The sequence below is a fragment of the Megasphaera stantonii genome (genome assembly GCF_025567065.1).
GTDB classification, from domain to species: Bacteria; Bacillota; Negativicutes; order Veillonellales; family Megasphaeraceae; genus Megasphaera; species Megasphaera stantonii.
The window spans coordinates 30,954-88,128 of the sequence record NZ_JAOQKD010000006.1 but is presented as its reverse complement, the minus strand read 5'-3'; the positions used below and the strand labels follow the sequence as shown (position 1 = coordinate 88,128).

Annotated in this window: 60 protein-coding genes and 1 tRNA gene; 2 read left to right on the top strand and 59 right to left on the bottom strand. The window is 54.7% G+C overall.

The window, feature by feature from the left end; all coding sequences use genetic code 11:
• Nucleotides 1-270: 270 nt before the first annotated feature.
• Nucleotides 271-1,647, bottom strand: coding sequence for a pyruvate carboxylase subunit B (locus OCV58_RS05335; protein ID WP_154877169.1), 1,377 nt, complete (start codon nt 1,645-1,647; stop codon nt 271-273).
• Between the two features lie 287 nt (nt 1,648-1,934).
• Between OCV58_RS05335 and OCV58_RS05330 the strand changes: the two genes are divergently transcribed.
• Nucleotides 1,935-2,750 (top strand): EFR1 family ferrodoxin, encoded by an 816-nt coding sequence (locus OCV58_RS05330; RefSeq protein ID WP_154877168.1) that lies wholly within the window; start codon nt 1,935-1,937, stop codon nt 2,748-2,750.
• Nucleotides 2,751-2,835: 85 nt separating this feature from the next.
• Here the strand turns inward: OCV58_RS05330 and OCV58_RS05325 are convergent, their stop codons facing one another.
• From OCV58_RS05325 to lpxC, 31 genes are all read right to left on the bottom strand, one after another.
• Nucleotides 2,836-3,900, bottom strand: coding sequence for an elongator complex protein 3 (locus OCV58_RS05325; protein WP_154877167.1), 1,065 nt, complete (start codon nt 3,898-3,900; stop codon nt 2,836-2,838).
• Between the two features lie 45 nt (nt 3,901-3,945).
• Entirely contained in the window at nt 3,946-4,656 is a 711-nt protein-coding gene (gene rnc, locus OCV58_RS05320; protein WP_087477720.1) for a ribonuclease III, read from the bottom strand.
• 45 nt (nt 4,657-4,701) lie between these two features.
• Entirely contained in the window at nt 4,702-5,955 is a 1,254-nt protein-coding gene (fabF, locus tag OCV58_RS05315; protein ID WP_087477719.1) for a beta-ketoacyl-ACP synthase II, read from the bottom strand.
• 35 nt (nt 5,956-5,990) lie between these two features.
• Nucleotides 5,991-6,947 (bottom strand): NAD(P)H-dependent flavin oxidoreductase, encoded by a 957-nt coding sequence (locus OCV58_RS05310; RefSeq protein ID WP_198643463.1) that lies wholly within the window; start codon nt 6,945-6,947, stop codon nt 5,991-5,993.
• 70 nt (nt 6,948-7,017) lie between these two features.
• The gene (locus OCV58_RS05305) at nt 7,018-7,263 is read right to left on the bottom strand and encodes an acyl carrier protein (protein WP_059076793.1); all 246 of its coding nucleotides are present in this window, start codon (nt 7,261-7,263) and stop codon (nt 7,018-7,020) included.
• Nucleotides 7,264-7,297: 34 nt separating this feature from the next.
• Complete coding sequence (fabG, locus tag OCV58_RS05300; protein WP_154877166.1) at nt 7,298-8,041, bottom strand: 3-oxoacyl-[acyl-carrier-protein] reductase; 744 nt, start codon at nt 8,039-8,041, stop codon at nt 7,298-7,300.
• A gap of 1 nt (nt 8,042) precedes the next feature.
• The gene (gene fabD / locus OCV58_RS05295) at nt 8,043-8,984 is read right to left on the bottom strand and encodes an ACP S-malonyltransferase (RefSeq protein WP_087477716.1); all 942 of its coding nucleotides are present in this window, start codon (nt 8,982-8,984) and stop codon (nt 8,043-8,045) included.
• A gap of 18 nt (nt 8,985-9,002) precedes the next feature.
• Nucleotides 9,003-10,004 (bottom strand): beta-ketoacyl-ACP synthase III, encoded by a 1,002-nt coding sequence (locus tag OCV58_RS05290; protein WP_087477715.1) that lies wholly within the window; start codon nt 10,002-10,004, stop codon nt 9,003-9,005.
• Entirely contained in the window at nt 9,988-11,013 is a 1,026-nt protein-coding gene (plsX, locus tag OCV58_RS05285; protein ID WP_107195649.1) for a phosphate acyltransferase PlsX, read from the bottom strand. The genes OCV58_RS05290 and plsX overlap by 17 nt, the downstream gene beginning before the upstream one ends.
• 12 nt (nt 11,014-11,025) lie before the next feature.
• Nucleotides 11,026-11,568, bottom strand: coding sequence for a transcription factor FapR (fapR, locus tag OCV58_RS05280; RefSeq protein WP_087477713.1), 543 nt, complete (start codon nt 11,566-11,568; stop codon nt 11,026-11,028).
• Between the two features lie 154 nt (nt 11,569-11,722).
• Complete coding sequence (locus tag OCV58_RS05275) at nt 11,723-11,953, bottom strand: YdbC family protein (protein WP_087477712.1); 231 nt, start codon at nt 11,951-11,953, stop codon at nt 11,723-11,725.
• Between the two features lie 188 nt (nt 11,954-12,141).
• Entirely contained in the window at nt 12,142-12,981 is an 840-nt protein-coding gene (locus tag OCV58_RS05270) for a YitT family protein (RefSeq protein ID WP_154877165.1), read from the bottom strand.
• 1 nt (nt 12,982) lies between these two features.
• On the bottom strand, nt 12,983-13,399 hold the full coding sequence (locus tag OCV58_RS05265) for a RuvC family protein (RefSeq protein ID WP_154877164.1): 417 nt from the start codon (nt 13,397-13,399) through the stop codon (nt 12,983-12,985).
• A gap of 15 nt (nt 13,400-13,414) precedes the next feature.
• Nucleotides 13,415-14,677, bottom strand: a complete 1,263-nt coding sequence (locus OCV58_RS05260) for a DUF3084 family protein (RefSeq protein ID WP_154877163.1) — start codon at nt 14,675-14,677, stop codon at nt 13,415-13,417.
• A 131-nt stretch (nt 14,678-14,808) separates the two neighbouring features.
• Nucleotides 14,809-15,897, bottom strand: a complete 1,089-nt coding sequence (locus OCV58_RS05255; RefSeq protein WP_095629142.1) for an LptF/LptG family permease — start codon at nt 15,895-15,897, stop codon at nt 14,809-14,811.
• Between the two features lie 16 nt (nt 15,898-15,913).
• The gene (lptB, locus tag OCV58_RS05250) at nt 15,914-16,633 is read right to left on the bottom strand and encodes an LPS export ABC transporter ATP-binding protein (RefSeq protein WP_087477707.1); all 720 of its coding nucleotides are present in this window, start codon (nt 16,631-16,633) and stop codon (nt 15,914-15,916) included.
• Nucleotides 16,634-16,655: 22 nt separating this feature from the next.
• Nucleotides 16,656-17,387: an LptA/OstA family protein gene (locus OCV58_RS05245; protein ID WP_232818756.1), complete on the bottom strand. Its 732-nt coding sequence runs from the start codon at nt 17,385-17,387 to the stop codon at nt 16,656-16,658.
• Between the two features lie 3 nt (nt 17,388-17,390).
• Complete coding sequence (lptC, locus tag OCV58_RS05240) at nt 17,391-17,945, bottom strand: LPS export ABC transporter periplasmic protein LptC (protein ID WP_087477706.1); 555 nt, start codon at nt 17,943-17,945, stop codon at nt 17,391-17,393.
• On the bottom strand, nt 17,917-18,858 hold the full coding sequence (locus tag OCV58_RS05235; RefSeq protein ID WP_154877162.1) for a lysophospholipid acyltransferase family protein: 942 nt from the start codon (nt 18,856-18,858) through the stop codon (nt 17,917-17,919). The genes lptC and OCV58_RS05235 overlap by 29 nt, the downstream gene beginning before the upstream one ends.
• 20 nt (nt 18,859-18,878) lie before the next feature.
• Nucleotides 18,879-19,412, bottom strand: a complete 534-nt coding sequence (locus OCV58_RS05230; RefSeq protein ID WP_154877161.1) for a KdsC family phosphatase — start codon at nt 19,410-19,412, stop codon at nt 18,879-18,881.
• A complete protein-coding gene (locus OCV58_RS05225) occupies nt 19,412-20,383 on the bottom strand; it encodes a KpsF/GutQ family sugar-phosphate isomerase (protein ID WP_087477703.1) in 972 nt (323 codons plus the stop codon). Before OCV58_RS05225 ends, OCV58_RS05230 begins: the two co-directional genes overlap by 1 nt.
• A gap of 20 nt (nt 20,384-20,403) precedes the next feature.
• A complete protein-coding gene (kdsA, locus tag OCV58_RS05220) occupies nt 20,404-21,249 on the bottom strand; it encodes a 3-deoxy-8-phosphooctulonate synthase (protein WP_087477741.1) in 846 nt (281 codons plus the stop codon).
• Nucleotides 21,250-21,257: 8 nt separating this feature from the next.
• Nucleotides 21,258-21,995, bottom strand: coding sequence for a 3-deoxy-manno-octulosonate cytidylyltransferase (gene kdsB, locus OCV58_RS05215; RefSeq protein ID WP_087477702.1), 738 nt, complete (start codon nt 21,993-21,995; stop codon nt 21,258-21,260).
• Nucleotides 21,996-21,998: 3 nt separating this feature from the next.
• Nucleotides 21,999-23,135: a tetraacyldisaccharide 4'-kinase gene (lpxK, locus tag OCV58_RS05210; protein WP_154877160.1), complete on the bottom strand. Its 1,137-nt coding sequence runs from the start codon at nt 23,133-23,135 to the stop codon at nt 21,999-22,001.
• Between the two features lie 17 nt (nt 23,136-23,152).
• Nucleotides 23,153-24,481: a 3-deoxy-D-manno-octulosonic acid transferase gene (locus OCV58_RS05205; RefSeq protein ID WP_394802409.1), complete on the bottom strand. Its 1,329-nt coding sequence runs from the start codon at nt 24,479-24,481 to the stop codon at nt 23,153-23,155.
• 32 nt (nt 24,482-24,513) lie between these two features.
• The gene (gene msbA, locus OCV58_RS05200; RefSeq protein ID WP_154877159.1) at nt 24,514-26,265 is read right to left on the bottom strand and encodes a lipid A export permease/ATP-binding protein MsbA; all 1,752 of its coding nucleotides are present in this window, start codon (nt 26,263-26,265) and stop codon (nt 24,514-24,516) included.
• Nucleotides 26,252-27,406, bottom strand: a complete 1,155-nt coding sequence (gene lpxB, locus OCV58_RS05195) for a lipid-A-disaccharide synthase (protein WP_107195642.1) — start codon at nt 27,404-27,406, stop codon at nt 26,252-26,254. The genes msbA and lpxB overlap by 14 nt, the downstream gene beginning before the upstream one ends.
• A 13-nt stretch (nt 27,407-27,419) precedes the next feature.
• Nucleotides 27,420-28,235 (bottom strand): LpxI family protein, encoded by an 816-nt coding sequence (locus tag OCV58_RS05190; protein ID WP_087477697.1) that lies wholly within the window; start codon nt 28,233-28,235, stop codon nt 27,420-27,422.
• Nucleotides 28,236-28,370: 135 nt separating this feature from the next.
• Nucleotides 28,371-29,183 carry an acyl-ACP--UDP-N-acetylglucosamine O-acyltransferase gene (gene lpxA / locus OCV58_RS05185; RefSeq protein ID WP_087477696.1) on the bottom strand — a complete coding sequence of 271 codons (813 nt, stop codon included), beginning with the start codon at nt 29,181-29,183 and terminating at the stop codon, nt 28,371-28,373.
• Between the two features lie 190 nt (nt 29,184-29,373).
• Nucleotides 29,374-29,820, bottom strand: coding sequence for a 3-hydroxyacyl-ACP dehydratase FabZ (gene fabZ / locus OCV58_RS05180; RefSeq protein WP_087477695.1), 447 nt, complete (start codon nt 29,818-29,820; stop codon nt 29,374-29,376).
• A gap of 12 nt (nt 29,821-29,832) precedes the next feature.
• Nucleotides 29,833-30,666: a UDP-3-O-acyl-N-acetylglucosamine deacetylase gene (gene lpxC / locus OCV58_RS05175; protein WP_087477694.1), complete on the bottom strand. Its 834-nt coding sequence runs from the start codon at nt 30,664-30,666 to the stop codon at nt 29,833-29,835.
• Nucleotides 30,667-30,860: 194 nt separating this feature from the next.
• Here lpxC and OCV58_RS05170 point away from each other — a divergent pair, with 194 nt between their 5' ends.
• Complete coding sequence (locus OCV58_RS05170; RefSeq protein WP_154877158.1) at nt 30,861-31,667, top strand: transglycosylase domain-containing protein; 807 nt, start codon at nt 30,861-30,863, stop codon at nt 31,665-31,667.
• A gap of 60 nt (nt 31,668-31,727) precedes the next feature.
• On the opposite strand, the gene OCV58_RS05165 is transcribed toward OCV58_RS05170, so the two are convergent.
• The 27 genes from OCV58_RS05165 to OCV58_RS05035 form a co-directional block, all read right to left on the bottom strand.
• Nucleotides 31,728-32,366: a redox-sensing transcriptional repressor Rex gene (locus OCV58_RS05165; protein WP_087477692.1), complete on the bottom strand. Its 639-nt coding sequence runs from the start codon at nt 32,364-32,366 to the stop codon at nt 31,728-31,730.
• Between the two features lie 87 nt (nt 32,367-32,453).
• Nucleotides 32,454-33,734: an O-antigen ligase family protein gene (locus OCV58_RS05160; RefSeq protein WP_267312800.1), complete on the bottom strand. Its 1,281-nt coding sequence runs from the start codon at nt 33,732-33,734 to the stop codon at nt 32,454-32,456.
• A gap of 84 nt (nt 33,735-33,818) precedes the next feature.
• Complete coding sequence (locus OCV58_RS05155) at nt 33,819-35,123, bottom strand: bifunctional folylpolyglutamate synthase/dihydrofolate synthase (RefSeq protein WP_267312799.1); 1,305 nt, start codon at nt 35,121-35,123, stop codon at nt 33,819-33,821.
• A 13-nt stretch (nt 35,124-35,136) separates the two neighbouring features.
• Nucleotides 35,137-37,800 (bottom strand): valine--tRNA ligase, encoded by a 2,664-nt coding sequence (locus OCV58_RS05150; RefSeq protein WP_154877157.1) that lies wholly within the window; start codon nt 37,798-37,800, stop codon nt 35,137-35,139.
• A gap of 601 nt (nt 37,801-38,401) precedes the next feature.
• Nucleotides 38,402-39,232: an NAD(+) diphosphatase gene (gene nudC / locus OCV58_RS05145; RefSeq protein WP_154877156.1), complete on the bottom strand. Its 831-nt coding sequence runs from the start codon at nt 39,230-39,232 to the stop codon at nt 38,402-38,404.
• Nucleotides 39,229-40,146 (bottom strand): homoserine kinase, encoded by a 918-nt coding sequence (thrB, locus tag OCV58_RS05140; RefSeq protein ID WP_095629130.1) that lies wholly within the window; start codon nt 40,144-40,146, stop codon nt 39,229-39,231. Before thrB ends, nudC begins: the two co-directional genes overlap by 4 nt.
• A gap of 2 nt (nt 40,147-40,148) precedes the next feature.
• Complete coding sequence (locus OCV58_RS05135) at nt 40,149-41,435, bottom strand: homoserine dehydrogenase (RefSeq protein ID WP_154877155.1); 1,287 nt, start codon at nt 41,433-41,435, stop codon at nt 40,149-40,151.
• A 32-nt stretch (nt 41,436-41,467) separates the two neighbouring features.
• Nucleotides 41,468-41,917, bottom strand: coding sequence for an ACT domain-containing protein (locus OCV58_RS05130; protein ID WP_087477686.1), 450 nt, complete (start codon nt 41,915-41,917; stop codon nt 41,468-41,470).
• Nucleotides 41,914-42,843, bottom strand: coding sequence for an NAD-dependent epimerase/dehydratase family protein (locus tag OCV58_RS05125; RefSeq protein ID WP_154877154.1), 930 nt, complete (start codon nt 42,841-42,843; stop codon nt 41,914-41,916). Before OCV58_RS05125 ends, OCV58_RS05130 begins: the two co-directional genes overlap by 4 nt.
• A gap of 24 nt (nt 42,844-42,867) precedes the next feature.
• Entirely contained in the window at nt 42,868-43,716 is an 849-nt protein-coding gene (locus tag OCV58_RS05120) for a ChbG/HpnK family deacetylase (protein ID WP_154877153.1), read from the bottom strand.
• Between the two features lie 6 nt (nt 43,717-43,722).
• Nucleotides 43,723-44,658, bottom strand: coding sequence for a ribonuclease HIII (locus OCV58_RS05115; RefSeq protein ID WP_154877152.1), 936 nt, complete (start codon nt 44,656-44,658; stop codon nt 43,723-43,725).
• Nucleotides 44,630-45,094 carry a nickel pincer cofactor biosynthesis protein LarC2 gene (gene larC, locus OCV58_RS05110; RefSeq protein ID WP_154877151.1) on the bottom strand — a complete coding sequence of 155 codons (465 nt, stop codon included), beginning with the start codon at nt 45,092-45,094 and terminating at the stop codon, nt 44,630-44,632. Before larC ends, OCV58_RS05115 begins: the two co-directional genes overlap by 29 nt.
• 4 nt (nt 45,095-45,098) lie before the next feature.
• The gene (gene larB, locus OCV58_RS05105; RefSeq protein WP_267312798.1) at nt 45,099-45,851 is read right to left on the bottom strand and encodes a nickel pincer cofactor biosynthesis protein LarB; all 753 of its coding nucleotides are present in this window, start codon (nt 45,849-45,851) and stop codon (nt 45,099-45,101) included.
• Between the two features lie 4 nt (nt 45,852-45,855).
• A complete protein-coding gene (locus OCV58_RS05100) occupies nt 45,856-46,689 on the bottom strand; it encodes a TrmH family RNA methyltransferase (RefSeq protein ID WP_267312797.1) in 834 nt (277 codons plus the stop codon).
• 74 nt (nt 46,690-46,763) lie between these two features.
• Entirely contained in the window at nt 46,764-47,228 is a 465-nt protein-coding gene (locus tag OCV58_RS05095) for an ATPase (RefSeq protein WP_087477681.1), read from the bottom strand.
• Between the two features lie 11 nt (nt 47,229-47,239).
• Entirely contained in the window at nt 47,240-47,731 is a 492-nt protein-coding gene (gene coaD, locus OCV58_RS05090) for a pantetheine-phosphate adenylyltransferase (protein WP_154877150.1), read from the bottom strand.
• The gene (rsmD, locus tag OCV58_RS05085) at nt 47,728-48,288 is read right to left on the bottom strand and encodes a 16S rRNA (guanine(966)-N(2))-methyltransferase RsmD (protein WP_087477679.1); all 561 of its coding nucleotides are present in this window, start codon (nt 48,286-48,288) and stop codon (nt 47,728-47,730) included. Before rsmD ends, coaD begins: the two co-directional genes overlap by 4 nt.
• Nucleotides 48,289-48,376: 88 nt before the next feature.
• On the bottom strand, nt 48,377-49,000 hold the full coding sequence (gene plsY, locus OCV58_RS05080; RefSeq protein ID WP_087477678.1) for a glycerol-3-phosphate 1-O-acyltransferase PlsY: 624 nt from the start codon (nt 48,998-49,000) through the stop codon (nt 48,377-48,379).
• Nucleotides 48,997-50,328, bottom strand: a complete 1,332-nt coding sequence (gene der, locus OCV58_RS05075) for a ribosome biogenesis GTPase Der (RefSeq protein WP_087477677.1) — start codon at nt 50,326-50,328, stop codon at nt 48,997-48,999. The genes plsY and der overlap by 4 nt, the downstream gene beginning before the upstream one ends.
• A 75-nt stretch (nt 50,329-50,403) precedes the next feature.
• The gene (locus OCV58_RS05070; protein WP_087477676.1) at nt 50,404-52,380 is read right to left on the bottom strand and encodes a bifunctional 4-hydroxy-3-methylbut-2-enyl diphosphate reductase/30S ribosomal protein S1; all 1,977 of its coding nucleotides are present in this window, start codon (nt 52,378-52,380) and stop codon (nt 50,404-50,406) included.
• Nucleotides 52,377-52,991 carry a lysophospholipid acyltransferase family protein gene (locus OCV58_RS05065; RefSeq protein ID WP_154877149.1) on the bottom strand — a complete coding sequence of 205 codons (615 nt, stop codon included), beginning with the start codon at nt 52,989-52,991 and terminating at the stop codon, nt 52,377-52,379. The genes OCV58_RS05070 and OCV58_RS05065 overlap by 4 nt, the downstream gene beginning before the upstream one ends.
• Nucleotides 52,988-53,659 (bottom strand): (d)CMP kinase, encoded by a 672-nt coding sequence (gene cmk, locus OCV58_RS05060; RefSeq protein ID WP_087477674.1) that lies wholly within the window; start codon nt 53,657-53,659, stop codon nt 52,988-52,990. The genes OCV58_RS05065 and cmk overlap by 4 nt, the downstream gene beginning before the upstream one ends.
• A 3-nt stretch (nt 53,660-53,662) precedes the next feature.
• Nucleotides 53,663-54,898: a BaiN/RdsA family NAD(P)/FAD-dependent oxidoreductase gene (locus OCV58_RS05055; RefSeq protein ID WP_154877148.1), complete on the bottom strand. Its 1,236-nt coding sequence runs from the start codon at nt 54,896-54,898 to the stop codon at nt 53,663-53,665.
• A gap of 17 nt (nt 54,899-54,915) precedes the next feature.
• Nucleotides 54,916-55,632, bottom strand: a complete 717-nt coding sequence (locus tag OCV58_RS05050; protein WP_087477672.1) for a pseudouridine synthase — start codon at nt 55,630-55,632, stop codon at nt 54,916-54,918.
• Nucleotides 55,604-56,200: an SMC-Scp complex subunit ScpB gene (scpB, locus tag OCV58_RS05045; RefSeq protein ID WP_317239261.1), complete on the bottom strand. Its 597-nt coding sequence runs from the start codon at nt 56,198-56,200 to the stop codon at nt 55,604-55,606. The genes OCV58_RS05050 and scpB overlap by 29 nt, the downstream gene beginning before the upstream one ends.
• The gene (locus tag OCV58_RS05040; protein WP_107196408.1) at nt 56,163-56,891 is read right to left on the bottom strand and encodes a segregation and condensation protein A; all 729 of its coding nucleotides are present in this window, start codon (nt 56,889-56,891) and stop codon (nt 56,163-56,165) included. The genes scpB and OCV58_RS05040 overlap by 38 nt, the downstream gene beginning before the upstream one ends.
• A gap of 140 nt (nt 56,892-57,031) precedes the next feature.
• Nucleotides 57,032-57,120, bottom strand: a tRNA-Leu gene (locus OCV58_RS05035).
• Between the last annotated feature and the right edge of the window lie 55 nt (nt 57,121-57,175).

Sequence of the window (57,175 nt, the reverse complement as noted above, 5' to 3'; positions counted from 1 at the left end):
ACCTGTAATGACTGTACTCTTTGCTATGACCGTATCATACCATTGAAGTAGAGCATAATGTCAATATATTTCGGCAAAAAAATACAGGAAAATGTGATGCTATCTATGCCAGAAGGACAACAGAGTCGGACAAAGGGACGGAAATTGTTTCTATTCCGTGCACACGGCAAAAGGAAAGGATCCAAGGTTATACTAGGCAATAACCTTTGCAGTGAGGCATATAAAAAACACCTGACAAACAGCTCGTCAGGTGTTTACTAGCATATGTAATTATCCCTGCGCCGCAGTGCTGCGCTTTTGCATGTCGCGGCGTTTTTTGAAGAACGGCAGGGCTACTTCCGGGAAGATGGCGTAGCCTAAGACGTCTTCCGGCGTAGCGTCGGGGAAACCTTCGTCGGCCAGGGCCTTCTTGGCCTTTTCCAGCTCCGGCTCCAAATCGTCGGCCGGACGGTGGCTGATGACCGGTTCGTCGCCGATGCACATCTTGCGGAATTCTTCCGTGATTTCACCGGGAACGCGGCCGTACTTGCCGCGGACGATGTCCCGCACTTCGTTGGTCACGATCTTATAGCGGCCGTACAGGACATTGAGCGCAGCGGCCGAGCCGGTAATCTGGCTCGTCGGCGTCACGAGGGGCGGATAGCCCAAATCGCGGCGCACGTTCGGCATTTCCGCCAGCACTTCGTCAAAGCGGTCTTCTGCGCCCTGCCCTTTCAGCTGGTTGTACAGGTTCGTCAGCATGCCGCCGGGAATCTGGTACTTGCGGACAGCCGGATTGATCTGGCTGGGCATAGTCAGGTTGAATTCGTCAGCCAGCTCCTTGCGGACCTGTTTGAAGTGCTCCGTCAAGGGCCAGAGCCGTTCGACGTCAATGCCCGTATCGTAAATCGTGTTCTTCAGGGACATGACGACCGATTCTGTCGGCGGCTGGCTCGTCACTTCGCCAAAGGGCGACAAGGCCGTGTCGATAATATCTACGCCGGCTTCGATAGCCTTCATGTAGGTCATTTCGCCGAAGCCGCAGGTGCAGTGCGTGTGCAGCTCGATCGGTATGGACAAGTGCTTTTTCAGCATGCGCACGAGATTGTACGCGTCATAGGGGGACAACAGCCCCGACATGTCCTTGATGCACAGGGAGTCGACGCCCATGCGCTGCAGCTCCAGAGCGCCTTTTGTAAAGGATTCCATGGTGTGAATCGGGCTGATCGTATAGACGATAGCGCCCTGAACGTGGACAGACTTCGTATCCTTCGCAGCCCGGATGGCTGATTCCATGTTGCGGGAATCGTTGAGGGCGTCGAAGACGCGGATAATGTCGATGCCATTGTCTACAGCTCTGTTAACAAATTCATACACGACGTCGTCGGCGTAATGGCGGTATCCTAAGATATTCTGGCCGCGGAGCAGCATTTGCAGGGGCGTCTTTTTGACGTATTTCTTAATCGTCCGCAGCCGTTCCCACGGGTCTTCGTCCAAAAAGCGCATGCACGTATCGAAGGTCGCGCCGCCCCAGCATTCCAAGGCGCCGTACCCTACTTCGTCCATCGCTTCCAATACGGGCTGCATCTGGCTCAGGCGCATGCGCGTCGCCGCGATGGACTGATGACCGTCCCGCAGTACCGTTTCCGTTATTTTTACTCTAGCCATATCACTATCCTCCGTTTAGTAATCTCTATGTAGTATCGGCTTGTTTCAAGCCTGTGCGTATGCAACTTAGCATATAATTATAATTGCAATTACTTTTTATTATACCATATTTTACCAAGAAAATCAGAAAAATTTCTTCGGCGGCAATCTAAAAAAGTCATTCTCCTGCCAGTATACGGCTGTATTTATTCTCATAATGTGGTACACTTATACTATACAATCATGGCGTCGACAGGGGTGTTATTCCAACTGCCATTATCCATACTCACAGCGAAAGGGGTTTTATTATGACAACATGCGCACGTATCATTACCGCCTATTTCAGCCCGACGAACACAACGAAGACCGTCTGCGAGACCATTGCCCAGGAGCTGAGCCGCACGCTGGGCATTCCCCACGAAAGCCGCAGCTTTACCCTGCCAGGCGAACGAACGGAACCGCTTGTATTTCCTGAAGGCTCATTGGTCATCCTCGGTATGCCGGTCTACGCCGGCCGCGTTCCCAACTTCATGCTGAAATACCTGACGCAGACAGAAGGAAACGGCTCCATGGGCATTCCCATCGTCGTATACGGCAACCGCAACTACGACGACGCCCTCATCGAACTCCGCGATATCATGGAAAAGGCCCACATCCACACCGTCGCCGGCGGCGCATTCATCGGCGAGCATTCCTTCTCCCGCACCCTCGGCCAGGGCCGTCCCGACAGCCAGGACCTCAACAAGGCCCGCAGCTTCGCCCAGGTCGTAGCCAGCACGATTTCCAACGACAGATACCGCACGCCCGTGCCGGTCAAGGGCAACGTCCCCTATCGGCCGTACATGGTACCGCAGAAAGCCGACGGCTCTCATAAGACCATTACCAAGGTCTTCCCGAAGGTCAGCGACGCCTGTACCAACTGCGGCGTCTGCGTCAGCGTCTGTCCTCTCGGCTCCATCGCGCCGGACTGCCATACGTACACGACGTTCTGCGTCAAATGCTGCGCCTGCGTCAAGGCCTGTCCCGTCGGCGCGCGCTATTACGACGACGAAACGTATTTGTTCCACAAGAAACAGTTGGAAGAAACGTACGCCCGCCGTGCTGAACCGGAAACGTTCATCTAACACTATCTTTTCAGCGGCGTAAAAATACCGATATGCAAGGCTTGCCTGCCTATTGCATATCGGTATTTTTTATTCTCCAGGCCCTTCAGATTACACTGCCTTCTTTAACCCTGCCGGTATCCGCTTCGATGTATATCTTCCGCCCTCCGGCGGAAACGGCTACAACGCCTGGCGGTAAGGCGTCCGATTCCTTCCATTGTATGGCAAAGGAATAGCGGTTCCTCCCCTTTTTGACAGTAGTATTTTTATATCCCCGCACGCGCGACGTATCGCGGCGATTATATGCTACGACGACCTGGCCCGTATCTCCCAGACAGTCCAGGACGGCAAACAGCTGACGGCAATACCGCCGCGTATCGACCATTTCGCCCATAGCCGGCGCATACGCACCTGCCAGTACCTGGGCCGGGTCGTCCAAATCTTCCGTCGCCTGCAAGCCCGTGCGGATGCACTGGATGCCCGCTTCGACAAAGGCCTGCTTCATGTAAGCGGCCCGCAGAACCCCTTCGTGAACGGACAAGGGCGTATAGTCCCCCTGCCGATACATGTCGGCCAGCTCCGTATCGGCAAGGACGACGACGGGATAGATGCGGGCTATGTCGGGCCGTAAGCGGCAAATCGCCGCCGTCGTGTCCCGCAGGCTGCCCCAATCCTCGCCGGGCAGGCCCGGCATGAGCTGATGTCCGACGGTAAAGCTGTGCTCCCGCAGCAGCGCCGTCGCCGCCGCGACGTCCTGTGCCGTATGCCCCCGCTTGGCCTTGGCCAATACGGCGTCGTCCATAGACTGAACGCCTAATTCAACAGTGGACAGGCCGTACCGCTTCAAACGAGACAATATTTCCTCGTCAATACAGTCAGGCCGCGTCGAGCAGCGAATCGCCTGTATGCGCCCCTCCTGCAGGGCTTCACGAGCCGGAGTCAGCAGTTCCTCCTGCAAGGCCGCCGGAATGGCCGTAAAGCTGCCGCCGTAAAAAGCGACCTCCCAATGCCTTTCTTCAGCCGCGCTCGTCACGTATTCTTTAATCGTCCGGGCCACGGCATTGCCGTCGGGTACGCCGCGCCGCCCCGTAATGCGCCACTGGTTGCAGAACACGCAGCGGTAGGGACAGCCGATATGCGGAATAAAGATAGGAATAATCGATGTTTTCATCACACTACCTCAAACAAAAAAAGGATGGGCTGAGCCGCATCCTTTCTATATTGCATGTAATCGTTTCAGAGCTTCGTGAGCGGCATGCTGTTCCGCATCCTTTTTGGTCTTACCGGAGCCTTCGCCGAGAACCTTGCCGGCTACGATGACCTCCATGTAAAAGGTCTTGTCGTGGTCGGGGCCTTCTTCCCGGCGCAGAACGTACGTGATTTTCTGCTCGCCGTCGCGCTGGACAAATTCCTGGAACAGCGTCTTGTAATCTTTTCCGTAATCGCCGCTGGCAACGAGGGATAAATAATCTTTTAACTGATGCAGAATAAATTTGCGCGCTTCTTCATAAGACGAATCAATGTAAATAGCGCCGACGACGGCTTCAAACGCATCTGCCAGTATGCTGGCCCGCTTGCGGCCGCCCGACGCCAATTCTCCTTTTCCCAGAAGAATGTAGTCCCCCATGTCGAAGGTCGCGCATACGGCAGCCAGCGGCGCTTCGCTGACGACGCTGGCCCGCGCTTTCGATAATTCGCCTTCCGGCATGTGGGGATATTGCAGGAAAAGATATTCGCCGACTACCAAGTCGAGAATCGCATCTCCCAAAAATTCCAGCCGTTCATTGTAATAACCGTGTTTTGCCTTATTTTCATTGGCATAGGATGAGTGTGTCAGAGCCTGGTCCAAAATCAACAGATTATGAAAAGAGGAAAGTCCTAAAACGTCAATGAATTTTTCTAACTGCTTTTTTCTACCTGTATCCATTCACATGATCTTCTCTAATCTATTTTGTATTTCGCATATCGACGCTTAGTCTACGTATTTTCTGAACAACAGCGTCGCGTTGTGGCCGCCGAACCCGAAGGAGTTGGAAATCGCCACGTTGACATCGGCGTCTACGGCTTCATTCGGCACGTAATTCAAGCCGAATTCTTTCAGTTCGTCGTCGATTTCCGCCAAGTTGATCGTCGGATGTACCTTGCCCGTTTCAATCGTCAGGGCGCAGACGATGGCTTCTACGGCGCCGGCTGCGCCGAGGAGATGGCCCGTCATGGACTTCGTCGAGCTCATGAGGAGATCTTTGGCATGATCGCCGAATACGCGGGAAACGGCCTTCGTTTCGTTCAAGTCGTTCAAGTGCGTCGACGTGCCGTGAGCGTTGACGTAATCGACGTCGTTCGGCAGGAGGCCGGCATCTTTAATCGCCAACTCTATGCATTTGGACTGCTGGATGCCTTCCGGGCCGGGAGCCGTGATATGGTATGCGTCGGCGTTGCTGCCATAGCCGCTGATTTCGCAGTAAATGTGAGCGCCGCGCTTCTTAGCATGTTCTAATTCTTCCAATACGACAATGCCTGCGCCTTCGCCCATGACGAAGCCGTCGCGGTCTTTGTCAAAAGGACGGGACGCATGAGCCGGGTCGTCGTTGCGCGTGCTCAAAGCCTTCATAGCGGCAAAGCCCGCTACGGCGCCGGGAGATACGGCAGCTTCCGTACCGCCGGCTACGGCTGCGTCGAGTTCGCCGCGCTGAATCATGCGGAAGGCGTCGCCGATGGAGTTAGCGCCTGTCGCGCAGGCCGTTACGACGCTGGCGCAGTGGCCTTTAAGGCCGAAGGTAATGGAAACCTGGCCGGACGCCATGTTGGCGATCATCTTCGGTACAACGAAGGGGTTGACGCGGGACGGTCCCTTGGCAAACAAGCCCTTGTACAGGTTGTGGAGAGTTTCCATGCCGCCGATGCCCGTGCCGACGATCGTGCCGATGCGGTCGCGGTCTTCTTCGTCCAAATTCATCTTAGAATCTTCGAGCGCCAATTTAGCGGCCGCTACGGCGTACTGCGTAGACGGATCCATGTGGCGAGCTTCCTTCTTATCGATGCCGAAAGCAGCAGGGTCAAAATCTTTGACTTCGCCGGCAATGCGCGCGCCGTATTCCGTCGCGTCAAAATGAGTGATAGGACCGATTCCATTTTTGCCGCTGAGCAGCGCGTTCCAAAATTCATCCTTACCCATGCCTACGGGGGAAATGACGCCGACGCCTGTAATCACTACACGTTTTTCCAATATTTTCACCTCATCATCAAAAATCAAACCGTGAATCAATCGGGAATTTCATCCATTTCACGTTTAAGATATGCAAATATGTCTTTTACCGGCAGAATGTCATGGATTTCCTGCATTCTCCTGCCGGAGAACACCAAGCCCGTTTCGACGTCGCCTTGCTGCGCTCTCGTGAGGGCGCGGATAATGCAGTACTTATGGCTGCATTTTTTCAGGCACTGATCGCAGTGATCCGGCGCCGGCGCCGTACCGAGAAGAATTCGTTCGGAAAAGGGCGTCCGGATTGCCTGCCCCGGAAGGCCGACTGGACTATGCACCAATATAAAATCTTCAGGGCTGTTGGCCCGCAGATATACCTTTTTCAATTCGTCAGCGCCGTTGGATTCCACGCTGGCGGCAAACCGGCTTCCCATCTGAACGCCGTCGGCGCCTAAGCGCAGCATTTCGGCAATGTCTTCTCCGTGAAGAACGCCGCCTGCGCCGATGACGGGAATATCGACGGCTTTCCGCACTTCCGGCACGATGAGCCGGCTCGAGCGGTTGGTTCCCAGATGCCCGCCTGCTTCTGCCCCCTCTACGACGACGGCAGCAGCACCCAGGGTTTGGGATATTTTAGCTAGTTTAGCAGAAGATACGATGGGCACAATAGGCGTACCGCTGTCTTTTCCCCAGGCGAACATGTCCCGGGAAAAGCCTGCTCCTGCTACAACCAGGTCTATTCCTTCTTCAATTGCAGTGGTCACGATGCCTTTGAATTCGCGGGCCGCGACCATTACGTTTATGCCTATGATTCCAGTTGGAGCCAGTTTTCTGGCTAAGCGTATTTCATACCTTAATTCATCAAAGGGCATGCCAGAAGCCGCAATAAGGCCAATACCGCCTTCGTTGGCTACTGCTGCGGCCAATCGGGCTGTGGACAATCGAATTGCCATGCCGCCCTGGACGATTGGCACCTTTGCTACGAGCTTACCTATTCTTAATTCTGGCAGCTTCACTCTGTTTTCCTCCAATCAAGACACCATCAGGGGAAGCGCCACGGCTTCCCCATCCGGCCCTATTGCGTACTTACGCTTTCTTTTCCTTTTCGATGTAATCAACTGTATCTTTGACAGTTTTGATTTTTTCCGCAACATCATCAGGGATTTCGATGTTGAATTCTTCTTCGAAAGCCATGATCAATTCAACGATATCCAAGGAATCAGCGCCCAAATCATCGATGTAAGCAGCGTCCATTTTGACTTCTTTTTCGTCAACGCCGAGCTGTTCAACAACGATGCTCTTTACTTTTTCAAAAGTAGCTTCTTCGCTCATTTCCAATTCACCCCCTTTCAGTGGAATATATGTCTTACATTACCATGCCGCCGTCTACGTTCAAGACTTGGCCGGTAATATAGCTTGCGTTGTCAGAGGCGAGGAACACGACGGCCTTCGCCACTTCTTCCGGCTGGGCGACGCGGCCCAGGGGAATCGATTTGAGCATGTCTTCTTTTACGGCGGCGCTCAATACCGCCGTCATATCCGTATCGATGCAGCCCGGAGCTACGGCGTTGACGCGGATGCCCCGCGAAGCCAGTTCCTTGGCTACGGATTTTGTAAAACCGATCATGCCGGCTTTTGCTGCCGCGTAGTTCGCCTGGCCGGCGTTGCCCGTCTGTCCGACGACGGACGTAATATTGATGATTGCGCCGCTGCGCTGCTTCATCATCAGCTTCGTTACGGCCTTCGTGCAATGGAACACGCCCGTCAGGTTCGTATCCAGCACGGCCTGCCAGTCGCCTTCCTTCATGCGCATGAGGAGGCCGTCGCGGGTAATGCCGGCGTTGTTGACCAAGATGTCGACGGAGCCGAACTGTTCCTTTACAGCGTTTATCATATCGGAAACGGCCGCGTCGTCGGCGACGTCGCACTGCATTGCGACGGCTTCGCCGCCTTGTTCTTTGATGAGGGACAGCGTTTCTTCAGCTGCCGCCGCATTGCCGGCGTATATAACGGCTACCTTTGCGCCTTCTGCCGCAAGGGAGACGGCAATAGCCCGGCCGATACCGCGGGAACCGCCCGTAACGACGGCAGTTTTATCTGTTAAGAGCATTTTATCTAACCCCCTGGAAAAATTCAAGTGTTTTCTGTAAGGAAGGTATATCTTCTACGTTTTCGCTGTGAATCGCCCGGTCGATCTTGCGGTTAAAGCCGCAGAGCGTCTTGCCGGGGCCGACTTCTACGAAGGCTTCGGCACCGAAGGCCTGCATGGTCTTCGTGCAGTCGATCCAGAGCACGGGGCTGGCCGCCTGCTTGACCAGGGAAGCCTTAATATCGGCCGCAGCCGTTTCGATCTGGCCGTTTACGTTGGCGACGACGGGAATCTTGGCATCGGAAATCGTAATCGTGTCAAGCACTTCTGCCAAGCGTTTCGCCGCCGGCTCCATGAGCGTGCTGTGGAAGGGCGCGCTGACGTGGAGGAGGACTGCCCGCTTCGCTCCGGCCGCTTTCAATTCGTCTACAGCCGTTTCGACGGCCTTCGTGCTGCCGGCGATGACGATCTGGCCTGGGCAGTTGAAGTTAACGGCCTGTACTACGCCGCCCTGTTCGGAAATATGGGCGCAGATGTCCTTAATCTTATCTTCAGCTAAGCCCATGATAGCCGCCATGCTTCCTTCTCCCAGGGGCACGGCTTCCTGCATGAACTGGCCGCGGAGCCGTACAGTCCGCACGGCGTCGGCAAAGGAAAGGGCGCCGGCCGCTACGAGAGCCGAATATTCGCCCAAGCTATGGCCTGCGGCGATGTCCGGCGTCACGCCTTCCTGTTCCAATACGCGGCAGCAGGCCGTGCTGGCCGTCAGGATCGCCGGCTGTGTATTATAAGTCTTCATCAATTCTTCATCGGGGCCTTCAAAGCACAGCTTCGTCAAAGAAAATCCTAATGCGTCGTCGGCTTCTTCGAAAAGCTGCCGCACGACGGCGTACGATTCGTATAAATCCTTGACCATGCCGACTTTCTGCGCGCCCTGTCCGGGGAATACAAATGCTTTTTTCATATTATCACCTCGTCGTCCTTATTTCGCATACCATTTCATTGCCAATCCGGCCCACGTAAGACCGGCGCCGAACCCTGCCAGCACGACGATGTCGCCGTGTTTCATGAGTCCCTGGCGGTTCGCTTCGTCAAGGGCGATGGGAATGGATGCTCCTGACGTATTGGCATATTTATCTATGTTGACAAACACCTTTTCCATCGGCAGGTGAAGCCGCTTGGCTGCCGACGTAATGATGCGGATATTGGCCTGATGAGGCACGAGAAGGTCTATGTCTTCATGAGACAAGCCGGCCCGTTCCAAGGCCTTTTCCGCCGTTTTTCCCATGACCTTGACGGCAAACTTGTACACTTCCTTGCCGTCCATCTTGATATACGTCAAGTGCTTTTCCCGCGCTTCGTCCGTCGGCAGGATAGCGACACCGCTGGACGGGATATTCAGGTATTGGCCGCCGTTACCGTCGGCCCCCATGTCGGCGCCTAAAATGCCGTAGCCCTGTTCTACAGGGCCTAATACGGCCGCGCCGGCCCCGTCGCCGAACAATACGCAGGTGTTGCGGTCCGTCATATCCATAAAACGGCTGAGGATTTCCGCGCCGATGACCAGGACGTACTTGCACATGCCGCTTTCAATGTACTGGGACGCCGTAATCGCTCCGTAGGCAAAGCCCGAGCAGGCGGCGTACAAGTCGAAAACGGCGGCGTTGACGGCGCCGAGGTTCTTCTGCACGATGCAGGCCGTCGACGGAATCGTCATATCCGGCGTCAGCGTGCAGACGATAATCATATCCAGCTGTTCCGCCGTGATGCCGGCCATTTCCATGGCCTGCCTGGCGGCGATAGTACACATATCGGACGTGTTGACGCCTTCCGGCGCAAAGTGCCGTTCGCGGATACCCGTCCGCTCCCGAATCCATTCGTCTGACGTGTCTACGATTTTTTCTAAATCGGCATTCGTCACGACTCTATCGGGAACGTAATGGCCTGTCCCCAATATGCCGGCCGGATTAGTTTTCACTATCATACTGTTCTACCTCTTCTTCCTCTATACTTTTGCGAATATGGCCTACTACGTCCTGCTGCGCCAATTCTCCCGCTACGCGGATGGCGTTTTTGATCGCCTTGGCTTTAGAGCTTCCATGGCAGATAATAAAGCTTCCGTCTACGCCGAGAAGAGGCGCGCCGCCGTACTCTGTGAAGTCAAGACGTTTTTTTAAGGTTCGGAGGGCCGGATATACGGCCAGAGCTCCTAATTTAGCAATAAATCCGCTGCTCTTGATCGTATCCTTCACCAAGCGGATGATAAACATGGCCATGCCTTCGCCAAATTTCAAAATGACGTTGCCTACGAAGCCGTCGCAGACGACGACGTCGACCGTCCCTTTCGGAATATCACGGCCTTCTACGTTGCCGTAAAAGGAAATGGTCTTCAGTTTTTCCAGCAGCGGATACGTCGCCTGGGCCAACTCGTTCCCCTTCGACGCTTCCTCGCCGATATTCAGCAGGCCGACGGTGGGCTTGTCTACGCCCAAAATGTATTTCGCATAGTGCGAGCCCATAATGGCTCCTTCCACCAAGTGCTTCGGTTTGCTGTTGGCGTTTGCGCCCGAATCGAGAAGGACGGTAATGCCCTTCTTCGAAGGAATCGGCGTCGCAATGCAGGGCCGTTCAATGCCCTTAATGCGGCCCAATCCCAGGAGAGCTGCCGTAACGGCGGCTCCTGTACTGCCGGGAGCTACGACGGCGTCGCAGGCGCCGTCCTTTACCAGCTGCGTCGCCACGACAATCGACGCGTCCTTCTTTTTGCGGATTGCCTGAGCCGGATGTTCTCCCATATCGATGACCTGGCTGGCGTGAACGATGGACAAATGCGAATTGTCCTTCGCGCCGTACCGGTTTAATACTTCTTTTATTTTATTAGTATCCCCTACTAAGACGACGTCCAGGCTATACGATTTGACAGCCTCAATCGCGCCCAGCACCACTTCTTCCGGTGCATAATCGCCGCCCATAGCGTCTACAGCTATTTTCATACTTACGCTCCATCATTCCAAAGATTCTATGATAAACTTTGTGCGAAATACTTCCTTCGCATTTTTCCGTATTTTCACCCATACATAGTATTTCTGATCGCGGCGGCGAATCACTTCTGCTACGGCGACGAGCTTGTCGCCTACAGTAACAGGCTGTTTGTATTTGATATTAGCTACGGCCGTAATGGCCACAGGCAGGTGCAGCACGGCCTGGGCCAGCGAATTGGCCTGAGCATACAAGCATTGGGAGCGCACGATATGCGCTTCATCGACCATATCTTCCGTCGCTGTCATAATGGAAATCGCGCTCTGTCCAACGGTGCATTCCACGAGTTCGCCTACAAAGCCTGCATTCTTCTGCCGGGGCTGGGCCGCTTCCGCCTTCTGCTTGATGCGGATGCGCATTTCCGGAATCCCCAACGCCATGCGGTCCAAGCGGATAGTAGCTACGCTGACGGAAAATTCCTCCGCCAGTTCTTCGTCGTTCACGAAGGGGTCTTCTTCTATTCGCTTGCGCAGCAGGGCATGCCGCTTATCTCTTGCTATACGAACCATTTCATCACCTTTAAGCAATTTATGACCAAGTACTAATAGTACATACAACTAGAGATTATATAATGTTTCCTGAAGATTTGCAAGCCAAAACAAAAAGTATGCTTTCTCAGCATTCATATAATGGAACTGTCGAAAGCATACTCTTCACTCCTTTTTAGTATTTATCAAAATCCAATTCGTTCAAAACGTCGCGCAGTTTTTCCAATTCTTCCTTCGTCAGCGTAATGCCTTTCGTCATGGCCTGGTAGTCCGGATCCCACGAGCGAAGGTCGAATTTCGGCGCGCGGTTGTTCCAGCTGATATAAGTCAGCTCCTTGCGCCAGCCGTCTTTATTTTCCGACAACGTACCGCATACGTCTTCAATGTTAAAATTCAATTGTGCCATTGTATACCCTCCTAAAGACAAAACTTCATGTCTCTGATTACTTTTGTTTACAAAAAACAAACATCAGCTACTATAATAGCAAATTTAACGCATCTGTCAATTATTAGTATACAATGAGTTATTCCATATCACAATCGTTTTGCATAACTATTTCTTTGTTATGTCAGATTGATATACCGGCGCCGCCCTTAATGATGGGGTGTCCGCCGTTTGAACAGGCCGCCGTGGGCTTCGCTGATATCAAAAATAGATACGAAGGAATTGGGGTCGATCTTGCGGACGGCGTCCTTCACCTTCGTCATTTCCAGACGCGACACGACGCAGTACAATATCTTCGTCGTTTCCCTCTTGTAAGCCCCTTCGCCGTTGAGCAGCGTCACAGCGCGGCCCATATCCTGGGTCATGCAGCGGGCCATTTCGTCGTACCGCGACGTCACGATGAGCAGCCCCTTCATTTCGTCGAGGCCGTTCGTCACGATATCGATCATCTTATAAGCGATGAAATAGGCTACCAGGGAGTACATAGCGCTGTCCCAGGAAAAGACGAAGCCCGAGCTTCCTAAGATGAACAGATTGAAGAACATGATGATTTCGCCTACGGAAAAGGGCGTTTTTTTGTCGGCAATAATCGCCAGTATTTCCGTACCGTCGAGGGAGCCGCCCCAGCGGATAATCAGGCCTACGCCGAGGCCGATGATAATGCCGCCGTAAATAGTCGACAAAAAGGGGTCCGTCGTCACCGGCGTATGGTGAATGAACTTGCTCCACCCGGACAGGCAGAGTACGGAAAATAAGGATTGTATCGTAAATACGACGCCGATTTTCTTATAGCCGATGATGAAAAAGGGAACGTTCAGCGCGACGATAAACACGCTGAAGCTGACGCCGGTCAGTTCGGCCGCCATCAGGGCCAGGCCGACGACGCCGCCGTCGATGACGTGATTGGGCACCAGAAAAATATCCAAGCCGACGGTGTATATAAAAGCGCCGAGGGCTAATCCAACGGCGCGGAATGCATATCCTGTCATATCATTCTATTCCCCCTTGCCTATGAATGTAACGGAGACCGATGATCCAGGCCACGAAATCGTCGACCGGTTCGGGCGGATACTGCAGCGACAGCGGCACGAAGCGCCGCCATCCCCGGCGGGGCGTATACTTGAAATACATAGCCCGGCCTTCGACAGTCGTGTTTTTCTCGTCGACGAGAGAAAAGGTCACGGCAGGGGCCTGCCGCCGTATCCACTGCTCGGCGACGGGCTGCAGACGCTTGTGGTTAGTTCCGTCGCCCATGACGATATGGGTAAAGCCATACTGCCCATACGCCTCAGTCAGATACGCTTCCAGTTCTCCCGTCGGGATAATTTTTTTCTCCGCCAGGCTCCCGTCGCCGCCCAGCACGGCGACGCCCGTCTTTTCCGAGCCCGGATCGATTGCAGCTATCATTCGAATCTCCTTTGCTTATTGAATCGGCTCGACGATGATGTCGATGCCCAGAGGTCCTGCCGTATACGTGTCGTTCAGCGTGACGGCCCGCAGGACGATGTGTTCGCCGCTGAGCCCTTTGATGCGGGAAATGGTATCGAACATTTCCGTCGCCGACAACGCGCCGACGTTGCCGCTCAGCGGGTCGGGCAGCACGCCCTTGGCCTTGGCCTGCAAGTTTACGTCATGTAGAAAACGCATAACCTGTAATTCCGGATTATGAGCCGTTTCGCTTTCGTTCAGCTCCGTTTCGTATACGATGTCGCCTTTATGATAAATGAGGTTGTTGTCATGCATATCAATATGAACCAGCGCCGGTTCGCCGACCATGATATTACCCGCCGCGATGAGGCGGATCAGCTTCTTGCCGCCGGCTTCGCCCTGCTGCAGGGCGCTGATGGCCGCGTTGAATTCGTCGGGCGCAATGTACACCATGACGGCATTTTCATCGGTAATGCCCAAATACCGGCAAATCATGGCATTGGTCTGCTGCATAGCCCGGCTCAATTCTTCCCGCGTCGTCTTGCCATCCTGGCCGCTGCTAAGCACGACGCTGGACAAGACTTCCCCTACGCGGAACATGACGGTTCCCTCGCGGATATTGGTCATCGTTTCATTGAGGATGCGGATGCGCTTGTCGAGCACCTCGATAGTGCTGACCATGCGTTCCTTCGTTTCTTCCAATACGGCCAGGTCATGCTGCGCCGCGTCCCGGTCCGCTACGGCCTTATCTTTATCCTGCAGGGCTTTGTCCATGGCGACCTGTATGACCGACAGCTGACGGGCCTTATCGTCCCGCGCCGCCTGGGCCTGCTGCAAATCAAGCTGCGTCAGCCGGATTTCCTCGTTTTTCCCGTCCAGCTGCTCCTGCTGCAGCTGCAGCAAGTCTTCATTAGATGCGATGAGACGGTTCTTTTCATCCAGTTCTTTCCCCAAATCGCCGGCCTGCTTCAGCAGCTGGTCGCGCTGCGTTTCCAGCGCTTCGTTCTGCATCCGAAGCTGCCGCATTCCAAACAAGGCGATGCGCACGTTTTCTGACAATACGGACATGACGCCCAGCGTAACGGCGGCAATGCTGATGCCGGTCAGGATTGTGACGAGGATAGACGTATATTTAGGCCGAAGGCCGAATAATTTAATTTTCCGCTTGCCGACGCGCGAACCGATTTTATCGCCTAAATAGGCGATAATACCGCCCATGATGGCCAGCACGAACAGCATAATCCATCCGTATTCCATACAGCACCTCCTTGTATAATATTATCATATAACATAATACGCATTCTGTCATTCCCTATTTTTATAAGAAATGTCCATATAAAAAACGGGTTAGCAGCGCGGCTGCCTAATAGGACCGAGCTGCTAACCGTTTATTTCGACTTGCGGTATACGAGAACCGCGCCGGTAATGCCGCAGATGATATCGGGAAGAAATGCGGCCAGATACGGCGGTATCCGTCCGCCGTTGCCAAGGGCGTTCCCCAGCGTCATGATCGTGTAGTAAATAAAGATGACGACGACGCTGATGCCGAAGCCGATAGACGAGCTGCCGCGCTGCTTCTGCATGCCCAGGGGCGCGCCGACGATGGCGCACACCAGGCTGGCCAGGGGCAGGGCGAAGCGGTTGTACATTTCTACCTTCATCTTATTGGTATTGACGGCGTTTTCATCGAGAATCTGAATCTGTTCTCTCAGTTCGCGTATCGTCATTTCATCGGGGTCTTTCTGAGACGCGTTGATGCGGTCCGGCTTCTGCACGATAGGCAGGGCCTGATGATCGAAGGTCATCGTCCGTTCTACGCCGTCTCCGCCGGAAAGGTCGTAAATGATGCCGTCGTGCATGACCCATTTCGAGCCGTTCCAGTCGGCCCATTCGGCCTTTTCCACCCGTACGAGCGTATCGTTTTCAAATTCCTGCACCGTAAGGTCCGTCAGCATCTTCGTTTCCGAATTATACTGGCGGGCGTACATCAGGCTGGAAATGTTGGCGCCTTTGACGTTTTTGAGGACGATGTGGTCCTGCGTCGCCGGTGCGACGTTATGCTTGACTTCTTCGTTGATAATCGTGTTGTAGGCGTTGTTGGCCCGAGGCACGACGTATTCGTTGAAAATGGTCGTGCCGATGGAAATGAAAAAGGCAACGATGAAAATAGGCATAGCCAGGCGGGCGAAGTTCTGGCCTCCCGACCGCATGACGATGAGCTCGCTGGAGCTCGACAGGCGGCCAAAGGCCATCAGCGATCCCAGGAGGACCGACATGGGGAAGGTCACGACGATGATCGACGGCATAGCCAGCACTAAAATGCGGAAAGCCGCCCAAGCCGACGCGCCGTACGTATTGATCAGGTTGGCAATACGATACAGCGTCCCCGTGCCGATGAACACGGCCGTAAAAGCGCAGACGCCGAACAAAAACGGGCTGATAAATTCTTTTAATATATACTTATCTAATATTCGCATTCTGTCTCCCTGCCTGTTACATTCTGAAGTCGTCGCCTAAATAGAACTTCCTTGCCACCGGGTCGTTGGCAATCATTTCCGGATTGCCTTCCAAAAGAATGCGACCTTCGCTTAAAATATAGGCTTTATCTACGATGCTCAGCGTTTCTCTGACGTTATGGTCCGTAATGAGGACGCCCATGCCGCGATTTTTCAGGTGGCTGATAATCCCCTGAATATCGTTGACCGCCAAGGGGTCGATGCCGGCGAAGGGTTCGTCCAGCAAAATAAAGGCCGGGTCCATGACCAGGCACCGGGCGATTTCCACGCGGCGCCGTTCGCCGCCGGACAGCTGAATTCCCAAGCGCTTGCGCAGCTTGATGATAGAAAATTCCTCCATCAGCGCTTCCGCTTTCCGGCGCTGTTCCCGCTTGCTCAGTTTCGTCGTCTCCAGCATAGCCAGCAGGTTTTCTTCGACAGTGAGCTTGCGGAAAATCGACGCTTCCTGGGGCAGATAGCCGATGCCGTAGGCCGCCCGCTTATGAATGGGCAGACCCGTAATATCCTGATTACCGATGCAGATCGAGCCTTCGTCGGGATGCTCAATGCCGACAATCATGTAAAAGGTCGTCGTCTTGCCGGCGCCGTTCGGCCCCAGCAAGCCGACGATTTCCCCTTGGTTCACCTGAATGCTGACGCCGGCGACAGCGCGCTTTTCCTTATACATTTTTACCAAATTATGTGTTTGAATCAGCATACATTGCTCCTTGCGCCGCCGCTTATTCGCTGCCCGGTATGATGACGACGGTCGACCGGCTCATGGCCTGGGCGGAATTATCGGCCAAGCGGATCATGATGTTGTCGCCTGTCAGCGAATTGCCGTTCTGTACGGCATTGACGTCTCCCGTCAGATGGACGACGCCGTCGTTCTTGCCCGGCGTCTGGGTGTACACGGCTTTCGTCGCGTCGGCTACGAGATTGTCTGCCGGCGATTCGATATGGACGTCGCCCTGCCCTACGGCCTTGATTTCTTTAAACCAAGCGTCGATGCGGTCGGCCCACAGCCGGGAGCCCTGGGCTTCCAGATAGCCGTTGCCCGTTACGATACCGTAATCTTTATCCAAATAGTATTCGACCTTATCGCCGTTTACTTTCTTGTCCTGATAAATACCGCGCACGTCGCCTGTCGCAATGACGTAATTGCGGTTCGTCGAATGCAGCTTGTCTGCCGTCAAATGCATGTCCGGCTGCTGCACGACGACGTTCCCTTCCAAGTCGGCTTCTGCCGTCTTCAAGTTGTATACGGCCTTGTCGCCGTTCATCGTCGCCTTGTCGCGCACGATGACGACGTTGCCCGTCGCTGTCGCCACCTGGGTCTTGCCGTTGTATTCCAGCTTATCGGCCGTCACGGATACGGACGGATTGTCCGCGGCCCAAAGACCTGCAGCAGGGATGCTCATGAGTCCCAACAGGGCTAAAGCAAGCATTTTTTTCTGTAATTTCTTCATCATAGCTTATTCTCCCTTGGTTACCTGCGCATGGCCGGTCAGCGTTACCTTATCCATACTGGTAGTCGTTTCAAACGCATCGGCGCGGAGGCTCGTGTTGTCGTGACGGTTCATGACGACCTTGCCGCCCTTTACCATATGCGTATTCATATTATAATACACACTGCCTTCAGTCTGCAATGTATCATTCCGATTTGTCGCCGCACTGACCGGCGGTTTGATTTCAATCGTATGCTTCTTGCGGTCTACAACGCCATTCGGCGATGTAATCGTCATTTCCGTGCCGTCTTCTTCATCGACGAGCAGGGCTTTAGGATTTGTAAAATACATGATTTCCGTCTGGGGATCGATCATAATCTTATCGGCTGTCAGCTTCCAGACGAGCTTGCCGTTTTTATTTTCCACCAGCTCGGAGCCTTCGAATTCGACGAGGTTGTCCGTCTTCACCTCAGGCTGCGCCACGGGCTCTTCCATCAGCGAGTACAATAAGGCGGCAAAGGCGATGACACATGCCGCGCCGATAAGTTTTCCTTTATTCTGCTTGAGTTGTGTTATCGTCACTGCCGTCTGCCTCCGCTCCTTGGTGCAACGCTATAATTTCTTCCGGCGCCGTGCTCCAGCGGTGCTGGAACCACAGCCATTCCGTCGGGTGATCTTTGATAAACAGTTCCGTCAGCACGGCCATCTTCCGGGTCAGCCGGGCGATATCTTCGTCCTTATTCCCCGTATCTTCATAATACATGACCTCGCCGATGACGACGCGGTGACGGTGGTGTTCGTCGTGAATCGCAAAAATCGGCAGGATAGGCGATCGGAATTTACGGGCGAACTGCGCCGGTCCCCGCGGCGTCGACGACATCTTCCCCAAAAAGGGCTGGGGAACGCCGTAAAATCCGCCGTCCTGATCGGCCAAAAATCCCAATATTTTTTTGCGCTTCAAGGCCCGCGCGGCGATGATCATTTCATTCCCGCCGCGGGCAAATACTTCCAGTCCCATCATTTCGCGATTTTCATTGAGGAGCCGCGTCACCTGGTCGTTCGGCTGCTTTTTGACGATAGTCGTCGTCGGATAGCCGTACAGGGCCAGCGACGCGCCCATCCATTCCCAGTTGCCGATGTGGCCGGTCAGCACGATGACGCCTTTGTTTTCTTTCAGCGCCGCGTCCAGCCGTTCCGGATGCTCCAGCGTAACATACTGGGAAATATTATCTTTATTCAGCTTCGGCGTGTAGAGAATTTCCATCAGCGACTGGCCCAAATTCTGAAACAGGCCGTGCATGATCTGTTCCGCTGCGCCCCTATCGCATTCCATGCCGCGCATGATGTGGAAAATTCCGCGCTCGTACTGTTTTTTCAATCGCTTTCCTATAACCGGGCCTAAGGTTCGTCCCAAAGAAATAACGGCTGGATACGGAAGACAGCACAGCAACTTACCTAATCCCCGCGCAGCGTGATACTGCCAATCCTTAAACACAATACAGACGCTCCTTTCTACTATTGAATCACTGCTGCCATGCCGCTCATATAGCGGCTGAGGACACTGTCCCACTGGTGCTGCTGTTTTAAAATATATTCGACCCACTCGCGCAGCGCGCCGTGGCCGCCGGCATAGGCCGATACAAAGGAGGCCGCCTCGCGCACCTCCGCGCAGCCGTCGGCCGGCGAAGCGCCGCATCCGGCATTCGCCACGACGGCCAGGTCGTTCAAATCGTCGCCCATATAGGCGGCTTCCCCCATCGATATGCCCAGGTCCCGGCAAAGCTGGGAAAAGGCGGCCAGCTTGTCCGACGTATTCTGCATCACGTAGTCGATATGCAGATCCGCGGCCCGCCGCTCGACCATAGGAGAACGGCGTCCCGTAATAATGGCCGTTTTCAGACCTGCCGCCCGGGCCAGGGAAATCCCCATGCCGTCGCGGGCGGAAAAGCCCTTCATGGCGTCGCCGTCGGGGCCGTAGTAAATCGTACCGTCCGTCAGCACTCCGTCTACATCGAAGGCCAACAATTTTATGTCTCTCCAGCCGTCCATCAGACGACTCCCTGCCGCAGCAAGTCCGTCAGATGCACCATGCCGACGGCCTTGCCGTCGCCGTCGACGACGGGCAGTACCGTAATCGGACGGGGCTGGTTCTTTTCCATGATATGAAGGGCTTCGGCGGCCAGCTTATCGCTCGTAATCTGACGGGGGTTTTTAGTCATCATGGCGTCGACGGGCCACTGGAGGAAGTTAGATCCCGTTTCCAGGCCGCGGCGGACGTCGCCGTCCGTAACGAGGCCGACGAGGCGGCCTTCTTCGTCGACGACCGATACGGCGCCCAATCCCTTTTCCGTCATCATGAACAAAGCGTCCTGTACGATGCTGTCTTCGGAAATGACCGGATTGTCATTGCCCTTGTGCATGACGTTTTCAACGGTCATGAGCAGCTTGCGGCCGAGAGCTCCGCCGGGATGATAAATGGCGAACTGATTTTTCGTAAAGTGATGGCACGACAGGAGGACGATAGCCAGGGCGTCGCCGAGGGCTAAGGCCACGGTCGTGCTCGTCGTCGGCGCTAATCCCAGAGGGCAGGCTTCCTTTTCGACGGATGCGTCGAGGATGACGTCGGAATTTTTAGCCAGCGTCGAGTTGTGGTTGCCTACGACGGCGATGATTTTAGCGCCGATTCGTTTCAGCGACGGCAGGATATTCAAAATTTCTACGGTTTCGCCGCTGTTGGAAAAGGCCAGGACGACGTCGTCTCCCGTTACCATGCCCAAGTCGCCGTGAATGCCTTCGGCCGGGTGGAGGAAAATAGACGGCGTGCCCGTGCTCGACAGCGTCGCCGATACCTTGCGGGCGATATGGCCCGATTTTCCCATGCCGGTTACAATGGTGCGGCCTTTCGATTCCATGATCATATGCACGGCATTGACGAAGTTTTGATCCAGCGTAGGAATGAGATTTTCAATGCCTTTTGCTTCTTGCTGGAGTACGTCTCTTGCTTCTGCTAATATATCCATCGTAATGTCACCTCTGTATATTATTTCGCCGTACTGACGCTTCTGCGGGTAATGTCGTTGATGGCGATCATATCGCGCAGCACGCCTTCTACTTGCGACAAGTATAACATATTCGGGCCGTCGCATAAAGCTTCGGCAGGATTATCGTGCACTTCCATGAATACGCCGTCGATGCCCGAACCGGCCGCCGCTCTGGCCAGGTTGCCGATGTACTGGCGAAGGCCTGCCGATTTCGTGCCGGCGCCGCCGGGCAGCTGGACGCTGTGCGTCGCGTCGAACACGACGGGATAGCCGAAGCTGCGCATAATGGGGAAACTGCGCATGTCGACGACGAGGTTATGGTATCCCAGGCAGAATCCCCGTTCTGTCAGCATGATATTTTCATTGCCCATATAGGTGATCTTGTCGACGACGTTTTTCATGTCTTCCGGGGCCATGAACTGGCCTTTTTTTACGTTGACGCACTTGCCCGTCTTCGCCGCCGCTTCCAGAAGGTCCGTCTGCCGGCAGAGGAAAGCGGGAATCTGCAGGATATCCAGCACCTCTGCCGCTGGCTCTACCTGCTCGATGGAGTGGACGTCGCTGACGACAGGCACGCCTAATTCTTCTTTAATATACTTCAAGGTGCGCAGCCCTTCCGTCAGTCCCGGGCCGCGGAAGGACGTGTAGGACGAGCGGTTCGCCTTATCAAAGGAGGCCTTGAAGATATACGTGACCCCCAGGGATTCGCAGATCCGCTTCATTTCCCGGCCGATATTCAGCACCCGTTCTGTTTCTTCCAGCACGCAGGGGCCGGCCATGACGAAGAGCTTTCCGTCTCCGCCGACAGTCTGATTTCCTACGGCTACGCGTTTTACTTGTTCCATCATATGCGTTATTCTCCCTTTTGCGCGAAGTATGCGCGGATATGTTCTAAATCTTCCGGCGTATCGATGCCGATAAACGTATGATTTGTCTTGATTACCTTTATCTTATATCCATTTTCCAGAACCCGCAACTGTTCCAGCGATTCCACTTTTTCCGCCGGCGTCTGTTCCATAGCGGCGTACTGCAGCAGGAAATCGCGGCGGTAGGCGTAAATGCCGATGTGCTTATACGGGCGTATCGTATCGTCAAAAGCGTTGCGCGGATAGGGAATCAGGGATCTGGAAAAGTACATGGCTTCGTCTTTCTGATTCATGACGACCTTGACGGCGCTCGGCTCATTGTACTCTTCCTCTGCCAGCGGCGAGGCGACCGTAGCCATGGACAGGGACGGGTCTTCTTCAAAGACGGCGCACAAGGCGTCGATGACGTCGGGCGCAATGAGAGGCTCGTCGCCCTGGACGTTGACGATGACATCGGCGTCAGGGAAATGAGCTACCGCCTCGGCCAGGCGGTCCGTGCCGTTGGCATGGTCTTCCCGAGTCATGACGGCATGGCCGCCGAAGGAGACGACCGTGTCGTACACTTTCGGATTATCGACGGCGACGACGACTTGTTCCAGCTTCGCCGCCTTCGCCGCTTGTTCATATACGCGCTGCACCATAGGCTTGCCGGCAATATCGGCCAGCGGCTTGCCCGGCAGGCGCGTCGAGGCGTAGCGGGATGGGATGATGCATACAAATTTCATAACCTAACCTCCTATTACGTGGCGTAATACCTTATCTATCTGTTCTCCGCCCCTGGTAATCTCCAGCGAAATGCCCAGGACGTACAGGGGCAGATCGTATTGTCTGATCCATTCCGGATTGAGCTTTACGGCGTCCTTTTCCGTCGTAATCAGCACGGCGCCTGCGGCGTCTGCCGCCTTTTTCATCGCCGCCATGTCATCGGTTCCATAGTGATGGTGGTCATCGTAACGCAGAGCCTGAACGACGTCATATCCAAAGGAGCGAATCGTCTGCTCAAAGGACGCCGGGTTTCCCAAGGCCGATACGGCGACGGCCTTCGTTCCCTTAGGAAGAGCCTGGCAGTTTTCCCGCCCCTTCATGCCGTTCCAGTCGCCGAAGGATATGCACCACTTAGCCCGATGGACCGATTCTGCAATGGGCGCGTCGGGATTATAGGCCTGTAACGTGCTGTACACGGCGTCAATGGCTTCCCGCGACGCCTGGTCGCATTTCGTAATGAGAAACAGGCCGGCCCGATTCAGGTGCTCCATGGGCTCGCGCAGAATCCCCCGCGGCAATACCTTGCCGTTGCCGAAGGGATTGGTCGCGTCGACGAGGACGATATCCAAGTCCCGATGCAGCTGCCAGTGCTGAAAACCGTCGTCCAGCAGCAAGACCTGCGAGCCGAACTGTTCGATAGCCATTTGTCCGCTCCGTCGGCGTTCCCGTCCGATGACGACGGGAATCCCCGGCAGGCTGCGGGCCATGAGGCACGCTTCGTCGCCGCCTTCCGCCGCCGACAGCAGCACCTGCCGTCCGTCGGACATGACCGCCCCGTCGTGTTCCTTCTGAGAGCGGTATCCCCGGTTGAGCAGGGCTACGCGGTATCCTTCCCGCTGCAGCCGCTGCGCCAGCATACAGGCAGCCGGCGTCTTTCCCGTCCCGCCGACGGTAATGTTGCCGAGGCTGATGACGACGGCGTCCAGCCGTGCCTGCCGTTCCGGATGGTCCGCATAGGAACGGTATTTTTTCTCGACGCCCTTCCGATACAGGACGGAGGCACGCTCCAGCGCGCCCAGCACCAGCCCGTCCCAGAAATGGGAGGACGAGCCGTTCATCAAATCGAGAAAGTACGCGGCAAGTTTCGTGCGCAATGCCATATGCTCATCTCCGATGCTTACTTCTTGTCTACTTCATAATGTCCGTATACTTCGTCCAGCAGCCGCTGCAGCTCGTCGAGGTTCTTCTTGGTCGCCCCTTGATTTTCTTCGACGATTTCCAGGCAGTGGCGCTTCATTTCTTCCGCCTTTTCAGGGTGAATCAGTATATCCAGACAGGTATCGATAAATTCTTCTTCATTCCGCACCATGACGCAGGCGCCGCGGCTGCTGAGAAGATCGAAAATTTCTACGAAATTAAACATGTTCGGCCCAACGACAATCGGCTTGCCGTGCGCCGCCGGCTCCAGGATATTATGGCCGCCGATATGGGCCAGGCTGCCGCCGACGAAGATCAAATCGCCCAGGCTGTACACCCGGCCCAGCTCGCCGATCGTATCGAGGAGGACGCCGTCGTACGGGCCGGCAATTTGCTTTCCCGCTACCATGTCGCTGCGCTTGACCATCGTCACGCCGTGCTTGACGCCTTCATCGTAAATGAGGTCGGCCTGATGAATGTAGCGCGGCGCTATGATGAGCTTCGCTCCGGGAAAATGGTTCCGTATATTGCAGAACGCCTTGTATACCGACACGTTTTCCCCCTTATGGGTGCTGCCGGCAATCATGATGGGATAGGTATTTTCGTCGAATCCCAGCTCCTTGAGGTAGCGCTTCTTTTCTTCATCCGTCACGATGCCGTAGGTCTGGTCGTACTTCGTATTGCCCGTGACGATGACCTTATTGGGGTCGGCGCCAATGTCGATGATATATTGGGCATCGATGCGGCTCTGCATGCAGAACACGTAAATCGTCGACAAGACGCGGCGCGTAAAGAAGGTAATCATGCGGTACCGGCTGGAGCTGCGGCGGCTGATGCGCCCGTTCATCATCATGACGGGAATATTCTTGCGGGCCGCGATGCGCAGGAAGTTCGGCCAGATTTCCGTCTCGACAAGGACGATGGCCCGCGGCTTGACGATGGTCAAAATGCGGTCCGTCAGGTACGGCAGGTCCAGAGGGAAATATAAAATCCCGTCGGCGCCCTTGATAATCTGATGGGCCATGCGGAATCCCGTCGCCGTGACGACGGACACGATGATGACCTCGTTCGGATGGGTCTTGCGCATTTCCCGCACGATAGGGCTGGCCGCTACGATTTCTCCGACCGACGCGGCGTGCACCCAGATGGCGTGGCGGTTCGATATTTTTTCTTTTAAATCATCCGGCAGAAACCCGATGCTCTGTTTGATGCGCTGATAAAAGCCTTCTTCGCGAATCAGGCGGTAAATGAGCATGGGAATCAGCGTCGCCCAATACACCAGCAGCAGTACGTTGTACAGCCAATACATGGATTGGGCTCTCATATTTGTCTTCATGAATCTTATCCTTCTGCGTTATCTTTAAACTGCACGGCATACAAGTTCGCATACAAGCCCTTTTTAGCCAGCAGCTCTTCATGGGTTCCTTCTTCGGCAATATGGCCGTGGTCGATGACGACGATATGGTCGGCGTCGCGCACCGTGCTCAGGCGATGGGCGATGACGACGGCCGTCCGGCCTTCCATTAGGCGGTCCAGAGCGGCCTGCACGATCTTTTCGCTTTCCGTATCGAGGGCCGACGTCGCTTCGTCGAGGATGAGAATCCGCGGATTCTTCAAGATAGCCCGGGCGATGGCGATGCGCTGGCGCTGGCCGCCGGACAAGGCGCTGCCCCGGTCGCCGACGATGGATTCATAGCCGTGAGGCAGGCTCATGATGAAGTCATGGGCGTTGGCCGCCTTGGCAGCCGCTACGATTTCGTCGTCGCTGGCGTCCAGCCGGCCGTAGAGGATATTTTCCCGGACCGTCGCGTTGAACAGCATTGTCTCCTGCGGCACCAAGCCGATTTGCTGGCGCAGTGAGGAAAAGGTCACGTCGCGGACGTCGACGCCGTCGATGGTCAGGCGGCCGCTCGTCACGTCATAGAAACGAGGCAGCAAGTTGGCCACCGTCGATTTCCCGGCGCCGCTGGGCCCGACGAGGGCTACTATTTGGCCGGGCTTGACGGACAGGTTGAAATCCGTAAGGGCCGGATGCTCCGCGTCATAGGCAAAGGAAATGTGTTCGAATTCGATGTGGCCCTGTACGGGCGGCAATTCGACGGCGCCTTCCTTTTCCTTGACGTCCGGTTCCGTGTCGAGGGTCTCGAATACCCGGTCGGCAGCGGCCAGGGACCGCTGGATATCGCCGTATATTTCGCTGATGCGCCGCACGGGATTGGCCAGGTTGATGGCGTAAATCAGGAAGGCGATGAGCTCGCCGGCCGTCATATCGCCGTCGATGACGCTCATGCCGCCGTACCAGATGATCCCCGTAATGGCGATGGCTGCAAAAAACTGAATGAACGGCGTCAGCATAGCCGTCAGCCGCGTCGTCTTCATAAGGGCCCAGAAATTGTTGTCGTTCTGCTTGACGAACCGCTTGATTTCAAAGGCCTCGCGGTTAAAGGAACGGATAATGCGGATACCGGAAATGGCCTCTTCCAAAAGGGCCGTAATATCGGCCATCTTGCCCTGCACTTCGTGGCCGGCCCGGCGCAATCGCTTGCCGAATACGTTGATTGTCACGACGACGAGGGGCACGATGACCAGGGTCAGCAGGGTCAGCTTCCAGTTCAGCACCAGCATCGAAACGAGGGAGCCGATGAGGATGACCGATTCCTGGACGAAGGATATCAGGTTGCCGGCAATGGCCGTCTGCAGCGCCGTGACATCGTTCGTCAGGTTGCTCATGATATTCCCGGTCTTGCGGCGGTCAAAATACGACAGCGATAAAATCTGCAGATGACGGTACAGCTTCTCCCGTATGTCGTTTACGATTCGCTGCCCGACGAAGCTCATGAGGTAGCGTTCGCCGAAATAGAAAAAGCCGCGCAGGAGGAACAATACCAAAATACTGATGACGATGAGGTTGAGCGTATAAATATCCTTATTCGCCAATACCTTATCGATAACGTCTTTAATCAGCCACGGCACGACGACGTTGCTCGCGCCGGAAAAGGCCATACAAATAACGGCTACGACGAGGCGTTTTTTATACGGCGTAATAAACCTCAACAAACGTTTATAGCTTTGCCAGCTGTTATATTGCTTCATTCGGATGGTTCTCCTTAGCAAAATGTAATATCGTCCGGGCGATGCGGCGTACGGAGCCGGCTTCGCCCATGGTGCGGCCTACGTCGGCCATGGCGTCCCGCAGCTGTTCCCAGCGCCCGGCATCGTGCAATAACGGCGCGACGACACTGGCGATGCCCTCAGGCGTCACGTCGTCCTGCCACAGCTCCGGCATGATGCGCCGCCCCATGATGATATTGGGAAGGCCGATATTTTCTATGTGAACTAATACTTTCGACAGCCAGTACGTAAGGGGCGCCACGCGGTACACCAAAAGGGTAGGCACCTTCATGAGGGCCGTTTCCAGCGTCGCCGTCCCCGAGGCGGCAATAGCCGCCGTGCTGACCTGCATCATATCGTATACATGGGTATTCTCACCGATCGTGACGGGAACATCATGCTCCCCTATGATTGCTTCCAGCACCGACGTATCGATCGTCGAAGCCCGCGGCAAAAGGCACTGCACATCGGGCACCGTTTCCTGTATCTTCCGTACGCCTTCCAGCATGACCGGCAGCAATCCCCGCACTTCCTGCATCCGGCTGCCCGGCATGAGCAGTATCGTCTTCTTGCTGGCATCCAGGCCGAAAAAGGCCTCCGCTTCGCCGCGGCTCATAGACGGATGGACCGAGTCGAGAAGGGGATGGCCCGCATAGACGACGTTCGTCCCCATGGCCTTATACATGTCCGCCTCAAAGGGAAACAGGGAAATAGCCAAATCGGAATACTTGGCAATCGTATGACCCCGGCTCTTGTGCCAGGCCCAGATCGTCGGCAAGATGTAATAGACGACGGTAATGCCGGCAGCCTTGGCCTTCTTGATGAGCTGCATATTAAAGCCGGGATAATCGATGCAGACCAGCAAATCCGGTTTTTCTTCCTTCATCTTCCGGATGAGAAAATCACGGAGACGGAAGAAAAAGGGAATCTTGCGCAGAATTTCGCCTACGCCGATAAATCCCAGATTTTTAATATCATATATGATGTTTACGCCGGCCTCTTCCATACGGGCTCCGCCCATGCCCAGCAATTCTACGCTGGGGTCCAGTTCCCGCAGGGCTTTCGCTAAGTTGGCGCCGTGCATATCGCCGGACGCTTCGCCGGCGGAAAACATGATTTTCATGAAAACTCCTCTGTCAGAACGTCTTATCTACGGCGCAGATGCACAAATCGTGGGCATTGGCCAGCTTCAAGACCTCTTCCTGTTCCACAAACAAGGTCCGCTCCGCTTCCATCGCCAGGACGGTGCAGCCGCTGTCCAGCATGGATTGAATGGTCTGCTTGCCTACGGCCGGCACGTCGAACCGCACGTCCTGATTCGGCTTGGCGACCTTTACGACGACCGATTTTCCCCGTCCCAGCTCGCCGCCGCGGCGGATGCAGGCGTCCGTGCCTTCAATGGCTTCGACAGCCATGACAGCCTTGTTTTTTACGACGACGGTCTGGCCGATATCCATGCCGCCCATGGCTTTCGCCGTGACGAAGCCAAAGCGGATATCGTCCTCTTCTTCCGGAGTGGGCCGGCGCTTCGTCAGCACGCCCGTCGGCGGCATGAGCGGCTTGAGGTACAGCGTCTGGTCGACGACTTCAATGCCGTCTTTTTCGATTTCTTCGACAATCGCCAGCATAATCGTATCATCCTTGCGGTTGCGGAGCTTTGCCAGCAGCTTAATAGCCCGCAAGTCAGGGAATTTCAGCCCCTTGAACAGGATTTCCTTCGTAACCTTGCCGATCATCGTGACCTTGGTCACGCCTTCCTTTTTCATGGTCTTAATGACCTTATCCAGCTTGGCCACGTTGATGGCGTAGTAAGCGTCGGCTTCTTGCTCCAACTCCGGCGCTACGCCGTCGACGACGGCGATGACTACAACTTCATGGCCCAGCATCTTGGCGGCGCGCATAAATTCTACAGGCAGCTGGCCTACGCCAGCGAACAATCCGACTTTTTCCATTGCGTATCACCCTTACAAATGAATAAAATATCCATTTTTATATTATACAAAGAAATGCGCCGTATGTCAGTAATACAGCACATATTACAAGAAAAAAAGGAGGCGAGAACGCATCTCCCTCCTTTTTCGTATCCGTCAGTCTTTCGTGCCCCGGCAAATGCCCCGATCAGCATTGCGGAGGAACCGGAGAAAATGTTCAACTTCTTCCGAGCTGTCCAGCTCCTGTTCCATTTCGGCAATCGCCTGGCCTAAGTTCAAGCCGGAACGGTAGAGCAGGCGGAAGGCCTTTTTCAGCTCGCGCCGCACGTTTTCAGGAATCCCCGCGCGCGACAGGCCTACGCTGTTCAGGCCGATGCAGCGCGCCGGCTGGCCGTCGGCGATGACGAAGGGCGGGATATCCTGCACGACTTTGGCTAAGCCGCCGATCATGCTGTTTCTGCCGATCTTGACGAACTGATGCACGCCGGCGATGCCGCCGATAACGACGCGGTCTTCTACGACGACGTGGCCGGCCAGGCCGGCGCAGTTGCTCATGATGACGTTATTGCCGATAATGCAGTTATGGGCGACATGGGTGCACGCCTGGAACAGGCAGTCGTTGCCGATCCGCGTTTCCTCTTCTTCGCCCGTAGCGCGGCTGACCGTTACGAATTCGCGGAATACGGAGCGGTCGCCGATGATGACATAGCTTTTTTCGCCTTTAAATTTCAAATCCTGCGGTTCCGAGCCGATGGACGCGCTGGGGAAGAACCGGCAGTTCTTGCCGATTCTCGTCCAACCGTCGATCGTAACATGAGCCATAATTTCCGTGCCGTCGCCGATGACGACGTTCGGGCCAATCACGGCATAAGGGCCAATTTTTACGCCGGCGCCGATCTGCGCCGCCGGATCTATAACAGCCGTTGGATGTATTATGCTTTGCCGCATAGTTTCTTTTTCCTCGGTCATTCAAGTCACTCCTCGCGTTCCTGCCGCCGCCACAGCAGGAGCTTGTTTAAATTAATCCCTCTCTACGGTATATAGTCGTATGTCAAAAAGAAAAATATGCCCTCTTTTTCACTTTAAAAACAGCACATTTTATTTACCTATCTCCCATTTTCGCCGTTTTTCTCTTACATCCGACGAAAATGCAATAAAATTATTTCTTGCTGTTCTGACCCGGCATGAGAGCGAATAAGTATTCGCCTTCGGCGCAAAGGGTGTCGCCTACGTGGCACTGCGCTTTTACCTTGCCCATGCGGCCTTTGATCTTTTCAATATCGGCGCGCATGATGACCTGATCGCCCGGATGGACGGGGTGACGGAAGCGCAGCTTGTCGATGCCCGTAAAATACGGAATCAGGCCGCGGTTTTCTTCCGGATAGAGCAGCGTGACGCCGCCGACCTGGGCCATGGCTTCCGCCAGCAGCACGCCCGGCATAACCGGCTGGCCCGGGAAGTGGCCCTGGAAAAACAGTTCGTTGAACGTCGCGTTCTTAATGCCGATAGCGTATTTCATCGGTTCCAGCTCAATGATGCGGTCTACGAGCAGCATAGGATAGCGATGAGGCAAAATTTCCATAATATCCGTTACTTCCAAAATCATATGAATTCCTCCTTAATCTAATTCTTCCGCAATTTTATTCGTCAGAAGACTGTTCAATTTATGGCTTGATTTTACGGCAATGATATGCCCCTTCAGGGGACGCCCGATCATTGCCATGTCTCCGATGATATCCAGCACCTTATGGCGTACCAGCTCGTCGTCGACGCGAGGTACCGACAGGCATTCCTCCTTGTCGTATACGACGACGTTTTCCAGGGTGCCGCCCTTGCCTAATCCCAGCTTCTTCATCATTTCCAGCTCTTCCGTAAAGGCGATGGTGCGGGCGTAGGCGATTTCCTTCACATAGGACTCCTTGGTGATTTCCGCGTCGAAAAACTGCACGCCCAGCAGCGGATGGGGGTTGATGGACGTAAAGGTGATGCGGAAGCCGTCGTACGGCACGATGGCGATGAACTTATCGTCTTCCTGCACGAGATGCTGCCGGCGCACGACCAATTCCCGCCGCGGCTCGTCCAGCTCCTTCACGCCGGCCTGTTCGATAAGTTCGACGAAATTCAGGCTGCTGCCGTCCGCTACGGGCGGCTCTGCCGAATCCATTTCTATGATGCAGTTATCTATTTGCAATCCGTTCAACGCCGACAATACATGCTCTACCGTAAACACCTTCGCTTCGCCGTCTTCCAGCGTCGTCGCCCGCATCGTATTGGTCACATTGGACAAATGGGCCTTTACGGACGGACGGCCCGGCAAGTCGGTACGGATGAATACAATGCCTGTATTAGCCGGAGCAGGGCACAGCACCATGTGGACTTCCTCGGCCGCGTGCAGGCCGATACCGCTGTACGATACGGACTTCGCCAAGGTAGTTTGCGCCACATTAGACATAAATATGCCCTCCTTTCTCTTGTTAGAAATAACATAGTTTCCCATACTAAATTATTATACATTATTTACAGGGGACTTGCCAATACTCGCAGCCGCAGAAATCGCGCCGATCCGCCCTCGCTGCCCCACATTTCTGCCTCCGTATTGCCTCGTCCGGCCCGACTTATGGTATAATAAGGAATCATGGAGGTATTATGAAGAAAAAATTACTGCTCGTCTTTTTGCTGGCCTTCGCCGCCTGCAGCTCCTGGAATCTGATTGCCGACTTCATTTCCGGCCCGGATACGGGAGGCCGCACGGAACGTTCCGCGCCGGCATCGTTTATATCGTCCTGGCTGACGCCGCTGAAACCGCTGGAAGAAAAGGCTTACGTCTATCTCCACTTTGAAGAGGCCATGGATGCCAAGATGGCCCGTATTCCCATGTACGTGTCCATCAACATCGTACCGCAGTCCCTGCGCCAGGCCGTCATCGCCACGGAGGACCGGCGGTTTTACAGCCACGGGGCCATCGACCCTATCGGCATCATCCGCGCCGCCGCAGTCAACCTCTATTCCGGCGAAACCGTAGAAGGCGGCAGCACCATCAGCCAGCAGGTCGTCAAAAACGTATTCCTGTCCCACGAACGAACGCTGAGCCGCAAGGTGCAGGAAGTCATACTGGCCTTTCTGCTGGAGCACTACTACAGCAAGGACGACATATTGGAAATTTATCTGAATACGGCTTATTTTGGCGCCAACGCCACGGGCCTCTACGAAGCGTGCCGTACCTATTACGGCATCGGCCCCGACGAGCTGCGCCTGTCCCAGTCGTCTATGCTGGCCGGACTGCTGCAGGCTCCGACCTATTATAATCCCCTGGAACACTACGACGCCGCCCGCAAGCGGCAGCAAGTCGTCCTGGCTCTCATGGCCGAGCAAGGCTATATCTCTGCCAGCCAGGCCACGCAGGCCTATCGCGACGACCTGGGACTCAGCGGAGACGGCAGCGAAACAAATTAATCCAACATCAAAAGAGCCTGGCGCATCGGCGCCGGGCTCTTTTACGTTCCCGCAGGACGGTCAGTCTTCTTTTTTATTGGTCAAATAATAGGAAATGCGGCTCAGGCCGATGGACAGGTCTTCGCGGAATACGAAGATATTGTCCGGCACGGTGAGGCGCAGGGGCGCGAAGGAAAAAATCCCCTGAATGCCCGCTTCCACCATTTGATCCGCCACCTGCTGCGCGACGGCGGCAGGCGTCGTAATGATGCCGATTTGAATGCCTTCCTTCCGGATGACGTCCTTCATGTCGGCAATAGGCGTGACGACGACGCCGCCGACGTTCTGTCCGATAATCCGGTGGTCGACGTCAAACAGGCCGGCCGTACGGAATCCCAGGCGTCCGAAGGTCTTATAGTTAGCCAAGGCCCAGCCCAGATGGCCGATGCCGGCAATGCCGATTTTCCAATGCTGCTGCAGCCCGATGATTTCCACGATCTGCTGACACAGCTCGCTGACGTAATACCCTACGCCTTTCTTTCCAAACGCGCCGAAACACGTCAAATCCTTGCGGATCTGTTCCGGCGTAATGCCCAGCCGTTCACCTAATTTCTCGGACGATATAATATCAATCCCTGCATCTTGCAATAACAATAAATCTCTGTAATACAAGGGCAATCTTTCGATGACGGCATCTGATATAGCCTTTTTTTGTCTCATAGAAAAATCCTCCCAAAATTCAATCTATTCTTTTCAGCTATAACACGCCATTATAATTCTTTATAACACCCATACGAATATTATATATCATTGTGAATTATTTCGCAAACTTTTTTTCTTATTTTTTTGAATATCAATGAACATATTAGAAAATATGCCGCATAGCAGCCAAAAAGTAAGTGAAATTTGGGTACTAAATAAATCATAATCTCCTAACCCGCATACGGCCTGCGATATGACGGCGGCGCTCATCGTCATGGCCGCGGCCCGGTCGAAATGGGACAAACCGCCGCGCCGCAAAACCTTCAGTCCGTACCACCCGCAGCCCAGGAAAAACCACAGGAAGAAGAAAAATCCTGCCAGCCCCGTCTCCGCCGCAATGTTGAAAAACATATTGTGAGCGTGATAAATCGTAATGCCGGCCTGCTGAATAAACTCGTTGTACACGGGATACATATACTTAAAAGCTCCCCAGCCGATGCCCAAGACGGGATGGTCTCCCAGCATTTCCAGCGCGCCGTTCCACATGTCCAGGCGCATGGATACAGACGTATCGGCTTCGCTGTACGAAAAAATCGACATAAGCCGGTTCGTTACGCCGCCGCGGTAAAACAGCAGCACCGGCGGCACGAGGAGAAACAACGACCACAGCCGCTTGTCCCAGACAAAGCCGAAGAACAGCACCAGCGCCGCCGCGCTGAGCCATGCGCCGCGGGAATACGTCAGGATCAGGCACAGGGACAAGGCGGCAAATAAGCCGACGTACAGCCAGCGGTGCGACCGATGGCCGGTGCAGATAGTCATCGAAGCCGCAGCCCCCATGACCATGAGGAGAAATGCCGACAGCAAGTTGGGATTGTACAGCGTCGAATACATGCGGCGCTGCAGGAGGGGAAAGGCCGAGTTATCGACCCACGCCGCCTCTCCCAGCGTCAGCATGTGGGCATACTGGTATAAGCCGTACAGGCAGACCACGGCGGCGCTGACGAACAGCCCCGTCAGCAGCAGATGGCGCTCGGCCTGGCCGCGTACGAAGAAGATGACCAGCATATACAACAAGGCGTATTGCACGATGGTAAAACAATAAAAGGCAAATCCCATCAGCCCGTGAGGCGAGCCGACGAGGGACAGCAGGGCCGCAAAGCAAAAGCCTGCCGCCGGCACGAGCAGGGGAATGGACGGTGCCGGGCCGAATCCGTATTTCCAGCCGCAGCAGGCGGCAAAGACGACGGCCAGGGCCAGGCATATCTCCATGGCGATGAGATTGACCGGCATAAAAAAGACAGTCCCCAGAAGGGCATACACCACGCGGAGGCGTGCCCGTTCTGCGGGACTGCTCATCTTATATTGATTCATCACGGGGTTCATGATATCGCTCCTTTGCCTTGTATTATACTAAAAATAACACAAGGGGTCTAGAGCGCTCCGGCCTGGGCCGGACAAAATCCTCCCTTATTCCTGCCGGTAATGCTTCCGCAAATACCGCCGCACGTCGCCCTGGATATACAGGGAACCGACGATGCACAGGACCTCTCCGTCCTTCACGGAGGCAAAGGCCTTGTCCAACCCGGCGTCCAAAGAGTCCGCCCAGTCGGCGCGGCACGGCAGCAGGGCCGCCATCTGCCGCGGATCCGCCGTCCGCGGCGTCGGAGCCGGCGCGCAGACGACGTAATCGTCTTCATGGAACAATTCCTGCACCATGTGGGTGTAGTCCTTATCGGCCAGTACGGAGAAGAGAAATACTCTCTTCCGCGTGCCGAAGACGTCGTCGTAGGTCTTGCAGAACGTATCTATGCCGGCCGGGTTGTGGGCTCCGTCGATGACGACGTCCACGCCGCCGCAGCGCAGCACCTGAAACCGTCCCGGCCATTGTACCTGCGACAGGCCTTGTTCCAAAGCCGTGCGGGTCAGCCGCTTTTCACGGCTGGCAATGAGCAGCAGGGCCATGACGGCGGCGGCGCAGTTAACGCGCTGGTGCTTGCCCACGAGGGGAATCGTCGCCGTAATATCGCGGCCGTACCGCTCTCTCACCGTCACCATCTGCCCGACGGACGGATCGGCCGGCCCGGCGTTGCCTACGACGTCGAAGCTGCGGTCCAAAGCGTAGAGGCGGCTCTTCATTTCATAAGCCTTGCGGGCGATGACCGACAAGGCCGGTTCTTCCGCCGTCGTCACGACGGGCACGCCTTCCTTGATGATGCCGGCCTTCTGGACGGCGATTTCTTCTATCGTATTGCCGCAGTACTTCATGTGGTCCATCGCCACGTTGGTGATGACCGATACTTCCGGCACGACGACATTCGTCGAATCGAGAAGGCCGCCTAAGCCCACTTCGACGACGGCGTATTCCACGCCGACCTTGGCAAAGTGCCAGAAGGCCGCCGCCGTAATCATTTCAAATTCCGTCGGCCGTTCCACGCCGTCGGCTACCATAGCTTCCACGGCCTGGGACACGACGTCTACGGCTTCGGCGAAGGCCTCCCGGCTGATGTCTTCCCCGTCGACGTGGATTCGCTCCGTATAGTCTTCCAGATGGGGCGACGTGTACCGGCCCGTCCGGATGCCGGCACAGCACAGGGCGCTGGCGATCATAGCCGTAACGGAACCCTTGCCATTCGTCCCCGTCACATGGACGGTCTTATATTTCATCTGGGGATTGTCCAGGCGCTTCAGGAGTTCCCGAATGCGCCCGAGCCCCATTTGGATGCCGAATTGGCTGGCATGTTCCAAATAATATATCGCTTCTTCGTAGGTCATACTATGCCTTCTTTTAGAGTTTTGCCAAATCTTCCAGACGCTTCGTAAGGGCGGCCATCTTTTCCGTGTAATCGGCTAACTTGGCCTTTTCCTTTTCTACGACGTCTGCCGGCGCCTTGGCTAAGAAGCCCTGGTTGGACAGCTTCTTGTTGAGGCGTTCGATTTCTTTGGCCATTTTTTCCTGTTCCTTGTGGACGCGGGCCGTTTCTTTTTCGACGTCGATCAAATCCTTGAGCTGGAGATATACTTCAATGCCCGGCACGACCGTCACGACGGCGTTTTCCGGCTTCGCTTCGCCCGGAGCCAGCAAGGTTACGTGGTCGGCGAAGGCCAGCGTATGGAAGTACGTTTCGTAGGTCTTCAAGGTCTTGGCCATATCGTCCGTCGCAGGAGCCATGATGACCGGAGCCTTCTTGCCCATGGGCACGTTCGATTCGGCGCGCATGTTGCGGATGCCCTTGATCGCTTCCATGAGCGTATTCATCGTCGCGGCGTCGGCAGCGAAATCCCACTGGGACTGAGCCTGCGGCCACGGCGCTACGATGAGGCTTTCCCCTTCGTGCGGCAGGTGCTGCCACAGGTGCTCCGTAACAAAAGGCATGAAGGGATGGAGCATTTCCAGCGTGTGCGTCAGGACGTATACGAGGACGTACTGTACGGTCCGCTTGCTCCGTTCGTCGTCGGACTTGTACAGGCGCTGCTTCGCCAGCTCGATGTACCAGTCGCAGTAGGAGTTCCAAATGAAGTTGTATACGGCGTCGGCAGCGTCGCCCAATTCGAAGTTGTCGAAATCAGCCGTCACCTTGCGGACCGTGTCGTTGAAGGAGGTCAAAATCCAGCGGTCGGCCAGGGTCAAGTCCGATTCTTCGGGCACGAAGGTTTCGTCGTAATCCGTCAAGTTCATGATGACGAATTTGGAAGCATTCCAAATCTTATTGGCAAAGTTGCGGTTCGCTTCGACCCGTTCCATGTAGAACCGCATGTCGTTGCCCGGCGTATTGCCCGTCACGAGGGTAAAGCGCAGGGCGTCGGCGCCGTACTCTTCGCATACACCCAAGGGATCGATGCCGTTGCCCAGGGACTTGCTCATCTTGCGGCCCTGGCTGTCGCGGACGAGGCCGTGGATGAATACGTGGCGGAACGGGACGTCCTTCATGAATTCGCACGTCGTAAACATCATGCGGGCTACCCAGAAGAAGATGATGTCGTAGCCCGTGACGAGGACGCTCGTCGGGAAGAACTGCTTAATGTCTTCCGTCGTGTCGGGCCAGCCCATCGTCGAGAAGGGCCACAGGGCCGAGCTGAACCACGTATCGAGGACGTCCGGGTCCTGATGGATATGCTTGCTGTGGCAGTGCGGGCATTCCGTCAAATCAGTGCGGCTGACCGACGTTTCGCCGCAGTCGTCGCAGTACCAGGCCGGAATCTGATGGCCCCACCAGAGCTGGCGGGAAATGCACCAGTCGTGGACGTCTTCCAGCCAGTGATTATAGGTCTTGACGAAGCGGTCCGGCACAAACTGCGTTTCCTTATCGGCAACGGCTTTCAAGGCAGCCGTCGTGAGAGGCTTCATCTTGACGAACCACTGCTTCGTCGAGAACGGTTCGACCGTCGTCTTGCAGCGCGAGCAGTGGCCGACGGCGTGATTCAATTCTTCGACGTGATCCAGCAGGCCCAGTTCTTCCAAATCGGCGACGACGGCCTTGCGGCAGTCTTCGCGGGTCATGCCTTCGTACTTCGCGCCGGCTTCGGCATTCATCGTGCCGTCGAGGTTCATGATCATAATGGATTCCAGGTTGTGGCGCTGGCCCATTTCAAAGTCGTTCGGGTCGTGGGCCGGCGTAATTTTTACGGCGCCAGTACCGAATCCAATGTCGACGTAGTCGTCGGCAATGACTTCGACTTCGCGGTTTACGAGAGGGATGACGACCTTCTTGCCAATAAACCGCTTCATCCGTTCGTCTTCAGGGTTTACGGCGACGGCCGTATCGCCCATGATCGTTTCAGGACGGGTCGTGGCAATCATGATGTAGTCGTCTTCGCCGACGACGGGGTATTTGACATACCACAAGTGGCCCTGTACGTCCGAATGGTCGACTTCGATGTCGCTCAAGGCCGTATGACACTGGGGGCACCAGTTCGTAATGCGCTGGCCCTGATAAATCAGGCCTTTTTCATAGAGAGACACGAATACTTCGCGGACGGCGCGGGCGCAGATATCGTCCATGGTAAAGCGCTTGCGGCTCCAGTCGCACGACGAGCCCAGGCGGCGAACCTGCTGTTCAATACGATTACCGTATTGTTCCTTCCAGGCCCATACGCGTTTCAAAAATTCTTCGCGGCCAATATCGTAGCGCGTTTTGCCTTCTTCCTTAGCCAGCTGCTGTTCTACCTTTACCTGCGTCGCGATGCCGGCATGGTCCGTCCCCGGAATCCAGGCAACGTTATAGCCTTCCATGCGCTTAAACCGGATGAGAATATCCTGCAGCGTATTGTCCAGGGCATGGCCCATGTGCAGCTGCCCCGTTACGTTCGGCGGCGGCATGACGATGCTGAAGGGCTTTCTCGACGGATCGGCGTCCTGATGAAAATACCCGTTTTGTTCCCAGAAATCATACCATTTCATTTCAATGTCGTTCGGCGAATACGTTCCTAAGCTTTCCTTGTTCCACTTCATTGCAAACCCTCCTGTGACCATAAAAAAGAGCGCCCCTTCGTCCTAAGATTCCTTAGGACGAAAGAACGCTGTATCTTCCGCGGTACCACCTAAATTGCCCCGGCTCGGCCGAAGCCCCTTCATCATGCAAATAACGGCTGCAATCCGGGCAGGCCTTTCCTCCTGCCGGCTCACGGGTGACGCGCCGCCCTTGCTATGAGTGCCTTCGCACCAATCCGGCACCTCTCTGCCATAGCGCCATGCAGCTTCTTCCGCTCATCGCTTTTGTGTTGATAAATATTCTAACAAGTTTACAAAGTCTTGTCAATGATTTTTCCATCGTCCTCTTTTAATTAAATGCCCTATTTGATAAATAATTTACTTCGGTTCATGGGCTGTACATAAAAATTACTGATATTTGACCAGTCGAAAGACGTTCCTTGCAATTTCCAAGGGCCAGTCCCAACTGATGCCTCGACTCTTTCACACAAGCAGAGCAGATTACCTGCTTTCCCTTCCTTGTATTCAAAAAGGATAAACTATTCCCTGCGGCAATATCTGCAAAGAATAATTTATCCCTATGAAATCAGCGTTACTGAAAACACATCAAATGTCTGATATATTACATCTTCCCCTGCTTAAACAAGGTAATCATTTCCATCGTCAGGCTGGCCTGCTCCGGGTCGTCCGGCAGGTCGCGCCGTTCTACCCATTGGGCCGTCGCCAGCTCGTTGTGGTCGACGCGCAGGGTTTCGTCGCCGTCCAGGTCGCAGAAAAAACCGAACAAGAGGGTGTCGGTGAAGCACCAGGGCTGGCTCTTATAGAAATGCAGGTTCTTAACCTTGACGCCTACTTCTTCCATGACTTCGCGATGGACGGTCTGTTCAATCGTTTCTCCCACCTCGGCAAAGCCAGCGATAAGAGCGGCCCGCGTATATTCCCGGCCGGCGTAGGTCGATACGAGAAGCTTATCTCCGTTGCGCACGGCAACGATGACAGCCGGGCAGATGCGCGGATAAATCATCGTATGGCAATGACCGCAGTACACCATGCGTTCAGCATCGCTGTGAGCCATCGGACGGCCGCACTGGCCGCAGAAGCGATGATTGCTGTACCAGTTGTGCAGAGACAGACCGGCCACGCCGGCAAAGGCCTGAAAGCGGGGCCGGGCGGCGCGCATGAAGTTGATGGATATATAGGCAAAGCCCTTGCCTTCAGGAATATCTTCCAAGGCTAAAAAATAATTGATGTCGTCTTCACGGAACAGCCAGCGAAAGCGTTCTGCCGGCACATCGGCCAAATCAGCGTAGGTCGGATAGGAAAAGGACTTGTCCTCTCCTTCCAGCCGCACTAAGACGGTCCGGCCCCGATAAGCGAGAATCACGCTGTCGTCCTGGACGGGGACAGGGCTGTATTCCGTATGGTATTGATGAGGCGCTATGTCTTGTATCATGGGAGAATCTGCGCTCCCTCGTTCCAGCATTTCAAGATATGGCCTTCCGAGTCGATGCCCCGTATCTTGAATTCGTTCATCATAGCTTCCATAATCGCCTGTTCGTTTTCTACGGCAAAGGCGATGAGCGTCGAGCCGGAGCCGCTGATCGTCGCACCCAGGGCGCCGGCGTCTTCGGCTGCTTTCAGGACAGACTCTCCGCCGGGAATGAGGCCGATGCGGTACGGCACGTGGAGCTTATCCTGCAGGCCGTATTGCAGCCGGTCGTACTGCTTCGTGACGAGGGACGAGACGAGGAAGCTGACGCGGCTCACGTTGAACACGGCGTCCTTATAGGCGATTTCCTTAGGCAGAACGGCGCGGGCGTCTTCCGTAAATACTTCCACGTCGGGAGATACGGTAATGAAGGATAAATCATCTCCGACAGGCACGACGTTGGTCATGGTCTTGCCGCCGTCCATAATAGAAATCGTCAGGCCTCCCAGCAAGGCCGGCGCGACGTTGTCCGGATGACCTTCGATTTCCGTAGCCAGGGACAGCATGTCTTCCCTGCTCATCTTGGAGCCCGTCAAGGCGTCGCCGATGAGGATGCCGCCGATAATGGCCGACGAGCTGCTGCCCATGCCCCGTCCCGGCGGGATGCGGTTGACGAGCTTCACTGCGCCGCCTTTAGGCAGGGCCCCGCCGTTGTATGCGGCGGCCCGTTCCATAGCCTGGCCGACCATATTATCGGCAAAGGTTTCGGGAATTTCACCCTTTCCCAAGCCTTCGATTTCTACGGAAATAAACTCTTTATCATCTTCTGTAAAATATATTTCGTTGAAATAGTTGAGAGCGATGCCGACGGCGTCGAATCCCGAACCGAGATTCGCCGATGTGGCCGGCACCTGCACGTGCAGTGTTCTTGTCGTCATAATTATACCTCGATAACGCGGATCGCATTGGCAATCTTGCGGACGCAGGCCAGCTCTTCAATTTCCTTCAAGGATTGGTTCACCAAGCCGGCTGCCGAGCTGTCGATCAAGATGACGATTTCGGCGATTTCCGTCGTCTCATCTTTCTGGATCAAAGAGCGGATACTGATTTTATGCTGCGCCAAGACAGCGGAAATGCTGGACAATACGCCGGGCGCATTGTCTACGACCATGCGCAGGTAATAAGGTGCGCAAATCGAGTCCTGCGGCTTCAGCTTCGGGTCGTGCCATACGAAATCGCGGCTGCCTGTAATGTTGATGTTGCAGTGGAGAATGACGTTCATGACGTCGCTGACGACGGCGCTGGCCGTCGGAAGGGACCCTGCGCCCTGACCGTAGAACATGACGTCGCCTACGCAGTTGCCGCGGACGTATACGGCATTATACGCGCCGCCGACATTGGCCAGCGGGTGTCCCTTGCGGATAAAGGCCGGATGGACGTTCAAGGATATGCCGTCCCCATCCTGGCGGGCGATAGCCAGCAGCTTAATGACATAGCCCATTTCCCGGGCATGCTGAATGTCTTCCTGGGCGATGTTTTCAATCCCTTCGACGGATACGTCGTTGAAGGTAAGAGCCGAATGGAAGCCCAGCGTAGCCAATATGGCGATTTTACGTCCTGCATCGTAGCCGCTGACGTCGTTTGTCGGGTCTGCTTCAGCGTAGCCCTTTTCCTGAGCTTCCTTCAGCGCCGTTTCATAGGACATGCCCGTATCGGTCATATTCGACAAAATATAGTTTGTCGTGCCGTTCATGATGCCGATGATTTCTTCCATCGTATTGCTGTTGAGAGAAGAGTACATAGGCCGCACGATGGGAATCCCGCCGGCGACGCTGGCTTCAAACTGGAAGTCTACGTTGCATTCCTTAGCCATCTTCAGCAAAGGCATACCATAGTCGGCAATGAGGTCCTTGTTGGCGCTGACTACGCTCTTGCCTTTTTTGAAGCACTGCTCAATGCAGTCCTTGGCAAAATCAGCACTGCCCATGACTTCAACGACAATCTCTATTTCGTCATCGTTGACGATATCGGCAAAGTCCGTCGTAAGCAAAATATCGCCGGGCAATTCCATCTGTTCATATTTCGGCATATCCCGAATCAAGACGCGCTTAATCGTAATTTCCGTATCGAGCTGTTCTTCAATCAGCGGGCCGTTCATGGCCAGCAAATCGATGACGCCTTTTCCAACGGTACCGCACCCCAATAATGCAATCGACACTTTTTTCATAATAATCCCCCTTCTGAATCTTGTCTATATTCTCACGCCTGGCCGATGATTTCTACCTTGCGGACGCCGGACAGATCTTCCAGCCGTTTAATCAAATCATCGACGGCAATGGTCATTTCCTTCGTTTCAATGGAAATGCTGACATCGGCAATACCCTGCAGCGGAATGCCCTGATTTATCGTCAGGATACTGCAGTTGCTTTCCGCTACGGCATTTAATATCTGCGACAACTCGCCTGGCTTGTCCAATACCATAAGAGAAATCGTCACGACGCGCCCTTGTGTTACATCATGGAAGGGAAAGACGTAATCCTTATACTTATAGTAGGCGCTGCGGCTCAAGTCCATAAGGCGCACCGCTTCGTTGATCGTCGTCTTCTGATTATGCTTTAAAAACTCTTTTACCCGAATCGTCTTCTTAATTGCTTCGGGAAGAATATCTTCTCGTACTAAGTAAAATTTGTAGTCTTTTTCTTCCTTCATGTCTGTTTCCTCCCTGCAAAATAGAAATACGTCTGCTGCAGCCCCTCAAGCAGCTTAGTCGCCGGACGCCAGCGCAGTGTCTGCTTCGCCAATGCATTATCCAGAGCCGAGCGGTAAATATCGCCGCTGCGGGCCTCTGCATAGGAAACGGGCACGGCTGTCTGGGAAAAATAAAACAGGATTTCCTTCAGCGCGTTAACCGTCGTTTCGATGTTGGTGCTGATATTATAGATTCCCGACGGCGCCGTTTCATCCATGGCGGCCATGTTGGCCCGGACGACGTCTTTGACATAAATAAAGTCGCGGGACTGATCGCCGTCGCCGAATATGGTAATCTCCCGGCCTTCTGCAATAGCGTCGGAAAAGATATAGACGACGCCGCCTTCGCCGTGGCTGCCCTGCCGTTCGCCGTAGACGTTGGAGTAGCGCAGAATTGCGTAGGAAAGGCCGAACACGTCATGGTACATTTGAATATACTTTTCAGCCGTCACCTTCGTCAAACCATAAAAGGATGTTGGCTGAAGGGGCGCGTTTTCTGCCAGCGGCACCTGCACATTGTCCCCATATACGGCAGCCGAAGAAGAAAAGAGAAATTTTTTCACGCCAAACTGCCGGCATAACTCCAATACATTCAGCAGCCCCATGATGTTGAGTTCTGCATCCTCACGGGGGTGCTCCATCGAATAGGGCACCAAGGTCTGCGCTGCTTCATGAAAGACAATATCAAAAGCACCGTCTGCAAAAATACGGGCCAGCTCGTCTTTCTGCAATATATCCATTTCATAAAATACGGCCTGGTCATGAACGTGTTCCCGGCAGCCGGTACTCAAGTTGTCTACTACGACGACATGATGACCGGCTTCGACGAGACCATCAACCAGATGAGAGCCAATAAATCCGGCTCCGCCTGTTACTAATATGTTCAATATATGTCACTCCCTGTACTGCATTTACGGCAGCTGGCCGTAATGGATTGGTTCTATATTCTGCTCTTTCATGAGCTGCCGTATGCGCGGCGAGATTAACGCATGAAATTCCTCTTCCCAATGATACCCCCAGGAAAAGGATTGGGAAAGAACGGCCGTGCTCCGCCCCGGATGCATCATGATTTCATGGACGCCGAAAGGCATATGCCGCAGGATATGCGCTAAGTTCGCCTCGGTCATATGACCGCCGTCGACCATGCCCCAAAAATAGTCCGTCGTCGTAAACCGAAGACGCTTGACATCGGACATGGCTTTTCTCGCCAAATACGTCAAACCGTCCCGCCCCATGACGCGGCCCGGACTCGCCGCCATGACTTTAAACGAATAGGATTCCTTCGGAATGCGGAGACGATGGAGGTCGTATTTTTTCATCAAAGCCTGCACGATCTTCCACACCGGCGGCAGCATATGCATGTGCTGATGGCTATCGACGTGGGTAACGTTCAGGCCGGCGCTCATGATTTTTTCCATCTGCGCATCCAGCTCCCGATATACCTGCTCGAAGTCTATCCGGCCCGCCCACATACGCTTTACGAGAGGGACGTAGCTTTCCGGCAGCAATCCGTTATCGTCGACTAAGGTCGGAACTTCTTTCGGCGATAACACCGTCGGCAAGGAGCCTACGAGGCACAAATGAATGCCGACGCCCAGACCGGGATATTGCCGCGCCAACGCGGCGGCCTCGTCGAAGGCCGGCCCCGACGCCAGGAGCGACGTGCTCAGCAGCAGCCCCTTCTCATGGGCTTCTATGACGGCCCTGTTTACTTCCGTATGAATGCCGAAATCATCGGCGTTGATAATTACTCTGTTCATCTCAGGTCACCGTAAAAAATCGAAATTTTTAAAATTCAATTTCCCTACGCTGGACAATTCGCCGTCGCCGTACGTCTTTCGGAAGGCGGCAATAGCCGAAGCGATGCCCATATAGGCTCCCTTGGGAAAGGTCATGCCGTACCGCTGTGCCAACTGGGCCATGGCGTCGACGAAGGCCTGCCGGGCCAGGATAGACGCCGCCGCGACGGCCGTATCCCGTTCGCCCTTCGTAACCTGGATGATTTGATGTGACGATGCTTCGTCTTGCAGTTCAGCTAAAACATATTCCTCTTTACCGAACTTATCGACTATTATACATGGACATTCGTATTTTGACAATAGTACACGTATGTTATGCCCATGTATACTGCCCAGGAGATGGTTTAAATTTTTTCGTTTTTGCTTAAAGGCCTGGTACCGGGCGTTATATTCCTCCGGCATGAGAACGGAGACGACGCAGCGGTCTCCCAGCATCTCCCGTATCTCTGCAGCCAGACGGGCAATCGCATCGTCCGTCAGCATCTTGCTGTCGCAGACGCCGAGACGGCGGAGTGGCGCTTCTTCATCAGCCTGAATCAGGCAGGCCGCCGCGACCAGCGGTCCGAATACGTCGCCCTTCCCCGATTCGTCGCAGCCCATCCAGCAGGAAATTCCCTGCGGATGCAGCCCCGCCGAGCCGCCCTGAGGAGCTGCGGCGGGAAGGGCCGCCCTTTCGCCCGTCGCCAGAGCCGTTAAGGTCTGTTTCAGCGCTCCGTCCTTTCCCTGCACGACGACGGACAGGCCCTTTTTACCGTAGTAAAAATTGACCGTCCCTTCGACCGTACCCTGGGCACAGACGACTTGATGCCCATAATTTATGTCCTTTTCCCGCACGCAGCGAATCTGCGCCGCAGCGAGCTTGCGTTTAAAATCTTCAACAATTGGTTGCAGTTTTACATCCATATAGTCTATACGCCTCTTCCTTCGCCTTTCGCTGCCATTCCTTCAGCGCCGTCCCGGTCCGCGCGGCAGCGGCACGGCAGTCGTCGTATTCGGCGGAAATATTCGTAACCTTCCCGTCGTAAGAGCTTATCTTGCAGCGAATCTGTTCGCCGTCTACGCAGACCGTCTCGATTTCCCGGCTGCAAATCCTGCGCCGGACAGGAAAATACCGGATACCGATGGACGTCGTTTCAGCAAATATAATGGCCGCGGCATTCTCTACCAGTTCCTCCGGACACAATACGCACAGCATAGAGGCCATGCGGCATTTTTTCATCATCATGGGAATAGCCCACACATCGTTGACGCCCAAGTCCAGCAGCTTTTGAAATACGTATTCCATGTTCTGCGGATTCATATCGTCAATATTGGCTTCTATTTGCCACAACGTTTCCATGACCTCACCTCATCCGATTGATCATATCGGCCATGCGGCCGGCGCCGAAACCGTTGTCGATATTGACGACGGACACGCCGGCGGCGCAGCTGTTGAGCATAGCCAGCAGAGCCGACAAGCCATGGAAATTAGCGCCGTAGCCGATGCTCGTCGGCACGGCGACGACCGGTTTGTCGACGAGGCCGCCGACGACGCTGGCCAAGGCCCCTTCCATACCAGCAACGACGACGCAGACGTTGGCCCGGCGAATGTCTGCGCTACGGTTCAGCAGGCGGTGCAGGCCGGCGACGCCGACGTCATAAATGCGCTCTACCGTATTTCCCATGATTTCCGCCGTCAATGCCGCTTCCTCGGCGACGGGAATATCGCTGGTACCGGCAGTGATGACGGCGATGACCCTATCGCCGTTGACGACGGTTTTATCCTTAAACTGGTAAACCATGCGGGCCAGTTCGTCGTACTGCGCGTCGGGAATGTCCGGCATGAGGCGGTCGTACACTTCCTTCGAAGCCCGCGTACCGATGACATTGTCATACTGTTTCATGAGAAGTCCCAAAATCTGTACGGACTGCCCGACAGTCTTCCCGGCGCAGTATACGACTTCAGGAAAGCCGCACCGCTTCTGGCGCTGCAAATCCAAATTGGCAAAGCCTAAATCCAGGACAGACGTCTCATCGCTTCGAAGAGCCGCGGCGGCTTCGTCCAGCGACAGGGCGCCGTCCTTATATTGCTGCAAAATCATTTTGATATCGGTCATAACACTACTCCTTAAATCCATTCGCTTCCCAGGCCTTGTACAGGACGATGCCTACCGACATGGACAGGTTCAGAGACTCCGTATTGCTGCGCATGGGAATGGTCAGCACGTCGCGGCACTGCTTCAAAAGTCCTTCGGACAGGCCGTTTCCTTCGTTGCCGAAGGCCAATACTACCGGCTGGCCGTAGGCGGCTTTTTCATAAGATATGGTCCCCTGCGGCGCCGTACCGAATAAGGCCCGCCCGTTTCGCCGGCAAAAGGCCAGCAGCTGTTCTTCATCTACATCCTGCACGATGGGAAGCTTAAATATAGCGCCCATAGCGCTGCGTATGGTCTTATCATTGTACACGTCGACGCTGCCTTCGCTCAGCAAAATCGCCGCGGCGTTCGCCGCAGCCGCCGTCCGGATGATCGTCCCTAAATTTCCCGGGTCCTGAACGGCCTGCAAATACACGACGGCCTGACGCGGCGCAAGGCCATTCAGTTCGTCGAGAGACACCGTGACGTACGGCAGCATCGCTGCGATACCCTGCGGCGCTTTCGTGTCCTTCAGCTTGTCGTACACGCTGTCCGTCACGGAAAAAAACGTCCAGTCCAGGGCCCGCCCCATGTCGTATATGTCTTGAAACTTCTCATGTTCCCTGCCCTTCGGCGAAAGAAAGCAAACAGCACGGCGAATGCCGCTTTCCGCTGCATCTCTGACGACGCGCATTCCTTCGACGAAGACCATCCGCTCCTGCTGCCGTCCCTTTTTCTGCTTCAGCGAGCAGGCTTTTTTGATCCATTGGTTGTCGCGGGACGTAATGGATTTCATCGCTTCATACTTGTTTTCCTGCATATCTGACTCCTCTGCCCATAACTTAAATAAGTGCAATACCCCTCTGGATATTGCACTTATACTGCGTATCTGCCTTACTTCGTCTCATCCTGCCGGTTGGACTGCAGTAAGCTGTCGCGGTTCTGCTTGATGCTGGACAAGGTCTTTTCCAACGTCGATTCGACGTATTTCAAGACGTCGCCGGCGTATGTAATGGAACTGCTCTTCAATTCTTCCGAAGACTGATTGGCGTCCAGAATAATCTGATTCGCCCGTTTCTGCGCCTGGCGCACCAGTTCGCTTTCTTCCGTCAATTTGGCAATATAGTCCTTGGCCTGCGCCACCATGCTGTCGGCATGATGCTGCGCGTCGGCAATGATCTTATCTTTTTCGGCCAGTACCTTTTTCGACTGTTCCAGCTCAGCCGGCATGGATTCCTTCAAGTCGTCGATGATCTGCAGGAGTTCTTCTTCCTCAATCATCTTTTTATTCGTAAAAGGCACCTTCGATGCGTTCATTACCAAGCTTTCCAAATCTTCCAACAATTTATCCGAATTCATGTCTTCCACCCCTACGCCTGATATTTATCTCTGAACTTTTCTTTCAACTTCTGTTCTACGTACGCGGGCACCATGTCGTCGAGCTTGCCGCCGAAGCACGCCAGTTCGCGGATGCCTGTAGAGCTGATAAAGGAATACTTTGTACTCGTCATAATAAATACGGTTTCAATATCCGGTTCGACTTTTTTCATGAGCAGCGCCCGCTGGAATTCGTATTCAAAATCGCTGAGGGCCCGCAAGCCGCGTATAATGATCGTCGCGCCGTGTTCGATGGCGTATTCGTTCAGCAAGCCGTGAAAGCTGGCTACTTCGATATTGGGAATATGACGCGTCGTTTCCCGAAGCATGTCTTCCCGTTCCTCCATCGTAAACAGCGGCTTTTTCGACGGATTTTCAAATACGGCGATAATAAGCTTATCTACTAATTTACTGCTGCGTTCAAAAATATCAATGTGTCCATTCGTCACGGGGTCGAAGCTGCCCGGACAAATTCCGATTTTCACGATTCAATTCCTCCCTGATGCCTGCGGATAAAGGCGATGCGCGTATCCTTTCCATAGGCTTTTTCTCTGATGATCTCATACAGCAGGCTGTCTGCTATCTCTTCGTCCCTGCTGTGTTCCATGAGAAGTAATCCGTCAGGAGCCAGCAAATCGTATTGACATATTAAAGCAATCGTACTATTCACCAAATTCTTATTATACGGTGGATCCGCAAAAATATATTGAAATTGACGTCCCTGCAGCCGCGCCAAGGCCTTGCCGGCCTCCATGCGGAGGATTTCATACTGCCCGCCAAAGCCGCACAATTCGGCGTTCTGCCGAATCAGGGCCTGCGTGTAGTGGTCGATAAACACGCAGTGCGCCGCGCCGCGGCTCAGGGCTTCCAGGCCCAAGGCTCCCGTGCCGGCAAAGATGTCCAGCACAGAAGCACCTTCCAGCACGCCGTTGGCCAATATGTTGAACAAGCTTTCCCTCGTACGGTCCAGCGTCGGCCTCGTCAGCATGCCTTTCGGCGATTTCAATATTCTCCCTTTTGCACTGCCGGATATGATTCTCACATAATCACCTGCTCGTACACAAACAATTATACACGTTTTTCTTTACATATCAAATAGCAAAGGCCCATAAGAAAAAGAAAATTTTTCCTTAGTTTTTCTTGATTCTCTCTACCTTCAGCTCCCGTCCCTGCATGAGGCGGATGATGTTGTCCTTATGGCGCACGACGACGAGGACGGCCGCAATCAAACCGAATATCGTAAGCGGCAGGGGCTCGTCGAAGAAGTACATCAAAACCGGCACCAGTACGGCGGCGACGATAGAGCCGAGAGATACGATGCGCGTCGCCGCGACGATAGCACACCATATGGCGAAGACGATGAGCGTTTCCCAAGGAGCCAGGAACAAGATGATGCCCAGACCGGTGGCCACGCCCTTGCCGCCTTTAAATTTCAGGAAAATAGAGCAGGAATGGCCGACGAGAGCCACGCAGCCGCCGAGCACCATGAGGTAGATGCGCTGGTCTTCCGGCATGGCCATCGCCGAAGCGGCGACTTGCCCCAAATACACGCCGAGCATACCCTTGGCGACGTCCAGGATGAGGACGGCCAGGCCGCCGGCGGCGCCGAAGACGCGGTAGGCGTTCGTCGCGCCCGTATTATGGCTGCCGTAGTCCCGCGGGTCCGTATGGTAAATGGCCTTGCCGATGACCAGGCCGCTCGGAAAGGAGCCCGCGATATACGCTAAGAGCAAGCAAGCGATTCCCATCATCATAGGGCGTCACCATCCTTCTTTCCCCGCAGTATCAGGCGAATCGGCGTACCTTCAAAGCCGAAGGTTTCGCGCAGCCGGTTTTCCAAAAAGCGCAGATAGGAGAAATGCATGAGCTGCGGCTCGTTGACAAACAAAATGAACGTCGGCGGCTGCACGGAGGCCTGCGTCATATAATAGATTTTCAGCAGCTTGCCGCCCTTGGCCGGCGGCGGATTGGTCAGCTGGGCGTCTTCGATGAGCTCGTTCAGTACGCTCGTCGACACGCGCATATGCTGCTGTTCCGATACGAATTTGACCATGTCGGCCAAACGGTTGATGCGCTGCTTAGTCAGGGCCGAAGCGAACAAGATCGGCGCGTACTGCAGGAACGCCAGCTCGCGGCGGATGTCTTCTTCGTACTTCTGGCTCGTCTTGCTGTCCTTGGTCACCAGGTCCCATTTATTGACGACGATGACGCATCCCTTGCCCGCTTCGTGGACGTAGCCGGCAATTTTCTTATCCTGTTCCGTTACGCCTTCGACGCCGTCCAGTACAAGGACAGCCACGTCGCAGCGGTCTACGGCCCGCAGGGCGCGGACGACGCTGTACCGTTCGACGGGAATGTCGATTTTCCCCTTGCGGCGCATGCCTGCCGTATCGATGAGGACGAACTTAGATCCTTCGTATTCCCAATGGGTGTCGATAGAATCGCGGGTCGTGCCGGGCATATTGCTGACGATAACCCGGTTCTGCCCCAGCAGGGCGTTGGTCATAGATGATTTGCCTACGTTCGGCCGGCCGACGAGGGCGATGTGTATCGTTTCTTCGTCGTCTTCTTCATAGGGCACGTTTTTGATGTGCTTTAGCACTTCGTCCAGCAGGTCGCCCAGGTTCATGAGGTTGACAGCCGAAATGCCGATGGGATCGCCCAGGCCGAGGCTGTAAAATTCATAAATGTTCATGGACAGCTCTACGCTGTCGATTTTGTTGACTACCAAAATGACCGGCTTGCCGCTGGAGCGGAGGATGCGGGCGATATCTTCATCCTGAGGCTGAACGCCGGCTTTCCCATCGACGACGTACAGGATGACGTCGGCTTCGCGGATAGCCAGCTCTGCCTGATAGCGCATGCTCGTGAAGATATGATTTTCCGAATCGACGAATTCGATGCCGCCCGTATCGATCATGGTAAATTCCTGATTGAGCCATTCTGCGTCATAGTAAATGCGGTCCCGCGTGACGCCGGGAATATCCTCTACGATAGAAATGCGCTTCTTGACAATAGCGTTGAATAACGTCGACTTGCCTACGTTCGGCCGGCCGACGATAGCTACTAACGGTTTATACATACCAGTTTCCTGTTGTCCTTTCTTAATATGAAAAAAGGATAACCGGGCATGCCGGCTATCCCCCTTCGTTGAAAATTATTCGCCTTCTACAGCGTCGTCGGCTGCTTCGGCCTGTTCTTGTTTGTCCAGATAGTTGCGAACTTCCTGTTCTTCTTCATCTTTCTGAATAGCCAAGACACTCAAGGATATTTTCTTTTTATCCGTGTCGATGCCGATGATCTTGACGTTCATAACGTCGCCGATGTTGACCAGGTCTTTAACGACGGCGCCGCGTTTTTCCGTCAGTTCGGATACGTGGAGCAAGCCCTGGAGTTCAGGATCGATCGCTAAAATAGCGCCAAAGGGAAGGAGCTTCTTAACTTCGCCTTTTACGACGTCGCCGACTTCAAATTTTTCGATAGCGGCAATCCAGGGATTCTTCTGAAGCGCTTTCAAAGACAAGGAAATGCGGTTCCGTTCCTGATCGAATTTCTGTACCAATACGTTAAGCTTTTCGCCGACCTGAAGAACAGCGTCGACGGAGCTTACGCGCTTCCAGGAAATGTCGGAAATATGGAGCAGGCCTTCTACGCCGCCCAAGTCGATAAACGCGCCGTACGGCATGATTTTAACGACTGTGCCTTCGAGAACTGCGCCTTCTTCGATATTCTGCAGCGCTTCAGCCCGTTTCTGTTCCCGTTCTGCTTCCAAAACGGCTTTACGGGACAAGACGAGACGGTTTTTGTGTTCGTCAATGTCGATGACTTTGACCTGGAAGGTCTGGCCGACGAGATTATCCAAAGATTTTACGAATTTAACGTCGCCCTGGGACAGGGGAATAAATCCGCGCAGGGATTTGATGGAAACGACAAGGCCGGCCTTGTTTGTTTCTTTGCCTACGCATTCGACGAGCTGATCGTTTTCAAAAGCGTCGCGAACTTCTTTCCAGTCTTCGACTTTCTTCATCTTGACGAGAGACACGACGATAGAGCCTTCTTCTTTAATATTGTTGGCAATTTCTACGGTCAGTTCGTCGCCGACGTGAATGACGTCGCTGGCTTTTTCCGGAGCAGGAACGGCAATTTCCTTCTTCGGCAGAATGGCTTCTGCTTTCGTACCGATGGAAACATAGGCAGCATCATCGTTCACAGAAATAACCGTGCCCTTTACCACGTCGCCTTTCTTTGGATTTTCTTCATAGTCGTACTGATCCAACAATTCTTCACTCATTACTTCTGTGCCTTCAGCTTGCAAATTTTCCATAATATCAACAACCTCCTGTATTATCCAATCCGGTGTGGAAGCACCGGCTGTAATGCCTATATGATTCATACCACGAAAGGCCGCCGTGTCTAATTCAGCCGCCGTTTCAATATGGTATGTAGGGCAACCCTGTTCTCTGCATACCTGCGCCAGCCTTCCCGTATTGGCGCTGTTCCTGCCGCCGACGACGATCATGGCGTCTACCTTGCCGGCCAATTCCACAGCGGCGTTCTGGCGCTGCTGCGTCGCCGTGCAGATAGTCATGTGCACGTCTAAATCGTTCGTCTTCGTCTTCAGGATTTCGGCAATGCGCTTGAATTGCTCTTGGGAAAAGGTCGTCTGGACGACGACTCCCAGTGATTCAGAAAAGGGAATTTGTTCTGCTTCAATTTCCCTATCTATTATAATAGCACGATTTGCCCCCCATTGTGAAATACTAATTACTTCAGGATGGGCTTTTTCGCCTATAATTACTAAATTTTTTCCTTCTTCGACGATTTTTTTCGCGTCTTGCTGTGCTTTTTTGACATGGGGACACGTCGCGTCGATGACGCGTATGCCCCGCCGGGAAGCTTCTTCATAGACGCTGGGGCCAACGCCGTGCGAGCGGATCAGGACCGTTTCGCCATCGCCCACTTCGTCGAGAGAATCGACGGGAGCCACTCCCTGTGCGGATAGACGGGCTACGACCTGTGGGTTATGAATGATGGGCCCTAGGGTTTTCGTCCCCGTTTCCGCCTGCGACGCCATGTCCACGGCCCGGCGCACACCGTAGCAAAAACCGCAGGCCTCGGCAATAGTTACCTTCATTTTTCTGTCCCTCCATGCCGATTTAGCATAGCTAAGACAATTTCCCGAATTTCTTCTGAAAATTGCCGTATCGCTTCCTTATCGGCCTTTTTATCTGCCGGCGGCATGACCGGTTCGCTGAATACGATCTGCACGGGTCCCGTTTTCTTCGGCAGCTCTCTCGAATTGACGACGACTGCCGGAAGGACCGGCACGCCTGCCTTGATGGCAATACCGGCGAAGCCGTCGTGAAACGGCCCGAGTATGCCCTGGCACTTGCGCGTCCCTTCGGGAAAAATGCCAAGAACGCCGCCGCTTTTCAGCACGCGGAACGATTCTACAATGGCCTTTTTATCGATGCGGCCCCGATGGACGGGAAAGGTATGGACATACCGCAGGAACCAATTCATAATCGGGTTGCGGAACAGCTCTTCTTTCGCCATGAAGTGGATGAGGCGATGGCGCACCGCCGTTCCCAGCAAAGGCGGGTCGAAGTAGCTGGCGTGATTGCACACGATGATAAAAGGCCCCTCAGCCGGAATATGCTCTTCGCCGTAGACTTTCATGCCGATGAGTGTGTAAGTCACGAAGTTGAATATCCGGCGGATAATCCAATACGAAATGGCTTTCATCGACAGCGCTGCTGAATTAAATCGGTAATCGCATCGGCCGTTTCTTCCAGATTTAATTCGCTGTTGTCGAGAAGGATCGCGTCGTCGGCCTGTCGCAAGGGACTGACGGCGCGGTGAGAATCCATATCGTCGCGGGACGCTATGCTGGCCGCAATGTCCTCCAGCGTTTCCGTACCGCCTTTCGCCTGTACTTCCAGGTAGCGGCGGCGGGCCCGCGATTCGACGGACGCCGTTAAGAATATCTTCAAATCGGCCTTCGGCAGCACGACGGTGCCGATGTCGCGGCCGTCCAAAATGACGCCGCCTCCTTCGGCCATGTTCCTCTGTAATTGTACCAGTTTTTCCCGTACGACTGCAAGAGCTGAAACGGAAGATACGCGAGAAGATATATCCTGCGTGCGGATGGCGTCGGTAACTTCCCTTTCGCCGACGAACACGCGGCACTTATCTTCCAGCGGCTCCAGCCGGATGTCGATGCGCTCCGTCAGCGCCCTGACGGCCTCCGCGTCTCCTATATCGATTTTTTCCTGCAGCATCGCCCAGGTAAAGGCCCGGTACATCGCGCCCGTATCAATGTACAAATACCCCAGTCTCTTGGCCACCAGTCGGGCGGCGCTGCTCTTTCCGGCTCCGGCCGGCCCGTCGATGGCTACGGTCAAACGTTCCATCCCTTATTCCTCCTTTGCCGCTGCCATGCCGGCTACGTAGCCCGTCGAAAAGGCAGCCTGCAGATTATATCCGCCTGTATAGGCGTCTATGTCCATTACCTCGCCGGCAAAATACAGTCTCGGCGTCAGCTTGGATTCCATCGTCTTGGGATTGATTTCCCGCACGCTGACTCCGCCGGCCGTAACGATGGCTTCCTCGATAGGCCGCGTCCCCGTAATCGTCAGGGTCAGCGCCTGCAGCGAATCGACCAGATCCTGCCGCTGCTCGCGGGAAATCTGGTTGACCTGACAGCGGCCGTCCATGCCGGCCTGTTCCAACACGATGGGAATGAGCCGCTGCGGCAGCAGGTCTTTCATGGCGTTTTCCGCTTCCTTGCGGATGTATTTCTGGAAATCGCGCTGTACGCGCTGATCCAGCGTTTCCTTAGACAAGGCCGGCTTTAAATTGATGCGCAGCTGCATGGGATATTGGCATTGCTTCTTGTGCGCCGCCGCCGCGCTGAGCATGAGGATAATCGGCCCCGATACGCCGAAATGAGTGAAAAGCATTTCGCCGAACTGCGAGGCGAGCATCTTCCCCCGCTTCCACAAGGAGGCCTCGACGTTGCGCAGCGACAAGCCCGACAAGGCATGAGGCCACGTTTCCTTCGTCGTAAAGGGAATGAGCGACGGCTTGAGCTCTGTCACGGCATGGCCCAGGCTCTTAGCAAAGCCGTATCCGTCGCCGCTAGAACCCGTGACGGGATAGGACATGCCGCCCGTCGTAATAATGCAGGCATCGCCTTCATACTGCCCGGCCTGCGTACGGACCGCAAAAGTATCGCCCCAGCGCTGCACGGCCGTCGCCGCCTCGTTCAGGCGGATATGCACGCCGGCGCGGCAGAGGCGGTCATACAAGAGCTTGCGCACTTCAATGGCGCTGTCGGACTGGGGAAAAACGCGGCCGCCGCGTTCTACTTTCGTTTCCAGTCCCCACTGATGCAGCAAGTCCAGCAGGTTTTCATTGGAAAACTGGCCGTAGGCGCTGTACAGAAATTTCCCGTTTCCCGGCGTATGGGCGACGAACTCGTCCATGGCGCAGGCATTGGTCAAATTGCAGCGGCCCTTGCCGGTAATGCCCATCTTTTTTCCGACAATATTATTTTTTTCCAGCAGCGTAACCGACGCGCCCTGTCCGGCCGCAGCCAAGGCAGCCATGATGCCGGCGGCGCCGGCGCCGATGATAATGACGTGTTTCATCAGACGTTCCCGCCCTTTTATTTGTATTTATACAGTTCAGCGACTTCTTCAGGCTTCAGGCTGCGGTACGAGCCGCGCTTGACGCCGCTCAGGGTCAAGAAGGCGTACTGGACGCGGCGCAAATTGTGCACCTGAAAGCCGAAATGCTCGATCATGCGGCGTACCTGGCGGTTTTTCCCTTCGTGAATCGTAATTTCTATCGTCGTCAGGCCGCTCTTGCTGTCGAAGCCGACGTAGTATACGTCGGCAGGAGCCGTCATGCCGTCTTCCAGCGGCACGCCGTCAGCCAGATTCTGCAGTATCGTATCGGAAATGCGTCCTTTGACTTTGACTTCGTAGGTCTTATCGACCATCGTGCTGGGATGCATGAGGATGTTGGCCAGCTCGCCGTCGTTAGTCATGAGCAGAAGGCCTTCCGTATTTTGGTCCAGCCGCCCTACGGCGTAAATGCGGTCCTTTTCCTTGCGGAAATAATCCATGACCGTCGGCCGGCCCTGGTCGTCGCTGGACGTCGTAATGACGCCCTTGGGCTTATTAAATAAGTAATAATGCTTAGGCTGCGCTTCCAGCCGTTTGCCGTCGACGAGGATGATATCCTTATCGGGATTTACCTTCGTCCCGAGCTCGCGGACGATGACGCCGTTTACCCGGACCCGTCCGTCTAAAATCATCTGCTCCGATGCGCGGCGCGACGCGATGCCGCAGTTACTCATTACCTTCTGTAGCCTTTCCATCTATATCCTCCTGTATCTCTTCGCCGGCAGGCGCCGTCAGCTCCGGCGGCACGCGGCCGGCCAGTTCTTCCAGCGAATCCATGCCGATGCATTCCAAAAAATATGCCGACGTGCCGTACATAATCGGCCGTCCCGGACTATCCTTCCGTCCCAAATCTACGATCAGCCCCTGCTGCAGCAGAGACGATAAAATGCGCTCCGACGACACGCCGCGCAGCTTTTCGATATCGGCCCGCGTGACAGGCTGCTTGAAGGCCACGATAGCCAGTACCTCCAAGGCCATGGGCGACAGCTCCGCCACGCCTGTCCGCACCCATTTGACTGCGTCGTACAGCTCGGGCCGCGTGACCAGCTGATACCCTCCGGCAACGCGGATGAGCCTGAGGCCGCGCCGTTCGTCGAGAACCTGCTCCAGCGCCGAAGCCGCCGCTTCCGTTTCTTCGCGGCTCCAGCCCGTATGGGCGCAAATATCGGCCGCCGTCATAGGCTGGCCGCTGAGAAACAGCAGCGCCTCGAGCAGCGCTTCCGGCTTATGCGTATGCGCCGGCATACCGCAAGGCAACGGCATTCCCATCCTCTCCCTCCGAAACAGTATGGCAGGTTCCCAGCTTAATGAGCTCCAATACGGCCAGGAAGGTGACGACGAGCTCGACCTTGGAGCGGCACCGGCGAAATACGGCCAGCACGGAAGCCGGCCGCGCCGTTTGGCGCAGCTGGTACACGACGCGCTGCATGCACTCTTCCACGCTGTATATTTCCTGTCGGATATGAACCTCCGGCGGCTTTTTTTCTTCCAGCGCCCGATATACGAGGCGAAAAGCCCGATATAAGGCGTCGCGCTCGATCTTCCCGACAAAGCGGGCCTGATAGGGCATAGGCGTCGCCGGCCGTTCCAGCATATGGCTCCGCTGCTCCCACAACGCGCCCATGACGCCGGAAATTTCTTTCATCCGCTTGTACTCGACGAGCTGGCGGACTAACTGGTCCTGCAGATCTTCTTCGTCTTCTTCCGGCTCCGCCTTAGGCGGTTTAGGCAGCAGCAAGCGCGACTTAATCTGCAGCAGCGTCGCCGCCATGACGAAAAATTTGCTGGCGTAATTGACGTCGAAGCCGTCGAGCTGGTCGACGTAGGCGTTGAACTGATCGGTAATCTCCGCTATGGGAATATTGTAAATATCGACTTTATTTTTTTCGATTAAATACAACAGCAAATCCAAAGGCCCTTCGAAATCAGATACTTTGTACTGATATGCTTCCATACAGACCGCCATTCTTATATTATAAATTAAATGAAAGAATATTACAAAAAAGGTTTGGATTTCCATCCAAACCTTTTAAACATTCTGTAAGACGTGCCGGCTGAAGCCAACGTAACACTCACAGTACTGTGTTATTCATTTGGTGCCGGGGACCGGAATCGAACCGGTACGGATATTTCTATCCGACGGATTTTAAGTCCGTTGCGTCTGCCAGTTCCGCCACCTCGGCACGACGAGAAATATGGAGGCGGCACCCAGAATCGAACTGGGGATGAAGGTTTTGC

Coding starts and splice junctions, on each gene's coding strand:
- lptB (WP_087477707.1), bottom strand. CDS start 16,633: ATGCTGATTCAAACACATAATTTGGTAAAAATGTATAAGGAAAAGCGC.
- lpxA (WP_087477696.1), bottom strand. CDS start 29,183: ATGACCGAGGAAAAAGAAACTATGCGGCAAAGCATAATACATCCAACG.
- kdsB (WP_087477702.1), bottom strand. CDS start 21,995: ATGAAATTTGTATGCATCATCCCATCCCGCTACGCCTCGACGCGCCTG.
- kdsA (WP_087477741.1), bottom strand. CDS start 21,249: ATGGAACAAGTAAAACGCGTAGCCGTAGGAAATCAGACTGTCGGCGGA.
- OCV58_RS05165 (WP_087477692.1), bottom strand. CDS start 32,366: ATGAGACAAAAAAAGGCTATATCAGATGCCGTCATCGAAAGATTGCCC.
- lpxK (WP_154877160.1), bottom strand. CDS start 23,135: ATGGCATTGCGCACGAAACTTGCCGCGTACTTTCTCGATTTGATGAAC.
- OCV58_RS05290 (WP_087477715.1), bottom strand. CDS start 10,004: ATGATAGTGAAAACTAATCCGGCCGGCATATTGGGGACAGGCCATTAC.
- fapR (WP_087477713.1), bottom strand. CDS start 11,568: ATGGTTCGTATAGCAAGAGATAAGCGGCATGCCCTGCTGCGCAAGCGA.
- OCV58_RS05335 (WP_154877169.1), bottom strand. CDS start 1,647: ATGGCTAGAGTAAAAATAACGGAAACGGTACTGCGGGACGGTCATCAG.
- fabD (WP_087477716.1), bottom strand. CDS start 8,984: ATGAAAAAAGCATTTGTATTCCCCGGACAGGGCGCGCAGAAAGTCGGC.
- OCV58_RS05130 (WP_087477686.1), bottom strand. CDS start 41,917: ATGAAGGAAGAAAAAGACTACAAATTTTACTTAGTACGAGAAGATATT.
- rnc (WP_087477720.1), bottom strand. CDS start 4,656: ATGGATACAGGTAGAAAAAAGCAGTTAGAAAAATTCATTGACGTTTTA.
- OCV58_RS05325 (WP_154877167.1), bottom strand. CDS start 3,900: ATGAAAACATCGATTATTCCTATCTTTATTCCGCATATCGGCTGTCCC.
- cmk (WP_087477674.1), bottom strand. CDS start 53,659: ATGGAACGTTTGACCGTAGCCATCGACGGGCCGGCCGGAGCCGGAAAG.
- OCV58_RS05160 (WP_267312800.1), bottom strand. CDS start 33,734: ATGAACCCCGTGATGAATCAATATAAGATGAGCAGTCCCGCAGAACGG.
- scpB (WP_317239261.1), bottom strand. CDS start 56,200: ATGCCGTTGCCTTGCGGTATGCCGGCGCATACGCATAAGCCGGAAGCG.
- OCV58_RS05305 (WP_059076793.1), bottom strand. CDS start 7,263: ATGAGCGAAGAAGCTACTTTTGAAAAAGTAAAGAGCATCGTTGTTGAA.
- OCV58_RS05040 (WP_107196408.1), bottom strand. CDS start 56,891: ATGGAAGCATATCAGTACAAAGTATCTGATTTCGAAGGGCCTTTGGAT.
- thrB (WP_095629130.1), bottom strand. CDS start 40,146: ATGACGACAAGAACACTGCACGTGCAGGTGCCGGCCACATCGGCGAAT.
- OCV58_RS05070 (WP_087477676.1), bottom strand. CDS start 52,380: ATGAAGGTAACTATTGCCGAGGCCTGCGGTTTTTGCTACGGTGTGCGC.
- OCV58_RS05260 (WP_154877163.1), bottom strand. CDS start 14,677: ATGGAATACGGATGGATTATGCTGTTCGTGCTGGCCATCATGGGCGGT.
- plsX (WP_107195649.1), bottom strand. CDS start 11,013: ATGAAAATAGCTGTAGACGCTATGGGCGGCGATTATGCACCGGAAGAA.
- fabZ (WP_087477695.1), bottom strand. CDS start 29,820: ATGATTTTGGAAGTAACGGATATTATGGAAATTTTGCCTCATCGCTAT.
- lpxC (WP_087477694.1), bottom strand. CDS start 30,666: ATGTCTAATGTGGCGCAAACTACCTTGGCGAAGTCCGTATCGTACAGC.
- OCV58_RS05225 (WP_087477703.1), bottom strand. CDS start 20,383: ATGGATATATTAGCAGAAGCAAGAGACGTACTCCAGCAAGAAGCAAAA.
- OCV58_RS05055 (WP_154877148.1), bottom strand. CDS start 54,898: ATGAAACACGTCATTATCATCGGCGCCGGCGCCGCCGGCATCATGGCT.
- OCV58_RS05170 (WP_154877158.1), top strand. CDS start 30,861: ATGAAGAAAAAATTACTGCTCGTCTTTTTGCTGGCCTTCGCCGCCTGC.
- OCV58_RS05330 (WP_154877168.1), top strand. CDS start 1,935: ATGACAACATGCGCACGTATCATTACCGCCTATTTCAGCCCGACGAAC.
- OCV58_RS05135 (WP_154877155.1), bottom strand. CDS start 41,435: ATGAAAAAAGTGTCGATTGCATTATTGGGGTGCGGTACCGTTGGAAAA.
- OCV58_RS05115 (WP_154877152.1), bottom strand. CDS start 44,658: ATGGATGTAAAACTGCAACCAATTGTTGAAGATTTTAAACGCAAGCTC.
- OCV58_RS05230 (WP_154877161.1), bottom strand. CDS start 19,412: ATGGACGGCTGGAGAGACATAAAATTGTTGGCCTTCGATGTAGACGGA.
- OCV58_RS05155 (WP_267312799.1), bottom strand. CDS start 35,123: ATGACCTACGAAGAAGCGATATATTATTTGGAACATGCCAGCCAATTC.
- lpxB (WP_107195642.1), bottom strand. CDS start 27,406: ATGAAAATCATGTTTTCCGCCGGCGAAGCGTCCGGCGATATGCACGGC.
- OCV58_RS05205 (WP_394802409.1), bottom strand. CDS start 24,481: ATGTATTGGCTGTACAACGTACTGCTGCTGGTGTATTGGGCGACGCTG.
- OCV58_RS05245 (WP_232818756.1), bottom strand. CDS start 17,387: ATGATGAAGAAATTACAGAAAAAAATGCTTGCTTTAGCCCTGTTGGGA.
- msbA (WP_154877159.1), bottom strand. CDS start 26,265: ATGAAGCAATATAACAGCTGGCAAAGCTATAAACGTTTGTTGAGGTTT.
- larC (WP_154877151.1), bottom strand. CDS start 45,094: ATGGAAACGTTGTGGCAAATAGAAGCCAATATTGACGATATGAATCCG.
- OCV58_RS05275 (WP_087477712.1), bottom strand. CDS start 11,953: ATGGCACAATTGAATTTTAACATTGAAGACGTATGCGGTACGTTGTCG.
- plsY (WP_087477678.1), bottom strand. CDS start 49,000: ATGATGATGGGAATCGCTTGCTTGCTCTTAGCGTATATCGCGGGCTCC.
- der (WP_087477677.1), bottom strand. CDS start 50,328: ATGTATAAACCGTTAGTAGCTATCGTCGGCCGGCCGAACGTAGGCAAG.
- OCV58_RS05255 (WP_095629142.1), bottom strand. CDS start 15,897: ATGCGAATATTAGATAAGTATATATTAAAAGAATTTATCAGCCCGTTT.
- OCV58_RS05265 (WP_154877164.1), bottom strand. CDS start 13,399: ATGATAGCTGCAATCGATCCGGGCTCGGAAAAGACGGGCGTCGCCGTG.
- nudC (WP_154877156.1), bottom strand. CDS start 39,232: ATGATACAAGACATAGCGCCTCATCAATACCATACGGAATACAGCCCT.
- OCV58_RS05270 (WP_154877165.1), bottom strand. CDS start 12,981: ATGACAGGATATGCATTCCGCGCCGTTGGATTAGCCCTCGGCGCTTTT.
- OCV58_RS05100 (WP_267312797.1), bottom strand. CDS start 46,689: ATGCAGGAAAACAAGTATGAAGCGATGAAATCCATTACGTCCCGCGAC.
- OCV58_RS05050 (WP_087477672.1), bottom strand. CDS start 55,632: ATGGAAAGGCTACAGAAGGTAATGAGTAACTGCGGCATCGCGTCGCGC.
- OCV58_RS05150 (WP_154877157.1), bottom strand. CDS start 37,800: ATGAAGTGGAACAAGGAAAGCTTAGGAACGTATTCGCCGAACGACATT.
- OCV58_RS05190 (WP_087477697.1), bottom strand. CDS start 28,235: ATGGAAAAAGTCGGATTGTTCGCTGGCGTAGGCCAGCTGCCTGTAGAA.
- OCV58_RS05095 (WP_087477681.1), bottom strand. CDS start 47,228: ATGAATTCGGATAAATTGTTGGAAGATTTGGAAAGCTTGGTAATGAAC.
- larB (WP_267312798.1), bottom strand. CDS start 45,851: ATGACCGATATCAAAATGATTTTGCAGCAATATAAGGACGGCGCCCTG.
- OCV58_RS05120 (WP_154877153.1), bottom strand. CDS start 43,716: ATGAACAGAGTAATTATCAACGCCGATGATTTCGGCATTCATACGGAA.
- fabG (WP_154877166.1), bottom strand. CDS start 8,041: ATGCTCTTAACAGATAAAACTGCCGTCGTTACGGGCGGTTCCCGCGGT.
- OCV58_RS05065 (WP_154877149.1), bottom strand. CDS start 52,991: ATGAAAGCCATTTCGTATTGGATTATCCGCCGGATATTCAACTTCGTG.